The 48,467-nt window shown below is 67.6% G+C and carries 31 protein-coding genes and 1 tRNA gene; 12 read left to right on the top strand and 20 right to left on the bottom strand.

Features of this window, described 5'->3' with window-relative positions; translation table 11 throughout:
- The 3 genes from AB0N89_RS11590 to AB0N89_RS11580 form a co-directional block, all read right to left on the bottom strand.
- Positions 1 to 1,901, bottom strand: a 1,901-nt coding sequence (locus tag AB0N89_RS11590) for a WXG100 family type VII secretion target (protein WP_364203349.1), incomplete at its 3' end; no start/stop codon positions are given.
- A complete protein-coding gene (locus tag AB0N89_RS11585; RefSeq protein ID WP_364203346.1) occupies positions 1,898 to 2,212 on the bottom strand; it encodes a hypothetical protein in 315 nt (104 codons plus the stop codon). The genes AB0N89_RS11590 and AB0N89_RS11585, both read right to left, overlap by 4 nt.
- Positions 2,209 to 2,754 (bottom strand): YbaB/EbfC family nucleoid-associated protein, encoded by a 546-nt coding sequence (locus AB0N89_RS11580; RefSeq protein WP_364203344.1) that lies wholly within the window; start codon positions 2,752 to 2,754, stop codon positions 2,209 to 2,211. Before AB0N89_RS11580 ends, AB0N89_RS11585 begins: the two co-directional genes overlap by 4 nt.
- A 232-nt stretch (positions 2,755 to 2,986) precedes the next feature.
- Here AB0N89_RS11580 and AB0N89_RS11575 point away from each other — a divergent pair, with 232 nt between their 5' ends.
- Complete coding sequence (locus tag AB0N89_RS11575) at positions 2,987 to 3,478, top strand: GNAT family N-acetyltransferase (RefSeq protein WP_364203341.1); 492 nt, start codon at positions 2,987 to 2,989, stop codon at positions 3,476 to 3,478.
- Here the strand turns inward: AB0N89_RS11575 and AB0N89_RS11570 are convergent.
- The 13 genes from AB0N89_RS11570 to AB0N89_RS11510 all read right to left on the bottom strand — a co-directional run bounded on the left by AB0N89_RS11570 (position 3,475) and on the right by AB0N89_RS11510 (position 20,619).
- Complete coding sequence (locus tag AB0N89_RS11570; protein ID WP_364203338.1) at positions 3,475 to 3,603, bottom strand: hypothetical protein; 129 nt, start codon at positions 3,601 to 3,603, stop codon at positions 3,475 to 3,477. The two genes, AB0N89_RS11575 and AB0N89_RS11570, sit on opposite strands and share 4 nt — an antisense overlap.
- Complete coding sequence (locus AB0N89_RS11565) at positions 3,600 to 4,058, bottom strand: hypothetical protein (protein WP_364203335.1); 459 nt, start codon at positions 4,056 to 4,058, stop codon at positions 3,600 to 3,602. Before AB0N89_RS11565 ends, AB0N89_RS11570 begins: the two co-directional genes overlap by 4 nt.
- Before the next feature lie 34 nt (positions 4,059 to 4,092).
- On the bottom strand, positions 4,093 to 4,731 hold the full coding sequence (locus AB0N89_RS11560; RefSeq protein ID WP_364203332.1) for an SRPBCC family protein: 639 nt from the start codon (positions 4,729 to 4,731) through the stop codon (positions 4,093 to 4,095).
- Positions 4,732 to 5,094: 363 nt separating this feature from the next.
- Positions 5,095 to 5,682 (bottom strand): TIGR03086 family metal-binding protein, encoded by a 588-nt coding sequence (locus AB0N89_RS11555; protein WP_364203329.1) that lies wholly within the window; start codon positions 5,680 to 5,682, stop codon positions 5,095 to 5,097.
- Between the two features lie 7 nt (positions 5,683 to 5,689).
- On the bottom strand, positions 5,690 to 6,673 hold the full coding sequence (locus AB0N89_RS11550) for a transketolase C-terminal domain-containing protein (protein ID WP_364203326.1): 984 nt from the start codon (positions 6,671 to 6,673) through the stop codon (positions 5,690 to 5,692).
- Positions 6,670 to 7,608, bottom strand: coding sequence for a thiamine pyrophosphate-dependent dehydrogenase E1 component subunit alpha (locus AB0N89_RS11545; RefSeq protein WP_364203323.1), 939 nt, complete (start codon positions 7,606 to 7,608; stop codon positions 6,670 to 6,672). The genes AB0N89_RS11550 and AB0N89_RS11545 overlap by 4 nt, the downstream gene beginning before the upstream one ends.
- A gap of 29 nt (positions 7,609 to 7,637) precedes the next feature.
- A complete protein-coding gene (locus AB0N89_RS11540; RefSeq protein ID WP_364203321.1) occupies positions 7,638 to 12,473 on the bottom strand; it encodes an amino acid adenylation domain-containing protein in 4,836 nt (1,611 codons plus the stop codon).
- Positions 12,474 to 12,499: 26 nt separating this feature from the next.
- Positions 12,500 to 14,470, bottom strand: coding sequence for an amino acid adenylation domain-containing protein (locus AB0N89_RS11535; protein WP_364203318.1), 1,971 nt, complete (start codon positions 14,468 to 14,470; stop codon positions 12,500 to 12,502).
- Positions 14,463 to 15,674 (bottom strand): cytochrome P450, encoded by a 1,212-nt coding sequence (locus AB0N89_RS11530; RefSeq protein WP_364203316.1) that lies wholly within the window; start codon positions 15,672 to 15,674, stop codon positions 14,463 to 14,465. The genes AB0N89_RS11535 and AB0N89_RS11530 overlap by 8 nt, the downstream gene beginning before the upstream one ends.
- The gene (locus AB0N89_RS11525; RefSeq protein ID WP_364203313.1) at positions 15,671 to 16,819 is read right to left on the bottom strand and encodes an LLM class flavin-dependent oxidoreductase; all 1,149 of its coding nucleotides are present in this window, start codon (positions 16,817 to 16,819) and stop codon (positions 15,671 to 15,673) included. Before AB0N89_RS11525 ends, AB0N89_RS11530 begins: the two co-directional genes overlap by 4 nt.
- A 37-nt stretch (positions 16,820 to 16,856) precedes the next feature.
- Positions 16,857 to 17,120 carry a phosphopantetheine-binding protein gene (locus AB0N89_RS11520; protein WP_093932165.1) on the bottom strand — a complete coding sequence of 88 codons (264 nt, stop codon included), beginning with the start codon at positions 17,118 to 17,120 and terminating at the stop codon, positions 16,857 to 16,859.
- Positions 17,121 to 17,423: 303 nt separating this feature from the next.
- Positions 17,424 to 18,389 carry a ParB/RepB/Spo0J family partition protein gene (locus tag AB0N89_RS11515; RefSeq protein ID WP_364203309.1) on the bottom strand — a complete coding sequence of 322 codons (966 nt, stop codon included), beginning with the start codon at positions 18,387 to 18,389 and terminating at the stop codon, positions 17,424 to 17,426.
- A 670-nt stretch (positions 18,390 to 19,059) separates the two neighbouring features.
- Complete coding sequence (locus tag AB0N89_RS11510) at positions 19,060 to 20,619, bottom strand: alpha/beta hydrolase (RefSeq protein WP_364203306.1); 1,560 nt, start codon at positions 20,617 to 20,619, stop codon at positions 19,060 to 19,062.
- 467 nt (positions 20,620 to 21,086) lie between these two features.
- On the opposite strand from AB0N89_RS11510, the gene AB0N89_RS11505 reads away from it, so the two are divergent.
- The 3 genes from AB0N89_RS11505 to AB0N89_RS11495 all read left to right on the top strand — a co-directional run bounded on the left by AB0N89_RS11505 (position 21,087) and on the right by AB0N89_RS11495 (position 34,019).
- A complete protein-coding gene (locus tag AB0N89_RS11505; RefSeq protein ID WP_364203592.1) occupies positions 21,087 to 27,761 on the top strand; it encodes a LamG domain-containing protein in 6,675 nt (2,224 codons plus the stop codon).
- A gap of 139 nt (positions 27,762 to 27,900) precedes the next feature.
- The gene (locus tag AB0N89_RS11500; RefSeq protein WP_364203303.1) at positions 27,901 to 33,651 is read left to right on the top strand and encodes an RHS repeat-associated core domain-containing protein; all 5,751 of its coding nucleotides are present in this window, start codon (positions 27,901 to 27,903) and stop codon (positions 33,649 to 33,651) included.
- The gene (locus tag AB0N89_RS11495; RefSeq protein ID WP_364203300.1) at positions 33,648 to 34,019 is read left to right on the top strand and encodes a hypothetical protein; all 372 of its coding nucleotides are present in this window, start codon (positions 33,648 to 33,650) and stop codon (positions 34,017 to 34,019) included. The genes AB0N89_RS11500 and AB0N89_RS11495 overlap by 4 nt, the downstream gene beginning before the upstream one ends.
- An 899-nt stretch (positions 34,020 to 34,918) precedes the next feature.
- On the opposite strand, the gene AB0N89_RS11490 is transcribed toward AB0N89_RS11495, so the two are convergent.
- Together AB0N89_RS11490 and AB0N89_RS11485 are read right to left on the bottom strand one after the other, a co-directional pair.
- Positions 34,919 to 34,991 (bottom strand) — tRNA-Arg (locus tag AB0N89_RS11490).
- A 65-nt stretch (positions 34,992 to 35,056) separates the two neighbouring features.
- Positions 35,057 to 35,494, bottom strand: a complete 438-nt coding sequence (locus tag AB0N89_RS11485; RefSeq protein WP_364203297.1) for a MarR family winged helix-turn-helix transcriptional regulator — start codon at positions 35,492 to 35,494, stop codon at positions 35,057 to 35,059.
- Positions 35,495 to 35,571: 77 nt separating this feature from the next.
- On the opposite strand from AB0N89_RS11485, the gene AB0N89_RS11480 reads away from it, so the two are divergent.
- Positions 35,572 to 36,696 (top strand): epoxide hydrolase family protein, encoded by a 1,125-nt coding sequence (locus tag AB0N89_RS11480; protein WP_364203294.1) that lies wholly within the window; start codon positions 35,572 to 35,574, stop codon positions 36,694 to 36,696.
- A gap of 151 nt (positions 36,697 to 36,847) precedes the next feature.
- Positions 36,848 to 37,765, top strand: coding sequence for a cation diffusion facilitator family transporter (locus AB0N89_RS11475; RefSeq protein ID WP_364203292.1), 918 nt, complete (start codon positions 36,848 to 36,850; stop codon positions 37,763 to 37,765).
- An 83-nt stretch (positions 37,766 to 37,848) separates the two neighbouring features.
- Here AB0N89_RS11475 and AB0N89_RS11470 read toward each other — a convergent pair whose 3' ends face one another.
- Positions 37,849 to 38,565, bottom strand: a complete 717-nt coding sequence (locus AB0N89_RS11470) for a DUF305 domain-containing protein (RefSeq protein WP_364203289.1) — start codon at positions 38,563 to 38,565, stop codon at positions 37,849 to 37,851.
- 8 nt (positions 38,566 to 38,573) lie between these two features.
- Entirely contained in the window at positions 38,574 to 39,374 is an 801-nt protein-coding gene (locus AB0N89_RS11465; protein WP_364203286.1) for a DUF3105 domain-containing protein, read from the bottom strand.
- 203 nt (positions 39,375 to 39,577) lie between these two features.
- Here AB0N89_RS11465 and argS point away from each other — a divergent pair, with 203 nt between their 5' ends.
- From argS to rho, 6 genes are all read left to right on the top strand, one after another.
- Positions 39,578 to 41,233 (top strand): arginine--tRNA ligase, encoded by a 1,656-nt coding sequence (gene argS / locus AB0N89_RS11460; RefSeq protein ID WP_364203283.1) that lies wholly within the window; start codon positions 39,578 to 39,580, stop codon positions 41,231 to 41,233.
- Between the two features lie 3 nt (positions 41,234 to 41,236).
- Positions 41,237 to 42,670, top strand: a complete 1,434-nt coding sequence (gene lysA / locus AB0N89_RS11455; protein ID WP_364203280.1) for a diaminopimelate decarboxylase — start codon at positions 41,237 to 41,239, stop codon at positions 42,668 to 42,670.
- 3 nt (positions 42,671 to 42,673) lie between these two features.
- Positions 42,674 to 43,984 (top strand): homoserine dehydrogenase, encoded by a 1,311-nt coding sequence (locus tag AB0N89_RS11450; RefSeq protein ID WP_364203277.1) that lies wholly within the window; start codon positions 42,674 to 42,676, stop codon positions 43,982 to 43,984.
- Positions 43,981 to 45,042 carry a threonine synthase gene (gene thrC, locus AB0N89_RS11445; RefSeq protein WP_364203274.1) on the top strand — a complete coding sequence of 354 codons (1,062 nt, stop codon included), beginning with the start codon at positions 43,981 to 43,983 and terminating at the stop codon, positions 45,040 to 45,042. The genes AB0N89_RS11450 and thrC overlap by 4 nt, the downstream gene beginning before the upstream one ends.
- On the top strand, positions 45,039 to 45,920 hold the full coding sequence (gene thrB, locus AB0N89_RS11440) for a homoserine kinase (protein ID WP_364203272.1): 882 nt from the start codon (positions 45,039 to 45,041) through the stop codon (positions 45,918 to 45,920). The genes thrC and thrB overlap by 4 nt, the downstream gene beginning before the upstream one ends.
- A gap of 436 nt (positions 45,921 to 46,356) precedes the next feature.
- Positions 46,357 to 48,339, top strand: a complete 1,983-nt coding sequence (gene rho / locus AB0N89_RS11435; protein WP_364203269.1) for a transcription termination factor Rho — start codon at positions 46,357 to 46,359, stop codon at positions 48,337 to 48,339.
- The last annotated feature ends 128 nt before the right edge of the window (positions 48,340 to 48,467 follow it).

Raw genomic sequence — 48,467 nt, 5'->3', positions numbered from 1 at the left:
GTGCCCGACCCCGATCCGGAGCCGCTGCCGGAACCGTCCGCGCTGCTACCGCTGGAGCCGGAGCCGCTGCCCGATCCTGAACCGCTGCCGCTGCCGCTGCCGGAACCGTCGGCGCTGTTGCTGCCGGAGCCGGAGCCGGAGCCGCTGCCGGTGCCCGACCCCGATCCGGAGCCGCTGCCGGAACCGTCCGCGCTGCTACCGCTGGAGCCGGAGCCGCTGCCCGATCCTGAACCGCTGCCGCTGCCGGAACCGCTGTCGGTGCCCGAACCCGAGCCGCTGCCCGAACCGGAGCCAGATCCGCTGTTTGAGCCTGCGCCGTTGTCGGCCTTGGGGTCTGTCCAGGGGTTGTAGGTGGGGTCGCCGTTGTCGCGGTACGGGCCGGAGCCACCACCGGTGCCGCCGCTGTCAGTCCCGCCGGTGCCACCTGTCCCGCCGTTGCCGTCGGCGCTGTTGGTGCCGCCGCTACCGGAGCCCGAACCGGAACCGCTGCCCGAACCGGAACCGGACCCGCTGTTTGAGCCTGCGCCGTTGTCGGCCTTGGGGTCTGTCCAGGGGTTGTAGGTGGGGTCGCCGTTGTCGCGGTACGGGCCGGAGCCACCGCCACTGCCCGAGCCGTCCGCGCTGTTGCTGCCTGAGCCGCTGCCAGATCCTGAGCCGCTGCCGGAACCGTCCGCGCTGTTGCTGCCGGAACCAGAGCCGCTGCCGGAACCACTGCCGTCGGCGCTGTTGCCACCGGAACCGCTGCCGCTGCCCGACCCAGAGCCGGAACCGTCCGCGCTGTTGCTGCCGGAACCAGAGCCGCTGCCGGAACCACTGCCGTCGGCGTTGTTACCACCGGAACCGGAGCCGCTGCCCGACCCAGAGCCCGAGCCGTCCGCGCTGTTGCTGCCGGAACCTGAGCCGCTACCGGAACCGCTGCCTGAACCCGAACCGGATCCCGAGCCACTGCCGCTCCCGGATCCCGAACCGGACCCGCTACCGCTACCAGAGCCAGAACCGGATCCGCTGCCGGAACCACTACCGCTTCCCGGACGTCCGCCGCTGGGCGTGGGCACGACGTCGTCCACCGCCCTGGCGGCGTCGTCGGCCAGGCCCCGGGTGCTCTTCGAAAGGTTCTTGATCGACTTGGCCGCCGACGTGATCGCCTTGGTCAGCTTCGTGATCTGGACACCGATCTTGGACAGCGCCACGGCGACCGTCGCGAAGACGGTGCCGAGGAAAATGCCGATCGAGGTACCGAACGTGAACGGCATGGCCGCGACCGCAGCGATCGCGCCCGCGAGGATGCCGCCGAGCACGCCGGAGACGAGGTCTCGGATGATCCCTCGGACGGCGCCGATGACGGCACCGCAGATCGAGACCGTCTTCTTCGCGGACTCGAGGGAAGTGCCCAGCGCGTCCACGCCCGCGGCGAGATCTTCGGTGGCCTTCTTGAAGGCGTCGGCGGCGTTGCCCTTCCAGGACTCCACGAGTTCGCCGACTTCGGCCTTCAAGACCTTGGCCATCTCCTCGATCTTGTCTTTTTCCTTGCCGAGGGCGGCGGCCGCGGTCGAGATGCCCTCGGGGTCGCCGAGGAGCATGTCGAGCGGAATGCGGAACGGGGTGACGTGTTCGATGAGCCAGCCGATTCCCGCGGCGAGGACACTGCCGAGCGGATCGATCACCAGGCCGAGGGTCTCGAGCACGAGACCCGCGCCCGCGATCCCCTGCATCACCTTGTCGTTGTCCTTGCAGGCGAACTGCAATTGGTCGATCGTGTTGATGATTCCCGCGCCGTTGGTGCGGGTGTCATCGGAAGTGATCAGGTCTTTCGGATTGTGCCAGAAATCGTTGGGCTTGTAGTCGACATTGTCTTCGTATTTGTTCTTGTCGCCGAGTTTTCCGGTGTCCGCGCCGCTCATTTTTCGACCTTCGAGATCTGCTCTTTGGCGTGGTCTTCGTTGGCTTGGTATTCCTTGTAAGCCTTGTCGAGTTTCTCCTTGTGCTTCTGGAGAGACTCGCCGTACTTGCTGAAGGCGTCCCGTGTCTCGGCGCAGTAGGCGGAAGCGGCCGCGCCGATGATCTGACCCATGAGGATCCCGTACAGGCCCGGATCGGCGACCATGTGGCCGACGAGATCGCCGGATTGGCGAACCTCGTCCGCGTGTCCGGCCAGTTTCTTCCCGAACGTGTCGAAAGCTTCGGAAGCCGGGATTTCTTGTCCGCCGCTCACCAGGGGTTCCCTTCGTCCTCGTCCATGTCGTCACGGGCCGGACGACGTCGAGGCGGTGCCGGCCTCGTCGGCGGCTGTTGCTGCTTGGGCGGTGGCGGCGGAGTGAAGGGCCGAGGCGGCGGCGGAGCTTGCTCCCGCTCGGGAGGCTCGGCGAACTTCTCCACCTGGTCGATGTAGGCGTCGACAGCCGGTTCCGGCGGGAGGAAGCTCTTCATCATCTCGACGGCTTCACCGTCACCAACGATGGCCTCCACCGAGCTGGTCACGGCGCGCGCGGTCCGGCTCTGCGCCTCGCGCACGGTCGTCATGATGGTCGCCGTCAGCCGGGCTTCGCCGAGCGCGCACGCCCGCCTGCCGAGCTGGATGTTGCTCAGCGCGCCGTTCGGGGCCAGCGTCACCGTGACGGAGCCGTCCGGCGAGGTCACCGTCGCGCCCGCGGTGGCGAAGGCTTCTTCAAGCCGGGTCGCCTTCTCCTGCATTTCACGGGCTTGTCGTTCGAGGTAATACTGGAGATCTTCGCCTGGCTTCAGATCCGGCTCCACACCTTGCTCCCTGTAAGCGCCTGATTCGTTGTAGACACGCCACCTCGACGATCATCAAGGTGAAGCCGTTCCCCGCCGGCATCGAGCCGAGTCCGATGAAAGGGCGGCCATGCCATGATCCGAACGTATCGTTACCACCAAGTAGTGACTCGGACAACCCCGATGACCGAGGTGTGCCCGAAAGGTCCGGGTGGGTGGCGATCAGGTCAGAGTGCAGCGGAAAGGTGATGTGATGGGAACCGGACCGGTGGTGCGGAACGCCGAACGGGACGACGTAATGGCCATCTGCCGCTTCGGAGAGGCGCACGTTCGAGCCCACTACGCGCCGTTGATCGGCGAGGAAGCCGCTGCCCGGCAGGTCCGGATGTGGTGGCACGAGACGAACATCGCCGGTGCCGTGGCCCGCGGCGCGGTGGTGGTCGCGGACGACGGCGGGCTTCTGGCCGGCGTCGGGCAGCGCGGTCGCGACGGCGACGAACACGTGATCTACAAGCTGTACGTACATCCACGACACCGGGGGAGCGGCCTGGGCGTCCGGCTGCTCGATGCCCTCATCGGACAGTTGCCGGAGGGCACCGAGCGGCTGTACATCGAGCATTTCGCGGCCAACGAACGTGCCGACGCGTTCTACGAGCGCGAAGGGTTCACAGTGGACAGGGTCGAACCGGGTTCCGCCGGAGACCCCGCGCTGGACGTCGTGTGGCGCGTCCGGGATCTTCGCTAGCGGAGGTTCCGGGCGAGGGCCCCGTCGAGCCAGCGATCGACCTGACGCTGCCCGCGCAGGCGGACGATGACGAGCTCCGGATAGCGGTCCTCCTCGATGACCTTGTGCACGCGGGCTCGGATCATCGGGTGGTAGCGCCAGGCGAGCTTGATGATGTGATCGCGATCGGTGAAGAACGTGTGCAGCGGGGGCCCTCGACGTTGCCGCCGGCGATCTTCGAGCCGCGTCCGACGCGGCGCTTCAGCGTCCGGATGAGGGTGCGGGTCATGGTCATGACCCGCGGATGATCCAGCCAGACCAGCACGTCCAGCCGCCCGGTCATCCGCTCCCGGACCTCTTCGCCCTGCCACTCGATGGCCCACTTGTCGCCGTCGAGGAACTCCAGGACGTCGGCCTGCCAGGTCTCCCGCACCGTCCAATCCGGACCGTGGAAGAAGGACTCGAACTCGACGTACAGCAATCCCATGCGCTCGCAGAGGGTTCGCGCCAGCGTCGACTTCCCGGATCCGGCGGGACCCGCCACCGCGGCCCGCCGGATCCGTCGTCCGGGAAGGGCGTCGTCCGGCCCGATGATCTCCATGCCCGGGAGCATAGGGAGGGGCCGGGATCCGCTCCTACCGGTTTTCGGCGGCCTTCTTGAGGTCCTTCAGCCAGATTTCGAGACCCTGGCCGAGCATTTCGGTGGAGCCGGGCACGTCCTTGTCGACCTGCGGGCCGGTGTGGCTTTCCTCGGTGCGGACGATGACGCCGCCGGGGACCTTGACGAAGTTCCAGACGTGGACGCCGTCGATGTGCATGCCGCCGGGACCGTCGAGGGGGCCGGTCCAGCGGAGGCACCGGCCGGGCTGGAGCTGCCGGACGGTGGACACGATGGTGACGTCACCGGGCGGGTAGGGCATGCCGGGCGGGACGGGGATGGTCCAGCGGAACCGGGAATGCTCGCGCAGCGGCCCGGGGTCCAGGCGCTTCATCTCGACGGGGATGACGGGGTTCTGCCAGGTCGGCCAGGCCTCCACGTCGGTCTGGAGGTTCCAGATGGTGCGCAGCGGCGCCTTGATGAAGGTTTCGGTCCGGTAGTGCACCTTGGCTTTCCGGTCGATGCTTTTTCCTTGGCAGGTGAGGGAAGACGGCTTGGAATCGTGAGTGGTGGCGTGGGCGGGCGCGGTGGCGCTCAGGACGCCCGCGAGGGCCAGCGGAACCGTGAGCAGGGCGGCGCGCGCACCGAATCGGCCGCGTGCGGTCTTCGAGGTCATGACCTCCTCCTCCATGGTGGGTTAGTAGCTATCGCTATAGTTATAAGTTATAGCTCAACCCTGGTGAGCGTCAAGAGCAAACCTGAGAAGGTCTAACCGCGGATCGTGGAGTACATGAAGGCCCCTTCCTTGCGCCTGGCGCAAGGAAGGGGGCCTTCATGTACTTGGGAGGAGTCCTTCACGGACAGCCCGGGTCGCCCCGTCGCATTAAGGGACTAAATGCGTTCTTGGTGGTCCCAGGGCGGGGCTCAAGTCCGTGAAGGGGCCCTTCACGGACCCTGGGTCCCTCAAGGAGTCCTTCACGGCCTACCGAATCGCCTCAGGAACCTCAGTCGCCACAGTGATCGCGTGTGAAGGGACCGCCTAGGCAGACCGGCCGAGGAAAGCCAGGAAGCGGGTCTGCTGGTCGGCGCCCGGTTCCGGTTTCACCTTGGGGCCGAAGGTGCCCGGCGTGCGGCTGATGATCAGCCGGGCCAGGGAGAACGACGGCGCGACGATGTCGGGCTCCATGCGCACGTCCACGCCGAGCGCGGCGCCGACGTCCCACGTGTGCACCAGGGTGTCGAACGTCAGCAGCGCCAGATAGTCCGTGACCGTCGCGTCAGAACGGTTGGCGACGTACCACGCCGGAGCGGGCCGATCGAGGACGTCGCCGGTGATGAGGGCGGCCGTCGTCTCGCGGGTCTCGCGCCACCGGCCCAGTGGATCCTCGCCGGCCAGCTCGCCGGGCTTTTCGGAGCCCGCAGGCCCGTTCGGCACCGTGTACTCCTGACCCGTCAAGTGATGGCGCAGGACTTCCAGGCCCCAGACGACGTGGCCCGTCACGTCGCGCGCCGTCCAGTGCTCGCAGGCCGACGGCGCGTCCCACTGTTCCGGCGAGACAGTGGTGAGCACGGCCTCGAAGGCGTCTTGTGTCCGCTGATAACGGTCCAAGGTCTCGTTGGTTTCCATGGGTTCCCTACTTCAACGTCGCTTTGATGGCGTCCGTCAGTTGCTCGGCACCCGGCACCAGGGCCGTGTCGAGAGCGAGGGCGTAGGGGATGACGGTGCCGTCCGGCCGGCAAACCCGCCTCGGCGGCGCTGCCAGGTCGAACTCCTCGGCCGCCGTCGCGACGATCTCCGCCCCCAGCCCGCACATCCGGTTCGAGTCGTCGATCACGACCAGGCGCCCGGTCTTGTTCACCGATTCGCGGAGGCAGTCCCAGTCGAAGGGGTAGACGGTCCGCGGGTCGACGACCTCGATGTCGGCCCGGTCGCTGAGGCTTTCGGCGACCTCCAAGGCCGTGCCGACGTGCTGGCCCACCGCGACCACCGTCAGGTCGCCACCCTCGCGGACGACGTTCGCCTTTCCCAGCGGGACGACGTCTTCCTCGCCCGCGTAAGCCACGTCCGTCGCGCCCAGCAACGCGGAAGGCGCGAACACGGCCACCGGGTCGGGATCCTGGATCGCCGACCGCAGGAGCCCGTACGCGTCCGCGGCCAGACCCGGGACGACCGTCTTGATCCCCGCGTGCGCGAGCAGGCTGTACGGGTTGTCCGAGTGCTGGCCCGCCCAGCCGAACCTCGACCCCGACCCGGCCACCAGATACGTGACCGGGATCCGCACCTGCCCGCCGGTCATCAAGGAGAACTTGTGGGCCTGGTTCACGATCTGCTCGAAGACCAGGTAGATCAGCGAGGAGATCTGGAACTCGATCACGGGCTTCTTGCCTGCCATCGCCGCGCCGGTCCCGAAACTGGTGAAGGCCTGTTCCGACAACGGCGTGTCCAGCACCCGCTCCGGGCCGAACCTGGGCAGCAGCCCCGAGGTGACGCCGCTCGCGCCGACGCCGACGTCCTCGCCGAGCAGGAAGACGTCCTCGTCCGCCGCCATTTCGGCGTGCAGGGCGAGGTTCATCGCGTGCATGTAGCCGAAGTTCTCCGGAGAGGGCAGCCCGCTCACAGGATCACCCCCGGCCGCACCGCGGCGGTTCCCGCGTACAGATACATCAGCGCGTCCTCCGGTTCGGGCGACGGGGCGTTCCTCGCGAACGCGACCGCCTCGTCGATGGTTTCCTTGACAGCCGCGTCGATTTCGGCGACGACGTCGGCACCCAGCCGCTCGCCCAGCGACGGAATCGGGTCCCGCTCACGCCACTCGGCCACTTCGGCGCGATCGCGGAACTCGACGCCCAGCAGTTCGAGCACGGAGTGGTGCCCGAAGAACCGGTAGGTCCGGCATTCCAGGAACGCCGGGCCCCGGCCCGCGCGGCACCCCTCGACCAGCTCCGCCGCGGCGTCCGCGACGGCTTCGACGTCCATGCCGTCGACCGTGCGGGAGACCATCCCGAAGCCTTCGGCGCGGCGCGCGGCGCTGCCCGCGAGTCCCGATTCCGCCTTGAGACTCGTCGCGTACATGTTGTTCTCGCACACGAAAAGAACCGGCAGGGACCAGATCGAAGCCAGGTTGAACGCCTCCAGCAGGACACCCTGGCTCATCGCTCCGTCGCCGAAGAAGCTGACGACGACTTCCGAGTTCCCGCGGGCCTTGGCCGCCCAGGCGGCGCCGGAGGCGATCGCCCCGCCTGCCCCGACGATCCCGTTGGCGCCCAGGATGCCCAGCTTCATGTCCGCGGCGTGCATCGACCCGCCGCGACCCTTGTTGAATCCTTCGAGCGTGCCGAGGAGTTCGGCCAGCAGACGGCGCGGATCCGCGCCTTTCGCCAGCACGTGCCCGTGTCCCCGGTGCGTGCTGGTGATGAAGTCCCGGTCCGTCAGGTTCGCGCAGATGCCCACGGCGACGGCTTCCTGGCCGATGTACGGGTGGATCCCGCCGTTGATCTCGCCGTCGATCGCCATCGCCAGACAGCGTTCCTCGAACTCCCGGATCAGTTTCATGGACCGGTACAGGGCCCTTCGACGTTGACTCATTTCCGCAGCAGCCCTTCGTGTTCGGCGGTGGGACGGGGTCGGACGAGCATTCTGTCGACGTACCGGAGCAGCGCGTCGTCATCGGGATTCGGCACGACGACCGGGGTGAACTCGCCCCTCGGCCGTCCGGCACCAGGAGTGTCCGAAGTGGACTCGAAGAGCGGCTTCAGGATCGCGTGCTCCTCGGGGGAATGGGCGTCGAGCGACGCGAGCCACTCCGCCACCGGCAGTGTGCCGATCTCCGTTCCGGTGCCGCGCACGAGATCCACGAGCTGGGCGAGGCGGACCGGGCGCCTGCTCGCGAGGACGAACCTGCTGCCGTCCGGCTGCCGCTCCGTGCCGAGCCTGGCCAGCGTCCCCGCCGTCTCGTCCACCGCGATCCACGGTTCCTCGATCTCGGTGTCGGGCGCCGAGCCGAGTTCGATGATCACCCGCAGCACCCGCAGCATGATGTCCCGCGTGTTGCCCTGACCGGTGCGCGAATCCCCGACGATCCGGGGCAGCCGGTAGATCGCGGCGGGCAGCCCGCGTTCGTGAGCGGTGGTGACCAGCTGCTCCGCGTGCGACTTGGTCTCCGCGTACCCGCTGCGGGAACCGTTCTCCTCACCGGCGGAAATCGTCGACACGAACTGCAGCCGCTTGAGCCGGGTGGTGGCCGCGAGCCGGATCAGCTCGCGCGTCCCGCCCACGTTGGCGGCCGCCAGCTGGTCGTAGCTGGAGAGCGCGTCGACCCAGGCGCCGTTGTGGCAGATCAAGTCGATCTCACCGGCGAGCCGCTCGAAGGCCGCGTCGGTGAGCCCGAGGCCGGGCGCCGCGAGATCGCCGGGAACCACGGTGATCCGCTCGTGGTCGACCTCGTTCGACAGGCCGTAGCGGTCGAGATTTTCGCGCAGCCGCTGCCATCCGGCCTTCTCGTCCGCGGCCCGGACGAGGCAGTGCACGCGTCCACCGGTCCGCGTCAGCAACTCCCGGACCAGGTACGCGCCGACGAAACCGGTGGCCCCGGTGAGCAGGACGTCGGAGACGTCGCCGGACCCCTGAGCCGGCAGCCGATCGGGGAGGGCGCCGCGCAGCACGGCCTCGGGGTCGAACGCGCGGACACCGGCCGTCCGCCGCCCGCCGTTGATCTCCTCCGCCAGTTTCGCGATCGTGGGCCGCTCGAACAACGTCCGCAACGGCAGGTCGATCCGGAGTGTCTCGCCGATCCGGACGGCGAGCTGCGCGGCCTTCAGCGAGTGTCCGCCGACGTCGAAGAAACTTTCGTCCCTGCCGACGGTGTCGCGGTCGAGTACCTTGGCCCAGATCGCGGCCAGAGCCTCTTCGGTCGGGTTCCGCGGCGGGGCGTGTTCGTCCGCACGGGGCTTCCCGGCGGGCTCCGGAAGCGCCTTGGTGTCCAGCTTCCCGTTGATGGTCAACGGCAATTCGGGAAGGGAGACGAACGCCGCGGGCACCATGTACTCCGGCAGCTCACGGCGCAGGCGGGCACGCAGAGCGTTCTCGTCGAAGTCGTCCGGCACCTTGAGGTAGGCGACGAGATCCTTCTGCCCGGAAGAGCCTTCGCGTACGACGACAGCGGCCTGTGCGACGTCCTCAGTGGACAGAAGTGCCACTTCGATCTCTCTGGGCTCGATGCGGAAGCCACGGATCTTGACCTGGTCGTCGACGCGTCCGAGGTATTCGATGTCGCCCTGGCCGTTGTGGCGGACGATGTCCCCGGTCCGGTAGAGCCGGTCACTGGTGGTGTCGAAGCGATTGGGGACGAACCGTTCCTCGGTGAGGTCCGGTCGCCCTCGATAGCCTCGCGCGACACCGGGCCCGGCCACGTGCAGTTCCCCCGGCACTCCCGTCGGTGCGAGCCCGCCCCGCTCGTCGAGGACGTATACGCGGGTGTTGCCGAGCGGGCGGCCGATGGGGACGCCGGTGAGCTCGGCCGGAACCGGGGCGGGGATGGGATGACAGGTGGCGAACGTGGTGCATTCGGTGGGCCCGTAGCCGTTGAAGAACCGTGCGCCAGGCAGCGCGGCGACGGCGCGGCGGACGTGCGTGACGGACAGCGCCTCACCACCGACGAGCAGCTTGCGCAGCCCGGTCAGCGCCGCGACGTCCTCGTCGACGATGTGGTTGAACAGCGAGGACGTCAGCCAGGCCGTGCTGATCCGGTGCCGGCTGATCACGTCCGCCAGCGGCCGGGCGGTGAGGACCCGCTCGGTGGAGATCACGCAGGTGGCGCCGGACAGGAGCGCCCCCCAGATTTCGAAAGTGGCCGCGTCGAACGAGATCGCCGACTCGTGCAGCACCACTTCGTCCGGGCCGAGGATGCCGTCCGGCAGCCCGGTGACGAGCCGGATGATCGACCGGTGCTCGATCTCGACGCCCTTGGGCCGTCCGGTCGAGCCCGAGGTGTAGATGACGTAGGCCAGATCGCGCGGTCCCACCCGGGGTTCGAGCGCGGTCGAGGATTCCTCGCCGAGGGTGGGATCGCCGGTCAGGTCGGTGGTGATCACCAGTTCGGCTTCGCAGTCGGTGAGCAGGAGCCGTTGGCGTTCCTCGGGGTACCCGGGATCGATCGGCAGGTACGCCGCGCCGGTCTTGAGGATCGCGAGCAGGGCGGTGATCTGGCCGAGTGAACGCGGCAGGCAGACGCCGATGACGGTCCCGGGCCCGGCGCCGAGGGTGCGCAACCGGTGCGCGAGCCGGTTGGACCGGATGTCGAGTTCGGCGTAGCTCAGGGAGTCTTCGCCGCAGACCAGCGCCGTCGCCTGGGGACGACGGCGGACCTGCTCGGCGAACACCGCGGGCACGGTCGCCGGAGAAGGCGACGTCGTGGCCGTGTCGTTCCAGTCGTCTGTCAGGCGGCGGACTTCCGGCTCGCTCATCATCGGCAGGGCGGACAGCGGCCGCTCCGGATCGGATCCGACGGACGCGAGCAGATGCCGGAGGTGCCCGGTGAAGCGTTCGATCGTGACCGGGTCGAAAAGGGCGGCGTTGTAGTCGATCCGCGCCTCCAGCACGCCGTCCCGGTCCGATACCCGGAATTCGAGGTCGAGCGGCTCCGCTTCCGTGCCGGACGGCGGGATCCCCGGCAGCGGCACCTCCACCAGCTGGAAGACGACCTGGGTGAGAGGGTTGCGGCTGAAGTCCCGCCGGGGCGCCAGTTCCTCGACGATCCGTTCGAAGGGGACGTCCTGGTTCGCGTACGCGCCGAGCACCGTCTCCCGCACGCGGCCCAGCAGTTCCGGGAAGGTGGGGTCGCCGGACAGGTCCGTGCGCAGCACCAGCGTCTTGGCGTCGAACCCGACCAGCCCTTCCGGTCCGGTCGTGGGCGTCCCGACGAGCACATCGGTGGTGCGCGCGTAGCGGGACAGGGCGACGTCGAAGGTCGCCAACAGCGTCATGAACAGGGTGACGCCGTGACGTGCGCTCAAGCCGCGGAGATCCTCGGCGACAGCGGGAGCCACGGTGAAGGCGAGCGAGTCACCGCGGTAGGACGCCATCGGCGGGCGGGCGCGATCCGTCGCGAGTTCCAGCGCCGCGGGCGCCCCGTCGAGTTGCTTCCGCCAGTAGTCGACCTGGCCGCGCAGACCCTCGAAGATCGGCTCGTCGGGGTGTTCGAGGGTGTGCTCGACGAGCCGGACGAGCCGGTCGACCAGCCGCGTCGCGGTGGAGCGGTCGAAGAGGCTGGTCCGGAACACCAGCGAGCCGTGCAGTTTTCCGTCCTGCACATGGGTGACCAGCTCCAGGTCGAATCGGGTCGCCACGCCTGCCCACGGCACGCTGGAGATCTCGCTTTCGCCGGACGGCGGGATCTCTCCATTGTGGACGACCACGACGTCGAAGATCGCGTTGCGGCCGGCGTCCCGTTCGGGCCGGACCTCGGCGACCACCTGGTCGAACGGAGCCTGCTGATGCGCGTAGGCGTCGACCATCTTCGTGCGGGCCACCTTCAGCAGCTCGCGGAAGGTCATCGACGGGGTGAGGTGCGCGCGCAGCACCACGGTGTTCACGAAGAAGCCGAGGACGTCGGCGAACCGGCGATCGTCGCGGCCGGCCAGCACCGTCCCGATCGTGATGTCCTCCTGTCCGGAATGGAGGGACAGCAACGCCTGGAACACCGCGGCGACGGCACTGGAGAGCGCGCACCGGTTCCGCAGGGCGAACGCGGAGAAGGCCTTGGTGAGCTCGGCGGGGAGCTCGAAGTCGACGTGGTCGCCCGCGAAACCGGGGTTGCCCGAACGGGGCCTGTCCGTCGGCAGCCGCAGCGGCTCGAAGCCGTCGAGCTCCCGCCGCCAGTAGTCGAGGTGGTCCGTCACCGAGCCGACGCCGGCGCGCTGCGACGCGACGAACTCCTCGTACGTCACGTCGAGCGCCGCGGGAGTCTCCGACCGGTAGAGCGCGACCACGTCCTCGGTCACGATCTGGATCGACCGGCCGTCGGTGATCATGTGGTGGTTCACCAGGCACAGCATGGCCGAACCGTCGGCGCATTCGACGACCATCGCGCGGATGGGCGGCGCGGCCGCGAGATCGAACGGTTCGCTGACCAGTTCGGCCGTGTGCTTCTGCCACTCGTGCTCGCCGGGACCGGCGGTCCGGCGCGCCACCGGGATCCGGAAGTCCGGCGTCTCGACGGCGGTGGGCGTCCCCGCCCCGTCCACGACGAACCGCCACCGGAGCACCGGGTGCCGTTCGACGAGCGCGGCGAGGGTCCGGTCGAGCGCCTCGAAGTCGACGCCGTCGTGGAACCGGAAGACGATCGGAATGTTGTACGCGGCACTGGTCCGGTCGAGTTGCTGCACCAGCCACAGCCGCTCCTGCCCGAGCGACAACCTCATCGATTTCTCCTTCATCCGGCGTTCGCTCATCGGGCGATGGCCTCACGGTCCGTCGCGGCTTCGATCAGGGCCTTTTCGTCGGCTTTCCCGTTGCGGGTGAGCGGGATCGCTTCGACCACCACCCATCGGGCGGGGATCGCGTAGCTCGGGAGCTGCCGTGCCAGGAACGCCCGCAGGGAACGGGTTTCCGTGTCCTCGCCGGGGCGCACGACGATGGCCGCCACGAGCTGGGGGCTTTGGTCCGGTTGTCGGGCGACCACGATCACGGCGTCGCGGACACCGGGGTGACGGGCGAGGGCGGCGCCGATCTCCTCGGTCTCGATGCGATGGCCGTCGAGCTTGATCTGCTTGTCCACGCGGCCGAGGAAGAGCACGTCGCCGTTCGGATCGAGCCGCACCAGATCACCGGTGCGGTACAGGCGTTCGCCGACGTCCCGGGAGAAGTGACCGAACCGTTCGTCCGTCGCGGTCTCGTCGCCGAGATAGCCGTCCGCCAGCCCGGACCCGGCCGCGTACAGCTCGCCGATCGCGCCGGGCGGGACGAGCCGGGCGTTCCGGTCGAGCACGAAGACCCTGGTTCCCGCGATCGGCTTCCCGATGGGGAGCGGGCCGGTGATCTCCGTGCTGTCGCGGACGGTGTGCGTGGTCGTGAAGGTGGTGTTCTCGGTGGGCCCGTATCCGTTCGTGAGCACCAGCCCGGGGTACGACTCGAGCACTTGTGCCGCCGCGTCGTGCGGTACGACCTCGCCGCCGCTCAGGAGCCAGCGGAGCCCGGCGAGCGTCCGCGGCCGGGACTTGACGACCAGCCGGAACAGGCTGGCGGTCAGCCAGGCGACGGAGATCTTCCGCTCGGTGAAGAACTTTTCGAGCTTCCGGACCGACGGCAGCCGTCCGGGGAAAGCCTCCAGCGTTCCACCGTTGAGCAAGGTCACCCAGATCTCGTACGTCGACGCGTCGAACGCCAGCGGCGCCATCCGCAGGACGTGATCACCGGGACGCGTCCGGAGCTCCGCCGTCCGCGCGAGCCGTGTGACCGCGCGATGCGGGACGACGACACCCTTCGGTTCACCGGTGGATCCCGAGGTGAACGCGACGTACGCCGTCCTTCGTGGATCGTCGTGGCCGGGAGACGGCGGTTCGGCGTCCGTGTCGATTTCTTCACCAGGGAGCCAGGAATCGACACGGGTGAGCCCGCTCAGGGCGGGATGGCCTGCCGCGGCGGCGTCGACCACGGCGGCCGCGGGGGCCAGCTTGCCGATGATCCTCGCCAACCGGGCTTCGGGCGCGTCGTCGTCGAATCCCGCGTAGGCCGCGCCCGCCCGGACGATCCCGAGCAGTGCCACGATCTCGCCGACGGACCTCTTGGCCGCGACGAGCACGGTGTCACCAGGCCGCACCCCGGCACGCCGCAGCACCCCGGCGTACCGATCGGCGGCCCACGCGAGCTGCCCGTAGGTCAGCTCGGCGTCCGCGTCACGGACCGCGACCTCCCGCGGGCGGAGCCGAACCTGCTCCAGGAACAGGGTTTCGATGTCGGCGTCAGGGGTGTCTTCGCCTGCCAGCGCGTCGAGGATCCGGCGGCGTTCCGGCGCGATGCAGCGCACGTCTTCGAGGAGACCGTCGAGGGAGAGCAGCTCGTCCACCGCGGTGGCGACGTCGGCGACGAACCCGTGCGCGGCGTCCGGCACCTCGGTGACGAAGCGGATCTCCCCGGACCGCAGATCCTTGTGCAGGGAGGCGAGCACGAGATCCACCGGCCCGTCCTCGACGACGCCGATCGGATGGACCGACCCCAGGAAGTCGCCGACGAGCGCCCGGTCGTCGACCCGGACCAGGATCACCCTCCCCGCGACCGAGATCGCGGCCTCGTCCGCCGCCGTCCACCGGCACAGGGTGACGGCGAACGCGGCCAGCACCAGCTTCGCGCGGTTGTACTCGGAGGTCCCGCCCGCGAGCTCGGTCGTCAGGTCGTAGGGAACGGCGAACGTGTCAAGCATCGGCCTTGCGCTCCAGCCGGACGTGCAGGTGATCGGGCCGCCGGAAGATGTGGCCCCGTTCCCGCAGCCGCCAGAAACCCTGCCGGATGCCGTCGAGCGAACCACCGAGCCGGACGCCGCCGAACCGGTGCGACAACCGCTCGAACAGCGTGTCGAACTCCGCCAGCGCCAGCTGGATGCCCAGACAGGTGTGCGGGCCCGCGGAAAAGGCCAGCAGGCGCTGGTCCGGGCGATCCGGGCGCCAGCTGTCCGGATCCTCGAACGCGTTCTCGTCGCGGCTGGCGCTGCCCAGCGAAAGCAGCAGGGCGGACCGGCGCGGGATGTCCACCCCGTGGAGGTTCAGGTCGGTGGTCGCGTACCTGAGGATGGTGTGGCTCGGCGGTTCCCACCGCAGCGTCTCGCGGACGACCTGCGTGCGGTAGTCCTTGTCCGCCAGCGTCGACAGTTCGACGTCGTGCGCCAGCACGGCGTACATGATCTTGCCGATGGTGGCGACGCTCGTCTCGGTGCCTGCCAGCAGGAACAGCGTCGCCGTGCCCAGCATGGACTCGTCGAGCGTTTCGTCCGGCGGGAAGAGGAGATCGAGGAACGGCATTCGGCCGCCCTCACCGCGAGCGGCGAGCTTGTCCTTCAGGTAGGCGATCAGCTCCGCCTTCGCCGTGAGCGCCGAGTCCAGCGAGGTCGCCGGGAACTCGATCGCGCCCGCCAGCGGCAGGACCCGGGGACGCAGCCACGCCGCGTCCTCCGGCGGCAGGCCGAACAGCCGGGTGACCATCGCGTAGGGCACCCCGACGGCGACCCGCTCCATGAACTCGACGTCGACCTCGTCCCGGGACCCCATTTCGGCCTCGATCGAGTCGAGCACCTGGTCCACCGCGGGAACGAGGATCTCGGTGCGCAGCCGTTTCACCGACCCGCCCGCGAACAGCGGCATGAACAGCTTGCGCAGATCGCGGTGCCGCGGCCCGTCGGTGTCCAGCAGCGTGCGGCCGAACAGGCGGCGGCTGCTGCGCATCGGGAACCCGCTGCCGACCTGCCGGTCCGACAGCAGCTCCTGGACGTCCTCGAAGCGGGTGATCAGGAAGGCGTTGAAGGCCGCCGACCAGTGGACCGGGTCCGATCGCCGGAGCTCCTTGTAGATGTTCCAGGGGTCGGCGAGGAACTCGTCGGAGCTGAAGTCCAGGCTCACCTCGGTGGTGCTCATTTGTCGCCTCCGTTGCCGACCAGCTCGGTCCGGGACTTCAACTGACGGGCGGCTTCCTCCGACGTGAGCCGGATGGACTCCGCGGCGCCGGCGTATCCGCCGACGAGAGTGGGCACGATCTCGTGCGCGATCGTCGTCAGCTGGTCGAGGGTCGCCCGGTGCGAAACCCACCGGGGGACGAAGAAGTTCAGCGAGACCGGGTCGCCGACGCGATCCATCAGGTCGCGGATCCGCTCGGCACAGGTCGCGGCGTCGCCGACGATGAACCCGCCCGTGTCGACGAGGTTCTGCAAGGTCTTGCGGTGCGCGACGGGGGAGTCCGGGATCGGCATGCCCAGGGTGCTCCGGTACAAACCGCGGCGCAGCGCGGAGAATCCTTCGAGCAGCTCCTCGACGCCCGCCGCGGGGGAGTCGGCGACGTGGACGAAGACGTTGCACCGGATCCTCGTGCTCCCCGCGGACTTGTTCCGGTAGGACTCGACGCGTTCGATCAGCGCGCCGACCGGATCCGGGTCCATTCCGGGCCGGATCGAGCCCCACGGCGGGGCCACGTGGACGGTCGGGGTCGTCGCGGTGTCCGTCAGGAGTTCGATACCGGCAGGGCTCAGCGAAGACGCGACAACGGTCTCGATGGCACCGGGTCCCCTGAGCGGCTGAAGCTGGAGCACGGCCTTCTTCACGGTGAACCACGGAGTCGTGGTGTTGACCGTTTCGCCGTTGATGAGCGCCTGCACCGTTCCCAGCGCGGCCCGGAAATGATCGCGGACCGCCGCCGGATCCACCCCGATCATCTCCATGTCGTGCACGTAGGTGCCGGTTCCGACGCCCAGGATCGCCCGGCCCGCGCTGAGGTGATCGAGCAGCACGATCCTTTCCGCGACGTGCAAAGGATGGTGATAAGGCAGCGGGATGACGCCGGTGGCGAACCGGATGCGGCGGGTTTCCCGCGCCAGCGCCGCCATCAGCATTTCCGGGGAGCTGAGCGTGCTCCAGCCGCTGGAGTGGTGCTCGCCGAGCCAGATCTCGTCGAAACCCAGGTCGTCGGCGTGGCCGCACAGTTCGATGTCGCGGTGCAACGACGCGTGCGGGCTGACCGAAGGGTCGTGGAACGGGGGCAGGAAGAGGCCGAATGCCTTGGCGTTCATGATGATCCTTTGTCCGTGGGCGGATGGTCGTGCCTGCTCAGGCGGACGGCACCTGCTCCAGCAGGTAGTCGCAGAATTTGTCCACAGTGGTCAGATCCTCGTTCTCTTCGAGGTCGATGAACACGTCGAGCTTGGTTTCGATCTTCTCGATGAGCGCCAGGTATTCGATGGAGCTCATCCCCGTCTCGGGAAACTCGGTGTCCGCCTCGATGGTCTGGTTTTCCAGAACGCCGCCTGCGACTTCGGACAGGAGGGAGAAGATCTGCTGACGTAGTTCCGCCCGCGCGTCTACCGCGTTCATGTTTCCCCTTTGATCGAATCTGCGCCGGATGAGGGCATGCAGACGAGTCCGGAATGGTGTTTTGACCGCTTCGGGGTCGGCGAAAAGTGGATCAGCGGTTTCCGGTGATTCCTGCCGACGTGCCCCAGATGCCCGTGAGTGCGGGCGAGTTCGCACTATTCTGACCCGGGCCGCCTGCGCTTCGCAACACTCCGCGTCGCCGGTTTTCCGGATTCCTCGGTCGCGCGGAGCGCAAGGTGCGCGAACAAGAAGAAGGGGACTTTCCCTGTGGAAAGTCCCCTTCGTGTCAAGGTTTCGGTGAAGTCACCGTCTGCGTTTCTGCAGCAGTTTCACGAACTGCTGCCAGTCCTCCGCCCGTGCTTTGGCGAGTTCGGAGATCAGTTCCAGCCGGTGTTCCGGGATGTTCCTGGCGACTTGATCCCACTGGTCCCGGTCGTTCAGATGCCCGTCCAGCAGGCGGACCAGCGTTCGCCCGGACTCGGTGTAGCGGATGGTGGGGTCCGAGCGGAGCCGCTCCACCGCCGCCTGGTTGTCGGCGATCTGCGTGCTCGCGAGGTCGCCGGCCTCGGCCTGCCGTCCGCGAGGCCTGGTCGCGGTGCGAGCGGGAGCCGGCCCCTCGTCGTGACGGTGCCGATGACGGACGTCGTGCGCGGTCGCGAGGGAAACGCCCGCGCTGCGAGCGATCTCGCGGATCGAGGCGGTGGGATTGCTCGCGATCAGCTCGTGGGCTCGCCGTCTGCCCTGGGCCGGATCCAGCGCGCGGACGCGCCCGTCCCGGCCGACGTGGGCGTTCGACTGGGGAACTTCCCCAGTCGAACGGCGGACCTTGCCGACCGTCTTGTGGGACAGGCCCGTGACCGCCGCGATGGCGCGATCGGACCACTGGGGGCGGGCCTCGAGAATCCGGCGGGCGGCGGTCTTGCGATCGGCCAGGGAGAGCGGCAGCCCGTGCGTGACGTTCGACTTCACGGCGAGGATGAAGGCGGCCTGCTCGTCACCGTCGAAGAACCGCGCGTCGATCGCGGCGGCGTTCTTCAGCTTGGCCGCCTGGAGCCGGTGCAGCCCGTCGATCACCCGCATCGTGGGACGGTGCACCAGAATCGGCGGCAGTGGAGCGTCCGCTTCGGCGAGCACCCGGGCGTGGGCGAGATCCAGTCCCGCCGCCCTCGGGGAGTCTTCGGTGGACAGCCTGTCGAGCGGCACCTCGACGACGTCGCCCAGCGGTGGATCCGAGCCGGCCGTCACCCAGTCGCTTTCCCTCCTGGCCACGGGGATCTGTGTACGGTCCGCCTGTTTTTCCTTGTGCCAGTTCAACATCTTCTCGCCCCCAGAGCACTTGGATCATGTCAAACCTTTTCCACTATTCAAGGCAGTGTGTGAACTTGTCAAGGCTGGCGAGTCGCAATCGGGTGCTCCGTTCGCTGGGGTGTTCGACTGCCGACTGGCGAACTCGAATACGTCATCGACCGTGGTCACGGCGGTGTCCAAGAGCTCTTCTTGACGAGAGTGCGCCTTCCGGGCAGCCTGGGTCGAAGAGGCACCGCACGCCAGGGACCGCAGGCTGGAGGACGAATCGTGCATCCGAAAGACGTGACGGCCGACGGTCGTCCGGGCGGTCGTCGCCGATGACGGCGGATGAACACGGCAATGTCCGGTCGCGGTAAAGAGCGGTAAAAGATCATCGCGTGAAAACGGTGTGAAAGCGGGTCCTGAACCGGCGGTTATTCGACATCGGGCCGCGCAATTAACGCACCGGTCAGGGGCTCGCGGAAATCGCGAACCCACGGGTCCTGACGATCACCGCGGTCTTCATTGCCGGAATGGGCGAGCTGGTGAAACGGGCCGCGGAAGCGTGGAAGAAGAGCAGGTCAAGGCGCTGACACGGAAGGCTCCGGGCGAGGCCGGCCCGCCCCGGCGAGAACCGGGACGGGCCGGCTTTTCACGACCGCTGTGAAACGACGGCCGGGCGCGCGGCCGCCGCGGTTCCCGCCGTCGGCACCGGCAGGGGATGCGGCGCGATGTCGAGGTCGCCGTTCGGGAGCAGGCCGTCGACGAGGTATTCCTTGCCGATCCGCTGCGCCTCCCGGTTGACCATCGCCGGGTGACTGCCGAACACGCAGTGGGTTCCCGCGCCGCGTTCGGTCACGAGGACCGAACCGGTCAGCCGCTTGTGCATCGCGACCGTGTTCGCGTACGGCGTCGCGGAGTCTCCCTCGACCCCGAAGACCAGGACCGGCGGCAGGTTCTTCCCCGACGGCACGATCCGCTGGTCACGCACCGGCCAGTTGGCGCAGGCGGACGGGATCGACACGTTGTACCAGGCGAAATCGCTGGTCTTGGCCAGCTCGCCGAAGTCGCGTTCGATCTTCGTCCGGTCGGTCGGAGCGTCGGAATCGACGCACGCGATCGAGATCATTCCCGCGATGAAACTCTCGCCCGCCGCGCCACCCGAAGGAGTCGCCCAGTCCAGCACGGCACGGTCGTCGCCGCGCAGAACGTAGTCGGCCATTGCCTTCGCGAGAGGTTCCCAGTAGAGCTCGTGGGAGAGGTTGGCGATGTAGACGTCCAAGAGTTCCACCGCGCCGACGTTCTTCGACGGCCCGCGCGGCGCCTTCCGGAAGTCACCGAGCAGCTTCTGCCAGGCCGCGTTCACCTCCTCGTAGGTCTTGCCGAGGTGGAAAACGTCGTCGTACCGGGCGATCCAGCTCAAGTAGGCCTTTTCGCGGGCGACTCCCGCGGTGACCTGACCGGTGGAGTTCCCGTACCACATCCGCGGTTCCACCGGGTTCATCGAGCTGTCGAGGATCATCCGGTCGATCCGGTCCGGATACCGCTCGGCGTACGCGCTGCCGAGGTAGGTGCCGTAGGAATAGCCCAGGTAGCTGATCTTTTCCTCGCCGAGCAGCGTGCGCACGCGGTCCATGTCCTGGATCACGTTGCGGCTGCCGGTGTATTTCAGCTTGTCGCCGTTCTTTTCCGCGCACGACCGGGCAAAGGCCTTCCAGCGTTCCCAGCTCTTGTCCCGCTCTTCGGGCCGGTCCGGATCCGGCTGGAGCTGACGCCAGTAGTCCTCGCCGACGCAGCTGAGCGGCTGGCTGTGGCCGGTGCCGCGGGAGTCGAGACCGACGATGTCGTAGGCCTCGAGCACTTCCTTGGGCAGCCGGGTGTACCCGGTCGCGTCCGGAAGGGACAGCTTGCCCGGCAGCATCGCCGCGGAGCTCGCCGGGCCGCCGGGATTGACGAACAGCACGCCCCGTCGTTTCGCCGGGTCGGTGCTGGTGTGTTTCGAGACGAGCACGTCCATCCGCGCGCCGAACGGCCGCGCGTAGTCGAGCGGGACGGTGACCGTCGCGCATTTCAGTGCCGGATACGCCTGCGCGACGTCCGCCGGGCAAGCCCCGAAGTCGAGCTGCGAAACGGCATGCGCAGGTGTGCTGACGGCCGCCGCGGTGCCCAAGGTGAGCAGCGCGGACAGGCCGATGGTGAGGAATCTCCTCATTCGAACCCCCAGTTCGATCGGACCTGGGGGACTGTAGCGAGAACCCGACAGCACGTCCGGGCGTTTCGCGAAGATCGTCCGGGGACTGTCCGGCGCAGGACCTCAGGCGAGACCGGGGCCTCGATCGCCACCCGGGCTTACTGGCTCCGGGGGTCCGTCGGTGATCTGGGTTGGCACCGACCACCAGAACCCTTGCTCCGGTTGGCGGTCGATGATCAGTCGGAAAAGTTCCGACAGCGTGGGCAAAGCGGCGACTTGGCGCCCTGTCGGCCACATCACAGACATGCTGGTCTAAACCACGATCGTTCACTCTGGTGGAGTCTTTCTCCACTGGATAGTGATCGTGAAGAGTCATGATGACTTTGTGGGTCGCGTGGCGTCGGGGGACGCGCGTTGGCCGTCTTGGGGGGAACTTTCCGATGTTGCGTCCGTCAGGGGCGCGTGGCTTCAGGCTGCGCGTATTGCCCATGGTCTTCCTGGTGCTGGCCGGTGTCGTCGTGGTGACGGCCAGTTCGCCGAAGAGCTCGCTGCCCGCCGCGGTCGTTCCCGTGGCGGAGGCGCCGGATGCCGCCAGCGCGTTCGCCGCGGCGCGGTTGCAGGGCACCCCGGTCGGGGTGGCCGATCAGACCGCCGAGGCGAAGAAGGTGCTGGCGAACCCGGACGGGACGTTGACGGCGCAGCTGTCGCCGCTGCCTGTGCGGGTGCGGAAGGGCAATGGATGGGTTCCCGTCGATACGGCGTTGGCGTCCGTGCCGGACGGCACGGTGAGGCCGAAGGCCGCTGTCGCTGATGTGGCGTTTTCCGCCGGTGGGACCGACGGGCCGCTGGTGCGATTCTCGCGCGAGGGTAAGCGTCTCGCGTTGCGCTGGCCTGGAACGTTGCCGAAGCCTGAGCTCGACGGCAGTACGGCCAGGTACCGGGAGGTACTGCCGGGTGTCGACCTGGAAATGCAGGCCGAGGCCGAGGGCTACAACCAGCGTTTCGTGGTCAAGACGCCGGAGGCGGGTCGGAACCCCGCACTGGCCTCCATCAAGCTCGCCCTCGAGACAGAGGGCGTGGAGCTGTCGTCGGACGAGACCGGCCGGCTCCAGGCCGTCGGCGGCGATGGACAGAAGGTCTTCGTCGCTCCGGCTGCGACCATGTGGGACGCGAGGGGACGCGAGAGCACGAGCACGCCGGTCGGCGTCGCGGTCGACCGTTCCTCGATGACGTTGAAGCCGGACGCCGCGATGCTGGCGGACCCTGCCACGCGGTATCCCGTGGTGGTCGACCCGGACATGCGGTCCCCGGGGCAGAGCATGTGGGCGAAGGTCTTCCGCGGCTACCCCAACGACTCCTACGTCAACGGCACCGGTGACGGCGACGCCTGGGCGAAGGTCGGCCGATGTACCAGGAGCGAGTGCGGGAAGATCGATGTCGCGCGCACGTATTTCCAGTTCGAAACCGGTTTCCTGGCTGGGAAAGAGATCAAAGCGGTCAATTTCAACACGGCCGTGGTGTACGGCCCGAACTGTGATCCGAAGGAACATCAGCTCTTCATCGCGAGAGACAACATCTGGTGGGGAACGACCTGGAACAACGCTCCTGCCGGGGATCTTGTTTCCACGGAGTGGGCTCCCAGCAACTGGGATGCCTGCTCGGGGAACAAACCTTTCGGTTTCGGTGTCGGCCTCTACATCAACCCCAACGGCGCGTCGACCTATTTCCTGAAAGCGAAGTCGGAGACCGACGGTGACGCGTGGCGCCGGTACGACGTGCCGAGCACGATCCTGCAGATCAATTACAACACGAAGCCGAACCCGCCGTATGACATGAAGACCGACCCGCCGTTGCCCGCGCCGTGTCGCTGGTGTGGCGGTGTGCCGTATGTGGGCGATCCGTCCATCAGGTTGCTGAGCAGGTTGTCCGACCCGGACGGTAACGATCAGCTCCGCCCGGTCTGGGACATTTATGGTGGCGCTCCGGATCAGCGTGCTCCGGTGATCTTTCAGGCGTCGGGTGCTTATCACAGCACTGATGTCGATCTGACGAAGCGTGATGGGCAACGTGTCACGTGGACGGTGTGGGGGCACGATTCCGCTGATGGTGGGGATTGGCGGAGTGGGCCAGGTCCGTTCATCGTCGACCGGACGGGTATCAGTAACAAGCCGACGGTGACGGCGCCGCTCTACAAAGCGGACAACGCTTGGCATGGCGGTGTCGACGTGCCGGATGTGTTCGAATTCGATGCGAACGTCGCGGATGCCGATCACTACCTCTATGGCTGGACGGATCCGCCCACGACACCGGTCGATGCGGTCGCGCTCGGCGGCAAGGCCTATGTGAAGCTGACCCCGCCCGGCGACGGGCCGCGGGACCTGTTCGTGCAGAGCGTCGACCGCGCCGGGAACAAGAGCCCGGTGCAGGCACACCACTTCTACGTGCGGGCAGGCAATGGCCCACTGGCGCAGTGGTCGCTGGAGGGCAACACGAAGGACACCGCGACCCTCGGGTTCCGCGACGCGACGTTGCACGGTGGCCCGGTCTACGTGCCGGGCAGCACCGGGTCGGGTCTCAAGCTGGACGGTGTGGACGACTACGTGACGGCGCCGATTTCGGCGAGCACCTATCCCAGTTTCTCCTTCTCCGGCTGGGTCAACCTCGCGGAGAAGAAGCCGGGCTGGTCGACGCTGCTGAGCCAGAACGCGTCGACGACGGCGATGGTGAAACTCGGGCACACCGGCACCGGGACCGATCGCTGGGCGTTGGAACTCCGGCCCGGTAACGACCCGGGCACCGTTCCGACGACAGTGTCGTCGGTCAACCCGGCGCAGACGAACACGTGGACTCATCTCGCCGGTGTCTACGACTCGTGGGCGCAGCAGATCCGGCTGTATGTCAACGATGATCTCCAGGGCAGTGCGACGTGGAAGGCGCCGTGGCCGGCGATCGACGAGTTCGCGGTCGGTCGCGCGATCGTCAACAGTGTGGGGAAGGACTACCTGGCTGGCACTGTCGATGAGATCCGTACTTATGACCGGGTGCTGACCGATGCCGAGGTCAAGTCCGCGGTCACGCGGGACAACGTCACCGCGGGCTACTGGAATCTCGACGACGCGGACGGCACGACCGCGCGCAATGCCGCCTCTGGTGGCCAGATGGCGGTCCTGCAGCCCGGCGCGAGGTTCGCTCCTCAGGGCGCGGTCAACGGTTCGGCCACCTTCGACGGGGTCAAAGGCTTCGCGGCCACCTCGGGACCGGTGGTGCGCACTGACCAGAATTTCGCGATCACCGCGTGGGTGCGGCCGGACAAACTCGGCGACATGACCGCCGTCTCGCAGGACGGCGCGGCCGCGAGTGGTTTCTATCTCAAGCAGAACAACGGTTCCTGGGTCTTCGGCATGAACCCCGGTGACGCGACCGGTGGCACCGCTGCGGAGGTCAGATCCGGCGCCAACACCGTGCAGACCGTGCCGTGGACCCACTTGGCCGGTGTGTACAACGCGGCGGCCAAGACCTTGACGCTCGTGGTCAACGGGAAGCAGGTCGCGAGCGTTGCGGCGCCCGCGACGCCGTGGCACGCCGCCGGCCAGTTCGCCATCGGGCGGGGGAAGTACGGGACGCCGCTCGGTTTCTGGTCCGGTGGGATCGATGAGGTGCGCGCTTACAGCCGCACGCTCGACCTCGCGGAGATCCAGGGCATCGTGGCCCAGAACAATGTCACGGCCGCCACCTGGAAGCTCGACGGCGACGCACAAGACACGTCGGGCGCGGAGATTCCGAGCCACGGCACCGCGAAGAACGGTGCCCAGTGGGTCGCCGGGCAGACCAGCTATCCGGATCCGACCGATCTCGCGGTGAACCTGGACGGCATCGACGACTACGTCAGTGCGAAGGCGCCGGTCGACAGCAGCATGAGTTTCTCGGTCGCCGCCTGGGTCAAGATGACCAACAAAACCCCCGGCTGGGGTGCCGTGGTCAGCCAGAGCGGGCAGAACGTGTCCGCGTTCAACCTCGGCTACACCGGCACGAGCGACGACCGGTGGGCGTTCGCGATGCACGGTCCCGACAGCACCGCTCCGACCGCGGTCGTCCGCGCGCGTTCGGCGCAGCCGGTCCAAACCGGTGTCTGGACACATCTCGTCGCCAGCTACGACAGCAGCTCAGGAGAGATGCAGCTGTATGTGAACGGCACGCTGTCCGGGACCGCCACGTTCACCACGCGCTGGAACGCGACCGCCGAGTTCGACATCGGCCGCGGCAAGTGGAACGGCACGTGGCTGGACGCCTTCGGCGGCACGGTCGACGACGTCAAGGTCTACAGCCGCACCTTGTTCACCGACGAGATCCGGACCATGTCCGGGCAGGACCTCACCCTGGTGCACAACTGGCAGCTCGACGAATCCAGTGGCAGCAAGGTCGCGGACTCCACCGGTGCCCGCACCGGAACACTCGAGCCCGGCGCGCAGTTCGCGCCCGGCCGGGTCGGGAACGCAGTCCAGTTCGACGGCAAGACCGGCGCCATCGGCACTACCGGTGTCGACCTGCGCACCGACGAGAGTTTCAGTGCGTCGGCGTGGGTCTACATGGACCGCAAGTCCGACATCGTCTCCAAGCTCACTGCTCTGAGCATCGACGGCGAGCGGACCAGCAAGTTCCGGCTCGGGCACGTTGCCGACGAGATGAACGCGACCTGCTTCGACGGAGTCTTCGACAACCCGAACGCCTGCGGTAAATGGGTGTTCGAGATGGCGGAGACCGACACGGACACCACGATCGCGAGAGCGGCGGTGTCGGCGTTCCCCGCCGAGATCAACTCCTGGGTCCACCTGGCAGGCACCTACGACCGCCAGACCAAGAAGATCTGGCTTTATGTCAACGGAAAGCGCGTCGGCGACGGGACTCTGAACGGACGCTGGCAGGCGTCCGGAGCCGCTCAGATCGGACGCGGCCTGACCGCGGACAAGCCGAGCCAGTTCTGGACCGGCAAGGTCGACGATGCCCGTCTCTACACGACCGCTCTGGACAAGGATCGGGTGTCGGGCCTTTACAAGTCCTATCCCGCCGCTGACGGTGGCACCGCCACGCTGCCGGTCGCGGATGCGGGGCACTGGCGGTTCGATGAGAACGCCGGGCAGATGGCTCTGGACGCGAGCAGTCGTGGCTTGAACGTGGCTTTGATGAACGGTGCCGGGTGGGGCGCCGGGATCAACACGCCGGGGCTGCGTTTGGACGGGACCACCGGCTACGCGCAGACCACTGGCGCGGTCGTGGACACGACGAAGAGCTTCTCGGTCGCGGCGTGGGCGCAGCTGACGAAGACCGACAACGGCTTCTACAGCGTCTTCGGCCAGGACGGCAACCGGGTCAGCGCCTTCCACGTGCACTACGACGGACCCACCAAGAAATGGAGGGTCGCCCTCCCCAGCGCGGATCAGGACAACCCGCCGGTGTCGGCATTGTTATCGGCACAGCCCGCTGTTCTCAACGCCTGGACTCACCTCGGTCTGGTCTACGACGCCCAGTTCCGGCAGCTCAAGCTCTACGTCAACGGTGTCCAGTCCGCCGTCCAGGTCGGAGTCACCTCGATTCCCTCGGCGGGGCCATTCGCGATCGGCCGTGCCCGCTGGAACGGCGCCAACACCAATTTCTTCCCCCAGGGAATCGACGACATGCGCGTCTTTTCCCGAGCGCTCACCGATGCCGAAGTGCGCAAGGTGCACGATGACGTCCCCCGTGGTGACGGTGGTGCCTGGCGGTTCGACAACGGCACCGGTAAGGACTACAGCTGGCGGGGCAACACCGTCGTCCCGACCGGCGGCACGTCCTTCGCACCGGGTGTGAGCGGTACCGCGCTCAAGCTGAACGGCACAGACGGGCAGGCCACCGCGCAGGAGCGGGGATTGGCCATGCAGGACAGTTTCACCGTGTTCGCGTGGGCAAACCTCGCCCGAACGGATCAGGTCGCGACCGTGCTGTCACAGGACGGGGCGCAGATGAGCGGCTTCACCCTCCAGTACCGGCCGGAAGCCCGGCGGTGGACGTTCGGCGCGGCCGCGCAGGACGTCGACGCGTCACCGCTGTCCTACGTCAGTTCGTTCGACCCGGCGGTCGTGAACCGGTGGACACACCTCACCGGCGTCTACGACCAGGCGGCTCACCAGCTGCGTCTCTATGTCGACGGGCAATTCGCCGGCAAGAAGGACGGTGTCGTTCTCTGGCAGGCGAACGGGTCCTTCGCCATCGGCCGAGGTAAGACCAACGGCAAGGCCGCGGACTTCTTCCCCGGCATGATCGACGAGGTCTACGCCCACTACGGCATGGCCTCCGAAACAGCGATCAGAACCTACGGTGGCTTCCCCGCACCCGATGGCGGACAGCTGGGCAGCTACGTCGACGAGGCGGGGCGGAAGCGAACGGCGAGCACCAGCGTCGCGCCCGCGGCCGGTTACCGGTTCGAGGAAAGCCTGGGAATGCTCGTCGACAGCGCGCAGCCGAACACCCGTGTGCTGTACTCCTGCCAATCCGGCACGGACTTCTTCACCTCGACCGATGCCGCCTGTGAAGGAAAGACCAAGATCGGCGAGATCGGCTCCGTCTACACCCAGCAGCCGACCAACATCCCCACGATCCCGGTCTATCGGTGCAACTCGGCGGCAGGGCACTTCGACAGCCGCCGAGCCGACTGCGGGGGAGCGACCCAGGAATCCCTCCTCGGGTACACCCTCGCCTACGCACCGCTCGTGCGGTACTACAACAACGCCGCGTACGACCACCTCAGCACGACGCAAGCCGCCCGCCCTGGGTACTACTCCGAGTTCCGGCACGGGTACTTGTCCCTGCTCCCGGCCACGGGGACTCAGCCGCTGACCGCGTGCATGAACGATGCCGATCAGTTCGTGTCACTCGACACGGCCTGTGAAGGCAAGAGCCCCGTCGGGCCGCTCGGACAGCTGTGGACACAGCGGCCGGAAGGTCCGGACGTCCAGGTTCTCTACCGCTGTGGCAGCGCGACTGTCGAGTCGATGGCCAACGACAACGACAACTGCGGTGCCATGGGCAACGATCGCTTGCTCGGCTACGTCATCACCAAGCTTCCCCAGGTCGAGCCCGTCTTCGCCGCATCGAGCAGTGGAGTGACGGCAGGGACCGGCGGCGGATAGATCCCACCGGTAATCCGCGACCCGATCGACCACAGCCATTTGAGGCGCTCCCGGATCACGGGCAGAGCCTCACCTTGTCCAGCCTGGAGAACTGATGCGACCGAAACCGGCTACCCGCCGTAGTTCGAGAACTCTCACCGTGGCGTTGATCTGCTCGCTGGTCGTGACCGGCGTCAGCACCTCGCAAGTCGCGAACGCGGCGAACGGCTGGAGCGTCGACTCACCGAACGTCAACTCGACTCCGGTGACGAAGCAGACCATGCAGGGGCGAGACCTCGATGAAGCGAGCCTGGCCGCGCTCACCGGACCCCAGCCGACGGGTTCCACCACGCCTGACGGTAGCGGCAACAGCGGCGCCACGTCCCTGTCGCCGACAGCGACGTGGGATGTGTCCAAGCAGACCGGTGACTTCACCTGGTCGTACCCGCTGCGCGTTCCGCCCGCGCCAGGGGATCTGCAGCCCAACCTGGCGTTGTCCTACAACTCGTCGACCGTCGACGGGCGCACGAGTGCCACCAACAACCAGGCGTCGTGGGTCGGTGACGGCTGGGACCTGCACCCCGGCTTCGTCGAACGCACCTACGGCAGTTGCCAGGACGACAAGGAGGGCGGAACCACTCCGCCCAAGGTCGGTGACCTCTGCTGGAAGAGCGACAACGCCACCGCCGTCTACAACGGATCCGGCGGCATGCTGATCCATGACACCGACAAGAAGGTGTGGCGGCAGAAGAGCGACAACGGTTCTCGCATCGAGCACCTCACCGGTGCCGCGAACGGCGCTCGTGACGGTGAGTACTGGAAGATCACCACGGTCGACGGCACCCAGTACTTCTTCGGGTCCGCGCCGGCTTCGAAGTCGACCTGGACCGTGCCCGTCTATGGCGACGACGTGGGCGAACCCTGTCACGCGGCGGACAACAAGTTCGACAACTCCGCCTGCACCCAGGCCTACCGCTGGAACCTGGACAAGGTCGTCGACCGGCACGGCAACCTCATCCTCTACAGCTACGACATCGAGACCAACAACTATGGGCAGAACGTCAAAGACACCGCGGTCTCCTATGTCCGCGGCGGCACGCTGAAAGAGATCCAATACGGCCTACGTGAGGGTGATCCCGCTCCCGCGACGGGGAAGGTGACCTTCACGACCGCGGATCGGTGCGTTCCCGGCAGCGTGTGCACCCTCGACAAGACCGAGAACTTCCCCGATGTCGCCCTGGCCGATCGTTGTGATGGGCCCACCTGCAAGGATCACTACAGCCCCACGTTCTGGTCGACCAAACGGCTGGCGAAGATCACCACCCAGGTCCGCGCAGGCACCGGCTACACCGACGTCGACAGCTGGACCCTCGAGCAGTCGTTCCCCAACCCGGACGACGGCAACAAAGCCGCTCTCTGGCTCAAGTCCATCACGCACGCCGGTCACGTCGGTACGTCCATCACGCTGCCGAAGGTCACGTTCGAAGGCAAGAAGCTGCCGAACCGCGTCGTGAAGGATGACGGCGTCGGTTATCTCAACCGCTATCGGCTCTCCGCCATCGTCTCCGAAGCCGGCGGCGTCACCACGATCAACTACGCACCCGCCGACTGCAGCGCCACCTCATTGCCGGACAAGCCGGAAACCAACAGCAAGCGTTGTTTCCCCGTGACGTGGACCAAGCGGGATTTCGCCGAACGCACCGACTATTTCCACAAATACGTCGTTGGATCCGTCGTCCAGTCCGACTGGATGAGCACCAGTTCCGAGCAGGTCACCAACTACGAGTACCCGGAGGGCGCGGCGTGGCACTACACCACTTCCGAGTTCGCGCCTGAGAAGGACAAGACCTGGAACGAGTTCCGCGGCTTCGGCAAGGTCATCGTCCGCACCGGTAAAGCCGACAATCCCAGCGGGCCGAACAGTTACAGTGAAACCCGCTATTTCCGCGGCATGCACGGGGACAAGCTCCCCAACAACGGCACACGGCCCGTCAGCATCCCGGACAGCGAAGGCGGATCCCACGTCGACGAGGACTGGCTTCAGGGACTGGAGCTGGAAAGCCTCACCAAGAACGGCGAAGCCGGCGCTGTCGTCGGCAAGTCGATCACCGAACCCATCTGGCAAGGGCCGACCGCGACCCGCGGCGTGTACAAGGCGTACATCGTCCGAGCCGGAACGCAGCGCTCCTTCACCGCGCTGGCGGCGGGTGGCTGGCGGACCACCAAAACCACGACGGACTACGACCCCAACGGCCTGCCGACCAAGGTCACCGACCACGGCGACATCAACGTCACCGGGGACGAGCGCTGCACGAACACGACCTACACCCAGAACACCGACCGGTGGCTGCTGAACTTCCCGTCCCGGGTCGAGACCCTCTCCACGGTGTGCGGGTTCCTGCCGGTCTACCCCCGCGACACCATCTCCGACGTCCGGTCGTCCTACGACACGCTCGCACCCGGCGTCCCGCCCACGGTAGGCGACGTCACGCTGGCCGAAGAGGTCGACGGGTACAACGGCTTCACCCCGGTCTACCGTCCCGTCGCGAAGACCAAACGCGACGTCCACGGACGCGCGGTCGAAATCACCGACGCCGACGGCAACACCGCCACCTCGACCTACACCCCTGCTACCAGCGGTCCGGTGACCCAGCTCGTCACCGCCAACGCTCTGGGGCATAAGACGACCACGGTCTACGAACCGGCGTGGGGATCGGCGCGGACGATCACCGACCCGAACAGCCGGGTCATGGAAATCGCCTACGACGCGCTCGGTCGCAAAGCCGAAGTCTGGCAGCCCAACCGGCCTCGCGCGGACCATCCCACCGAACCAAGCGCACGCTTCACCTACGACGTCCGCAACGACGCGCCCAGCTCGATCACGTCGATGCGGTTCGGCCCCAACAGCAGCTACGTCACCTCGACCACCATCCTCGACGGTCTCTACCGGACCCGCCAAGTCCAGGCGCCCGCGCCTGGCGGGGGCAGGCTGCTGGTCGACACGCGCTACGACTCGCAGGGCCGTGCCTACAAGACAACACAGCCCTACTACAACGACAAACCGGTGGATACCTCCCTGTGGGTGGCCAGCGACACCGAGGTGCCGGGTCTGACCGTCACCGACTTCGACGGCGCCGGCCGCGCGGTCGCCTCCACCTACCGGGGCGGGACCACGGAATGGCGTACCAGCACCACCTATGGCGGTGACTCGGTCAGCGTCACACCGCCGGACGGTGCCAGCGCGACCACCACGATCACCGACGCCCGCGGCCGTACCCGTGCTCTCCGGCAGTACCACGGTGCCCAGCCGACCGGTGACTACGACGAAACCAAGTACGACTACACCAACTCCGACAAACTCGCCGCACTCACCGACTCGAGCGGCAACCGCTGGTCCTACACCTACGACATCCACGGCTCCCTGATCCGCACCGACGATCCCGACCGGGGCGCCGCCACCTATCAGTACAACAAGCTGAACCAGCAGATTTCGAGCACCGACGGGCGCAACACCACCCTCGCGTTCCGCTACGACAAACTCGGCCGCAAGACAGGCGTCTTCAAAGACAGCCTCGACGGGACCAAGCTCAGCGAGTGGGCCTACGACACCGCGCCCAAGGGAATCGGGCAGCTCGCGTCGTCCACGCGATGGGTCGACGGCAACGCCTACATCAACAAGGTCAATGTCTACGGACCGCTATACCAGCCTTTGGTGCAGTCGATCATCATTCCGCCGAGCGAGGGGCCGAAGCTGGCCGGCACTTACCAGACCTCGCTGTCGTACAAGGAGGACGGGAGCCTCGGTGCGGTCGGCTACCCAAAGGCCGGTGACCTCTCGCCCGAGACCGTTGCCTACACCCAGGACGAACTGAACAACGTCCTCACCGCCGATGGCGGCGTGGACGACGACTTCCAGACCTACGTATCCGAAACCGAATACACCCGCTACGGCGAACCGCAACGCCTTCATCTCGGCGGCTCGAGCAGCACCAGCACCAACGGCAAACGCGCCTGGCTGTCCTTCTACTACGACACCAACACCCGCAGGCTCGACCGCACCATCGTCGACGCCGAAGTGCCGCAGCCGATGCAAACCGATACCCGCTACAGCTACAACCCCGCGGGCAACATCACCTCGATCTCCAACGCCCCGATCGGGCAACCGGCGGACAAACAGTGCTTCGGCTACGACTATCTCCAACGCCTCACCGAAGCCTGGACACCCGCCAACACCGACTGCGGCGCTCCTCCCGCGGTCAACGCCCTCGGTGGTCCTGCTCCGTACTGGCAGTCCTACGCCTACGACAAGCCCGGAAACCGCACCGGCGACACTCAGCACGTCGCCGGTGGTGACATCACCCGCAAGTACAGCTACGCCGCGCCTGGCACACCGAAGCCGCACTTGCTGAACTCGGTCACCTCCGAGGGGCCGGCGGGTAGCAAGACAGCCCAGTACACCTACGACGAACTCGGCAACACCAAGACCCGCCCCGGTACCTCGGGGCAGCAGAACCTCGACTGGAACGTCGAGAACAGCCTTGAGAAGGTCACCGACGGCACCGCCGACACGACCTTCCTTTACGACGCAGACGGCAGCCGCCTCATCCGCCGCGACCCCACCGGCACGACCCTGTACCTCGGGGCGCAGGAGGTCCGCCTCGACAAAGCAAGCGGCAACGCGACGACCACCCGGTATTACACCCACGGTGGCCTGACCATCGCGATGCGCAAGAGCGGTGCCCTGACCTGGCTCGCCGGTGACCACCAAGGCACCGCGCAGGTCGCGATCAACGCCAGCGACCTCACGGTCAAACAACGCCGTCAAACCCCGTTCGGCGCCCAGCGCGGCCCGAACGCCGACATGCCGGGCGAACGCGGCTTCGTCGGCGGCACGATCGATGCCTCGACCGGTCTGACCGCTCTCGGTGCCCGCAGCTACGACGCGGACCTCGGCCGGTTCATCTCCCTCGACCCGCTCATGGATCCGAGCAGCCCGCAGCAGATCAACGGCTACAGCTACGCTAACAACAACCCGATCACACTGAGTGACCCCTCCGGCCTCGCACCGGAGGACTCGCCCGGCTACTGCGTCGGATGGCGCGGCGACTGCGGAATCGACCCCGGAGCCAAACTCCCAGACGGCTCCTACGGCGCAGATGTTCATGGGCACTACAGCGACGAACAATTAAAGCAAAAGGGCGTCAAGCGAGGGCAAGCTGCATCCAAGCGTAAAGAATGGATCAAGAAGAACTCGCCGAGTACCCGCAAGCGTGGAAACCTCTACGCGGAATTCGACAAAGTGCTCAACATGAGCACGGTTGAATACTGGAACTTTCCGATGCCATCGAATGTGGACCCTGATACGAATATTTGTTTCGGTAAGCTTGCTTGCGAAAAAGCGAGGAATTATCTGCTTGCGCCAGAGACTGAAAATGACGTAGAGGGTGCGAAAATAATCGCGGCAACTTACTGTGTCGACAACTTTGACGAGTGTAGTAGCGCGGAAGGGATTGCGGAGACAATTCATAGTATTCTCGGTGCTGCTATGGCAATTGTGGGTGCCGGTTTAACTGCGGGTGGGCGCGGTTTGGCAGGTCGATCGAAGCCTGGCGCGGGACCGACGAATGGAGAATCACTGCGTAACCTGGGTGTGGAGGACCTCACTCCTGGGCAGGCATCGAACCTCCTTCGCTATCAGAAGAAACTGCCCAATGCGGCTGAAGAAACCGCCATCACTGGGCTGCCAGGAGGATCGGTCAAATTCCAGACTCGTGTGCCGGGAAGAGTGCCAAATTCTTATGCCATGTACGAGAAAACTGTGAGCTTTGATGGTAAGACGACCGGCTATCTCAAGACGACGGTGCTGCCGGACGGATCGGTGGCTCACGTGAAAGATAAGATGGGTCCATGATGCATGAGTCACAGGATTATGGGCGAGAAGAAGCCCTGCGCGACTTGGTCGAACTCCGTGTTCCTCTGCGGCAGGCGGTCGATCGCCTGGTGTCGTTTGGCTGGGATAGTGATGGCGAGCTGGTCACATTCGAGGTCAAGGATGCTCTGAATGTCGTGCAGGCCTTCCTGTCAGGAGGACTGGATGTCGCGAGTGTTCAACTATGGGCTGACACGCTTGAGGGGCGCGACGACTTGGGTTTTCAGCTTGAAAATAGAGATGCACTCAAAGACTTCTTGTTCCAGTTTTCGTCGCCGGAGATATGTGAGCCTATCTCGGACGAGATGATGTCGAGGTGGCGAGATAAATTAAGAAATCTTGATCGTTGATTTTGCTCTGGTGGATGGTTGCAAGTTTTGCATCCCTCGATTTCTCTCCTTGGGTGGCCTGCTGAGATTTTTGTGAAATCGAGGGTGCCTGGGTATTTGGGATCATTCAGCGGCGATCTTGTTCTAAGCATGCGAATGGATCAATTTTTTTGCGGCGGCTGTGCCGCATGTGGTCGAGTGGTTTGTCGAATGTGCTTGCGAGGCTGGCCAGTTCGGTGTTGGGTATCGCGTAGCGGCGTCCATGCTCGGGTGCCCTGGCTGCGGTGGCCGGGGTTTCAGGTGTGCTTCGGGCGGAGGGGCACCGTCCGTGGTGGGTTTCGGCCAATCCAACCAGTGCACGGCATGGTGGTAGGTATCGCTAGGCAAGTAGTGGCTCTTGCGGCCCGTGGAGGGGCGAGTGGTCGGCAGCGATGCCTTTCCGTGGACGCCGGGAGTGATCGCGGCGGAGCTCGGCGTAGAAGTGATCCAGTAGTTTCGGGGCGATCACGGAGAGACTGTAGGCGTCCCAGCAGCGGCTTCACGTGTTGTGTTTGTGGCCATGCGCTGGTACGAGTCTCTGGTGGTGCCACTGGTGTGCAACCGGGCCAAGCGGCGAGCGGGTAGTTCGGTCAGGGTGCGGAGTTCGTGGACCAGCGTCAGCCGCTGCCTTCGCGTCATTGACTGCGGTCGGCCCGCCGAGATGGTCTGGCTGAGCATGCGCGCGTGGCCCGCGATGGGATTGGTGCTGACGTAGGGCTCACGCTGGAGTGAGCTACTGGAGGAGTAGCTGACGGATCCGCAGGATCGCGCCGGGGAACGATGCTACCGCGGCTCACCGTCGCAGAGGGCTTTGCCGCGATTCTTAGCACATAAACTGTCCAGCCTAGAATGGCGAACGGCTTTTAGCTTGGCCGGAAATGTGCCCTCGGCAGGATTCGAACCTGCGACACCTGCCTCCGGAGGGCAGTGCTCTATCCCCTGAGCTACGAGGGCGTTGCCGCCTGAGCGACGTGTGAAGCTTAGCGCACCCCGCCTGGCCTCCTCGCGCGAGGTGGTCGTTAACCGTGGTGATGCTCGACGACGCGGGCCAGGAGCCGGGTCAGCTGCTCTCGTTCGGCGGGTTCGAGTGGCGCGAGGAAGACATCCTGGGTCTCGCTGACCAGGGCTTCCAGGTGTCCCAAGCGTCGCGTGCCCGTGTCGGTGAGGGTGATCAGGTTGCGTCGCCCGTCCGCCGGGTCGGGGGCGCGTTCGACGTAGCCGGCGTCGGCGAGTTCGTTGATGACGGCGACGACGTCGCTGCGGTCGATGCCGGTGCAGCGGCTCAGGGTGGCCTGGCTCGACGGGCCGTTCTCGTCGATGGCCGCCAGGATCCCGTAGTGGTACCGGCGGGCGCCGCTGCGGGCGAACTCGTCCACGGCGAGCCGGTGGGCCACGGTGGCGGCCTGGTTGACCAGCCAGCTGGCCTTGGTCCGGAGCCGGTCGGGGGCGGTGCTCATCGGGGCAGCGTACCGAACCGTTGGCGCGACCAACGAATCCTGCTAGCGTTGGTGGGACCAATGAACTGGAGGACGTCGTGATCGAACCGTTCGAAGTCCGGATTCCCGAAGCCGACATCGCCGATCTGCGGACCCGGCTGCGCGCCACACGCTGGCCCGAGCCGGCCACCGTGGACGATTGGGAGCAGGGGGTCCCGCTGGAGTTCGCGCGCGAGTTGTGCCGGTACTGGGCGGAGGACTACGACTTCGGCCTCGCCGATCGCGTCAACGCCTTCCCAGGTTTCAAGACCACTGTGGACGGCCTCGGGATCCACTTCCTGCACGTCCGCTCGCCGGAGCCGGACGCGACACCGCTCGTGCTCACGCACGGCTGGCCGGGGTCGGTGGTCGAGTTCCTCGACGTGCTCGGCCCGCTGACCGATCCCGCCGCGCACGGCGGCGATCCGGCGGACGCGTTCCACGTCGTGGCGCCCTCGCTGCCGGGCTTCGGCTGGAGCGACAAGCCGTCGTCGACGGGCTGGAACGTCGAGCGCATCGCCCGCGCCTGGGACGAGCTGATGGGCCGCCTCGGTTACGGGCGCTACGCCGCGCAGGGTGGCGACTGGGGTGCCGGGGTGACGAACATGCTCGCCAAGGTCGCGCGGGAGCGGCTGATCGCCGTCCACGTGAACATGGCGGGGGTCCCGTACGACGCGGGCAAGCTGGGCGACCCGACGCCGGAGGAGCGGGCGGCGATCGGCGACCTCGCGCGCTTCCGTGAGGTCGGGTCCGCGTACTCGCAGCAGCAGGCCACGCGCCCGCAGACGGTCGGCTACGGGCTGACCGACTCGCCCGCGGCGCAGGCGGCTTGGATCGCCGAGAAGTTCTGGGAATGGACTGACAACGACGGCTCGCCGGAGACCGCGCTGTCCTGGCGGCAGATGCTCGACGCGATCTCCGTCTACTGGTTCACCGGAACGGCTGCTTCGTCCGCGCGGATCTACTGGGAGAACAAGGAGCGGGACGTCTCGGCGGTTGAAGTTCCTTCGGGTATCTCGATCTTCCCGCGCGAGATCATCCGCCCTTCACGGCGCTGGGCGGAGCTGCGTTACACCGATCTTCGCTGGTACGAGGTGTCGGCCGAGGGCGGCCACTTCGCCGCGTTCGAGCAGCCGGACATCTTCGTCGATCAGCTGCGGGGGTTCTTCCGGTCACTCCGGTAGCGGTGCGTGGCGGTTTCAGGTTTCGGGAAGGCCCTCCTGGGGGATGGCTTCCGTGTGTGGCTTAAGACAAAGTGAACTTAGGCTCACCTGTATTGCACATATGCGCATGTGACAATATATTCGGCCTGTCGACTTCACGAGAGGCGGAGCAATGGGTCACGGGCACGGGCACGGTACGACCTCGCCGTCGAGCGCGTCAGGCCGCTACCTCAAGAGCCTGACGATCGCGCTGGTCATCGGCGCCGGCTTCATGGTCATGGAGTTCATCGTCGGGTTCGCCACGGGCTCGCTCGCGCTGATCTCCGACGCCGCGCACATGTTCACCGACGTCCTCGGGGTCGGCATGGCGCTGGCGGCCATCCTGCTCGCCCGGCGCAGCGGCCCGACCCTCACCCGCACGTTCGGGTTCTACCGGGCCGAAGTGCTCGCGGCGCTGGGCAACGCCATCCTGCTGTTCGGCGTGGCGGGCTACGTCCTGTACGAGGCCATCGGCCGGATCAGCGACCCGCCCGCCGTGCCCGGCCTGCCCGTCCTGCTGGCCGCCGCCGCGGGTCTCGTCGCGAACATCGTCTCCTTCCTGATCCTGCGCAAGGGCGCGGAGGAGAGCATCAACGTCCGGGGCGCGTACCTCGAGGTCCTCGCCGACCTGATCGGCTCCGTCGGCGTGCTGCTGAGCGGCGCGATCACGCTGCTGACCGGCTGGCGGTACGCCGACCCGATCATCGGTGTCGCGATCGGCCTGTTCGTCCTGCCCCGCACCTACGCGCTTGCCCGGCGCGCGCTGCGGATCCTGTTCCAGCACGCGCCGAAGGGCGTCGATGTCGCCGGGATCCAGGCTGAACTCGGTGGGCTGAAGGGTGTCGAAGACGTCCACGACCTGCACGTCTGGACGCTGACGTCGGGGATGGAGGTCGCTTCGGCGCACCTCACCATCGCGCCGACCGTCGAGCAGGCGGAGGTGCTGACCGAGGCGCAGAACCTCCTGGCGAACCGCTACTCGATCGAGCACGCGACCTTGCAGATAGAAGTGCCCCAATGCGCGCAGCGCTGCCGGGAACTCTCCTGGTGAACCCACGCATTTCGTCCTCTGGATGCGGTGGTCCGTAACGCGAACTACCGCATCCAGAGGACGAAATGCGTAAGGGGAAGGCGTCAGGCGGGGAGCGGGGAGGCGCCGCGTTCCTGGAGCAGCGACTTCATCAAGTCCATCTCCGCACCCTGTGAGACCAGCATGCTCCGCGTCAGCGACTTCACGTCCGCGATGGACGTGTGGTCGTTGCCGTACTGGGCCATCTCCGTGCCGCCCATGTGGTGCCGCAGCATCAGCTGGAGGAAGAAGACGTCCATCTCCTTGCCGGTGAGCGACCGCAGTTTGGCCAGTTCGGCCGACGTCGCCATACCCGGCATCGGAGCGCCGTTCGACGGCTTCATGTCGGCGCCACCGTGCCCGGAATGCCCGGCCATCGGCTCGGTCATCCAGGTCATGTAGGCGCCGGTCGTCTGCTCGGGCTGGCCCCACAGGCCCAGCCAGCCCTTCATCCGGCCGACCTGGCCGGTCTGCGTGCGCTCGATGTCGAACGCGAGGGTCTTGATCGCCGGATCGGTCGTGTGGTCCCGCGCCCAGCCCGCCATGGTGACGGCCTGGAGATGGTGCACCGACATGTCCTGCGCGAAACCGACCTCGACCGAACCCGCTCCCGGGCTCGTCTGCTCCGGCCCAGAGTCGATCAGCCTGGTCGTCAGGGCGCCGAGGCCGAAGCCCAGGATCAGCATGACGACCAGGGCGGCCCCGATCACCAGCCACCGGCTCTTGGCCGAGCGCGGCGCTTCGTCGCCGGGTTCGTCGACGTACTGGAGATCGGGGTCCATCTGGCTCACTACTTGCTCGCGGGCGCCGAGGGCTGGGTGGCGGGAGCGGACGGCATGCCGCTCTGACCGGCGCCGGGCTGGTCCTGCTGGGTGCCCGCGGTGCCCTTGTAGTCCATCGGCTTCGCGTCCGGCCCCGGCGGGGTCGGGTCGAAGTCGCCCGGCTCGATCTGCGCGTCGCAGGTGGCGTCACGCTCGGGGTACGCGCCGAACGGGTTGGTGCGCAGCGCCGCGATGAACTGGTCGATCCGCTCGTCGGAGGCGCTGTCCAGCTTCAGCTGGTGGCCCCAGGACTGCAGGGAGATCGGCTTGTCGAGGTTCGGGTACGGCGACATCACCGTGTACGGCTTGCCTTCGACGCGGACCTTCAGCAGGTCGAGCGCCTCACCGGAGATCTGCGCCGGGTTGTAGGCGATCCAGACCGCGCCGTGCTCGAGACCGTGGACCATGTTCTCGTTGCGGACGGCCTTCTCGTAGACGACGCCGTTGCACGCGGCCCAGGCCTGGTCGTGCGGGCCGCCGTAGGGCGGGATCTTGTCGTAGGCGACACGCTCGGTGGCCGTGACGTGCGCCTGGCCCGGGTATTCGGCCGTGACGACACCGTTGATCCGCTTCGAGGGGTCCGGGTCCTGCTGCGAAGGCGCGAAGGCGGCAGCGGCCTCTTCGCGGGTCTTCTGGTCGCGCTTCGGCGCCGAGGCGATCATGTAGTAGGTGACCACCGAGGCGGCCAGGGCGACGATCGCGACGACCGCGATGATCGTGCCCCAGGGCGTGCCTTTCTTGGACACGACGGAACTACGGGCGGCCTTCATGGCGTTCTTCGACGACGCGCCCTTTTTTCTGGTTGTCCCGTTAGCCATGGCTCCTGCGTTCTCCAAAGGGGGTGGTCCCTGCGCGGGCCAGTGTAGAGACCGCGCGTCTGATCACCGTGAACAGTCGGAAGATCACCGGCTTGGCTCACACCTTCCGGCGGTCGCTGCGAAGCCCGGACCAGGTCACACCTAGAATTCCGCGAGTGACTCCCGCAGCTCTCGCCGACCTGGTCCGTAACTCAGCCGTGCAGGTTCTCACCGCGCGCGGCCTCGACGATTCCGTGCTGCCGGAGAAGGTGACGATCGAGCGTCCCCGCAACCCCGAGCACGGCGATTACGCGACCAACCTGGCGCTGCAGGTGGCCAAGAAGGCGGGCATGAAGCCCCGCGACTTCGCCGACGCGCTGGCCGAGGCCCTCGCCGCCGCCGACGGCGTCGAATCGGCCGAGGTCGCCGGGCCGGGCTTCCTCAACCTGCGGCTCGCCGCCGACGCGCAGGGCCAGATCGTGCAGCAGGTGCTCGACGCCGGCGAGAAGTACGGCCTCGGCGACACGCTGGCCGGGGTGAAGATCAACCTCGAGTTCGTCTCGGCGAACCCCACCGGCCCGATCCACCTCGGCGGCACCCGCTGGGCCGCGGTCGGCGACGCGCTGGGCCGCGTGCTGTCCGCGCAGGGCGGCCAGGTCACCCGCGAGTACTACTTCAACGACCACGGCGCGCAGATCGACCGCTTCGTCCGGTCCCTGATCGCCGCCGCCAAGGGCGAGCCCGCCCCCGAGGACGGCTACGCGGGCGGCTACATCAACGACATCGCCGCCGAGGTCATCCGCCAGGAGCCGAGCGCGCTGTCGCTGCCCGAGGACGAGCGGGCCGAGACGTTCCGCCGGGTCGGCATCGAGCTGATGTTCACCGAGATCAAGCAGAGCCTGCACGACTTCGGCACCGACTTCGACGTCTACTTCCACGAGAACTCGCTGCACGAGTCCGGCGCGGTCGCGTCGTCGGTCCAGCAGCTGAAGGACTCCGGGAACCTGTACTTCGAGGACGGGGCCTGGTGGCTCAAGTCCAAGGAACACGGCGACGACAAGGATCGCGTCGTCATCAAGAAGGACGGCAACCCCGCCTACATCGCCGGTGACCTCGCCTACTTCCAGGACAAGCGCAAGCGCGGCTTCGACCTCTGCATCTACATGCTCGGCGCGGACCACCACGGCTACATCGCCCGGCTCAAGGCCGCCGCGGCCGCGTTCGGCGACGACCCGGCCGTGGTCGAGGTGCTGATCGGCCAGATGGTCAACCTGGTCTCCGAGGGCAAGCCCGTCCGGATGAGCAAGCGCGCGGGCACCGTGATCACCATGGAGGACCTGGTCGGCACGGTCGGCGTCGACGCGGCCCGCTACGAGCTGATCCGCTACTCCGTCGATTCCACTTTGGACATCGACCTCGACCTGCTTCGCAAGCACTCCAACGACAACCCGGTGTACTACGTCCAGTACGCCCACGCGCGGCTGGCCTCGTTGCAGCGCAACGCTTCCGACCTCGGACTCACATTCGATGGCGACGCCGACCTCGGCCTGCTTACGCTGCCCGCGGAGGGCGATCTGATCCGCACACTCGGCGAATTCCCGACCGTCCTCCGCCGGGCCGCACAGCTGCGCGAACCGCACCGTGTCGCCCGGTACCTCGAAGAACTCGCCGGCGCCTACCACAAGTGGAACGCCGTCGGCCGGGTCCTGCCGAAGGGCGACGAGGAGACCACCCCCCTCACGTTCTCCCGCCTCGCGCTCAGTGAAGCGACTCGCCAGGTGCTGGCCAACGGCCTCACCGTGCTCGGTGTCTCTGCTCCGGAACGGATGTAATCAATGGCTCACCCCGCGGGCCCCCGCCACGCCGACGTCTACCCCCACGCCGACGCCTCCGGTTTCCCGCCGTCGAGTCCTGAGGAACTCGACAGGCTGTACCCGAAAGTCTGGCCCCGCAACACTTTCCGCGGTGGTGACGGCGTCGTGCGCATCGCGGGCGTCGACGTCCGCGAACTCGCCGAGAAGTACGGCACGCCGCTGTTCGTCGTCGACGAGGCCGACTTCAAGTCCCGGTGCGCCGACTACGCCGAGGCGTTCGACGACCCGGCGCTCGTGCACTACGCGTCGAAGGCGTTCCTGTCCATCGAGATCGCCCGCTGGGTGGCCGAGCAGGGGCTGAGTCTCGACGTCTGCAGCGGCGGCGAACTCGCCGTCGCGCAGCGCGCGGACTTCCCGGCGGAGCGGATCACCTTCCACGGCAACAACAAGTCGCTGTCCGAACTGGAAACCGCGGTCGAAGCCGGTGTCGGCACGGTCGTGGTCGACTCCTACTTCGAGATCGCGCGGCTGGCCGACGTCGCCGCCCGGAACGACGTCGTGCAGAACGTGCTGATCCGGGTCACCGTCGGCGTCGAGGCGCACACCCACGAGTTCATCGCGACCGCGCACGAGGACCAGAAGTTCGGTTTCTCGCTGGCTTCCGGTGACGCGGCCGAGGCCGTGCGCCGTGTGCTCAACGCGCCGTCGCTCAAGCTGATCGGCCTGCACAGCCACATCGGTTCGCAGATCTTCGACGCCGACGGCTTCGAGGTCGCCGCCCGCCGCGTGGTCGGCCTGCTGGCCGAACTCGCCAAGGAACACGGCACCGAGCTGCTCGACCAGCTGTCCATCGTCGACCTCGGCGGCGGTTTCGGCATCGCCTACACCGACAAGGACAACCCGCCGCCACCCGCGCAGATGATCACGCAGATCCGCGAGATCGTCCGCAAGGAATGCGAGTACGCGGGCCTCCCGGTGCCGAAGATCGCCGGCGAGCCGGGCCGCGCCATCGCCGGTCCCGGCACGATCACGCTGTACGAGGTCGGCACCATCAAGGACGTCTCGCTCGGCGACAAGGCAGCCCGGCGCTACGTCAGCGTCGACGGCGGAATGAGCGACAACATCCGCACCGCGCTCTACGACGCGGTGTACGACTGCCGTCTCGTCTCCCGGACGTCCGACGACGACGGCGACGGCCAGGTCGCCGCCGCGCTGTCCCGGGTCGTGGGAAAACACTGTGAGTCCGGCGACATCGTCGTCCGCGACTGCTGGCTGCCCGACACCCTTGCTCCCGGCGACCTGCTCGCCGTGGCGGCCACCGGGGCGTACTGCTACTCGATGGCCAGCGGGTACAACCGGCAGCCGCGGCCCGCGGTGGTGGCCGTGCGCAACGGCAGCTCCCGCTTGCTGCTGCGGCGGGAGACGACGGACGACATGCTGCGCCTGGAGGTCTAGCAAGTGTCTACTGTGGACGGACGCGTGATCAGGGTCGCCCTCCTGGGCTGCGGGACGGTCGGCGGCGAGGTCGTCCGGCTGCTCACCGAGCAGGCCGGGGAGCTCGCCGCCAGGGCGGGCGCCAGGGTGGAGCTCGCGGGCATCGCGGTGCGGCGCCCCGACAAGCACCCCGAGCTGCCGCCGGAACTGGTGACCTCCGACGTGACGAAGCTCGTCACCTCCCCGGACGTCGACGTCGTCGTCGAACTGGTCGGTGGCATCGAGCCGGTGCGCGAGTGGCTGCTCGACGCGCTCAAGGCCGGGAAATCCGTTGTCACGGCGAACAAAGCGCTGATGGCCGAACACTCCGCGGAGCTGTTCGAGGCGGCCGACGCGGCCGGTGTGGACCTCTATTTCGAGGCGGCCGTCGCCGGGGCGATCCCGTTGCTGCGCCCGCTGCGCGAATCGCTGGCGGGCGACCGCATCACCCGCGTGATGGGCATCGTCAACGGCACCACCAACTACATCCTGTCCGCGATGGACTCGACCGGCGCCGGCTACGCGGAAACGCTGGAAGAGGCCAGCAGGCTCGGTTACGCGGAGGCGGACCCGACGGCCGACGTCGACGGCTACGACGCCGCGTCCAAGGCCGCGATCCTCGCCTCGCTCGCGTTCCACACCCGCGTCACGGCGTCCGATGTGCACCGTGAGGGCATCGCCGACGTGACCGCGTCGGACCTCGCGGCGGCGAACGTGCTGGGCCGCACGGTGAAACTGCTCGCCATCTGCGAGCGCGTCACCGCCGACGACGGCACCGAATCCGTTTCGGCGCGCGTGCATCCGGTGATGATCCCGCGCGGCCACCAGCTCGCCGGGGTCGGCGGCGCGTACAACGCCGTCTACGTCGAGGCCGACGCCGCCGGTGAACTGATGTTCTACGGTCAGGGCGCCGGTGGCGCGCCGACCGCGAGTGCCGTGCTCGGCGACCTCGTCGCGGTGGCTCGGAACCGGGTCGTCGGCGGCCGTGGCCCGCGCGAATCCGCGCACGCCGCGCTCCCGGTCAGGCCGATGGGCCAGACGCCGACGCGGTACCACGTCAGTCTCGACGTGGCCGATCGAGCGGGCGTCCTCGCCCAGGTGGCCCAGGCGTTCGCCGGGCACGGGGTCAGCATCGCCGCGGTGCGGCAGCGCGACGCCAACGACACGGCCAGCCTGGTCGTGGTCACCCACCTGGCGCCGGACGCGGCATTGCGGTCCACTGTGGACGACATTGCCGAGCTCGACGTGGTGAACCAGGTCGTCAGCGTGATGCGCGTGGAAGGCGAAGACCAGTGATTTCCCAACCGTGGCCCGGGATCATCCAGGCCTATCCCGACCGGATCCCGGTCCCGGCCGGCGCGAAGGTGATCACCCTCGGCGAGGGCAACACCCCGTTGCTGCCCGCTCCGTACCTCTCGGAACTGACCGGTTGCGAGGTCCACCTCAAGGTCGAAGGCGCGAACCCGACCGGGTCCTTCAAGGACCGCGGGATGACCGTGGCCATCACGCACGCGCTCGCCAGCGGGCTCAAGGCGGTCATCTGCGCGTCCACCGGCAACACCTCCGCGTCGGCCGCGGCGTACGCGGCCCGCGCCGGGCTCACCTGCGCGGTGCTCGTCCCGCAGGGCAAGATCGCGATGGGCAAACTCGCCCAGGCCGTCCTGCACGGCGCGCGGATCCTGCAGGTGGACGGCAACTTCGACGACTGCCTCGAACTGGCCCAGAAGACCGCCATCGACTACCCGGTGACCCTGGTCAACTCGGTCAACCCGGTCCGCATCGCCGGGCAGAAGTCGGCCGCGTTCGAGATCTGCGACGTACTCGGCAAGGCTCCGGACATCCACTGCCTGCCGGTCGGGAACGCGGGCAACATCACCGCCTACTGGGCCGGGTACTCCGAGTACGCCGGTGACGGTGTGGTGAAGAACACCCCGCGGATGTTCGGCTTCCAGGCGGCCGGCGCCGCGCCGCTGGTGCACGGCGAGCCGGTGGCCGATCCGGACACGATCGCGACCGCGATCCGCATCGGCAGCCCCGCGTCCTGGGACGGCGCGATGAAGGCGAAGAACGCGTCCGCCGGGCTGTTCGAAGCGATCACCGACGAGAAGATCCTCGAGGCGTATCGCCTGCTCGCCAGCAAGGAAGGCGTGTTCGTCGAGCCCGCTTCGGCGACCAGCGTCGCGGGCCTGCTCGCCACGTCCGCCGACGGGCGCCTGCCCAAGGGCTCGACCGTTGTGTGCACCGTCACCGGACACGGTCTGAAGGACCCGGCCACGGCGCTGGAGGGCAACGTCGAGGTCGAGCCGCTCGCCGTCGACCCGACCGCCGTCGCCGCCGCGCTGGACCTGCGATGACGCTGCTCAAGATCAAGGTCCCGGCGTCCTCGGCGAACCTCGGCCCGGGGTTCGACACGCTGGGCCTGGCGCTGGCGCTCTACGACCGGGTCGAACTGCAGGTCACCGACGCCGGCCTCAAGATCGAGGTCGTCGACGCCGGCGCCGGTGACGTGGACGACGTCCCGACCGACGAATCGCACCTGGTCGTCCGGGCCTTCCGGCGTGGTTGCGAGCACCTCGGCCTCCGGCCGCCCGGGCTGCACCTGCGCTGCTTCAACGCCATCCCGCACGCCCGCGGCCTCGGCTCGTCCGCGGCCGCGGTCGTGACCGGCGTCGCGGCGGCGTACGCGCTGGCGGAGAAGCCCCTGGACGACGACGCGCTGCAGCTGGCCGCCGGGTTCGAAGGGCACGCCGACAACGCGGCGGCGAGCCTCCTGGGCGGCTTCGTGGTCGCCTGGAACGAGGGCGAGCGGTTCCGCGCCGAACGGCTCCAGCCGCATCACGACATCCGGCCCGTGGTCGCCGTCCCGGCGCTGCGCTCCTCGACCGACGCGACGCGCGGGCTGCTTCCCGCCCAGGTCCCGCACGCCGACGCGGCGTTCACCGCCGGTCGCGCGGCGCTCGCGGTGCACGCGCTCACCGCGCGCCCCGACCTGTTGCTCTCCGCGACCGAAGATCGGCTCCATCAGCATTACCGGGCGCCCGCGTACCCGGCGAGCAGCGAACTGGTGCGCGCCTTGCGGGCCGCCGGGGTGGCCGCGGCCATCTCCGGGGCCGGTCCGACCGTGCTCGCGCTGACCACCGGCGGAATACTCCCGGCGGGTGTCGACGTTACATCTTTCGACGTCACCGAGCTGCCGATCGATCCGGGCGGCGTGCAGGTTGCGGCTCAGTAAAGCCTCGGTCACATGCCGGAGCCCCATCCCGCCACGCGGGGGGTGGTTGTTGCACCGGGCCGTGGCGCGGTCTACCCTCGGGGGCGTTCGATCACCGTGCGTTTCCGCACCCGGTGCCGGTCCAGGTGACCAGTGTCATCCTTGGCCCGCATCCTTCGTTGATCCGCCAGTTCCGCAGAGCGTCCGGCAACTAGCACAGCCTGGCAAGCGGGGGCTGGCAGATTGACACAGGCGGGTTCCCGGTTCCGGCGGTGCCGAATTCCGCTTCCTCCATTTGGAGGACGCAAATCCCTGTGCTGGAGGCCTTCTAGCTGTGTTCAACACGGCCGAGGAGCTGATCGCCCGTATCGGGGGCCAACTACGCCGTTTCGCAATCGGACGCGAGCGGCGGTCCGCTGATCCACCTGGAGGCGTGGATCGGTCAGGAAGGACATTTGTGAGCAACACCGATCTTTTGAGCGACGTCGAAGGTGGCGCCGCCGAGTCGAACGGCGTCGTCGCTCCCAAGCGCACGGTCGGCGGATTGACCGGCAAGACCGTCGCCGAACTGCGCTCGATCGCTGGGGATCTTGGCATCGGCGAGACCACGGGGATGCGCAAGGGCGACCTGATCGCGGCCATCCGCGAGCGCCAGGGCAAGACCAAGCGCAAGTCCCCCGCGGCGGCGAGCGAAACGCTTCCGCTCGAGGGGATCGATGCACCGCGCAAGGCCCCGAAGGCCGACGCGCCCAAGACCGAGGCCCCGAAGCAGGAGGCCCCGAAGGCCGAAGCGCCGAAGGCGGAGACCGCCCCGGCCGAGGCCCCTCGCGCCGAAAAGGCCGAGAAGTCTTCCGAGAACGGCTCCGCGCCCGCCGCCGAGCGGCCCGCGCAGCAGGACAACCAGCAGGACGGCCAGTCGCAGCAGGAAGAGGGCGGCCGCAGCCGTCGTCGCCGCGGCTCCAACCGTGCCGCGGGTTCGCCCGAGCAGGGCGGCCAGCAGCGTGACCGCGGTGAGCGGGGCGACCGCAACGACCGCGGTGAGCAGGGCGGCAACCGTCAGGGCAACCGTGACGGTGGTCGTGACGGCAACCGCGACAACCGCGGCCAGGACAACCGCCAGCGCAACCAGCAGGGCGGCGGCCAGGACAACAGCCAGCGTCAGGGTGGCCAGGGCCAGCAGGGCGACGACGACGAGGAAGGCGGCCGTCGCGGCCGTCGCTTCCGCGACCGTCGCCGCCGGGGCTCCGGCGGTGGCCGCGAGCAGGGCGGTTCGCCCGACACCGAGATCCGCGAGGACGACGTCCTGCTGCCCGTCGCGGGCATCCTGGACGTGCTCGACAACTACGCGTTCGTGCGTACCTCGGGCTACCTCGCCGGGCCGAACGACGTGTACGTCTCGCTTTCGCTGGTCCGCAAGTACGGCCTGCGCCGCGGTGACGCCATCACCGGTGTCGTGCGCCAGCCGCGCGACGGCGAGCAGCAGCGGCAGAAGTTCAACCCGCTGGTGCGCGTCGACTCGATCAACGGCCTGGAGCCGGACGAGTCCAAGCGCCGTCCCGAGTTCACCAAGCTGACCCCGCTGTACCCGAACGAGCGGCTGCGTCTCGAGACCGAGCCGCACAAGCTCACCACCCGCGTCATCGACCTGGTGATGCCGGTCGGCAAGGGACAGCGCGCGCTGATCGTGTCGCCGCCGAAGGCGGGCAAGACGACGATCATGCAGGACATCGCGAACGCGATCTCGACGAACAACCCCGAGTGCCACCTGATGGTCGTGCTCGTGGACGAGCGTCCCGAAGAGGTCACGGACATGCAGCGGTCGGTGAAGGGCGAGGTCATCGCCTCGACCTTCGACCGTCCGCCGTCCGACCACACCTCGGTCGCCGAGCTGGCCATTGAGCGGGCGAAGCGTCTGGTCGAGATGGGCCACGACGTCGTCGTGCTGCTCGACTCGATCACCCGTCTGGGCCGTGCCTACAACCTGGCGGCCCCGGCGTCCGGCCGGATCCTCTCCGGTGGTGTCGACTCGACCGCGCTGTTCCCGCCGAAGCGTTTCCTCGGCGCGGCGCGCAACATCGAGAACGGCGGTTCGCTGACGATCTTCGCCACGACGATGGTCGAGACCGGGTCCACCGGTGACACGGTCATCTTCGAAGAGTTCAAGGGCACCGCGAACGCGGACCTCAAGCTCGACCGGAAGATCGCCGAGCGGCGCGTGTTCCCCGCGGTGGACATCAACCCGTCCGGCACCCGCAAGGAAGACCTGCTGCTCTCGCCCGACGAGCTCGCGGTCACCCACAAGCTGCACCGGGTGCTGCACGCGCTGGACTCGCAGCAGGCCATCGACCTGCTGATCTCGCGTCTGCGCAAGACGAAGACCAACATCGAGTTCCTCATGCAGGTCTCGAAGACGGCCCTCGGCTCGAACGACGACGACTGAGTTCCGTAGCTGAACCGAAAGGGCCCTTCACCGCATCCGCTGCGGTGAAGGGCCCTTTCGCTACCCCTCCCGGCCCTCAACCATGTCGCGAAAGCCACTTTCGGGACGCCAGACGTCGCGAAAGTGGC

This window comes from Amycolatopsis sp. NPDC089917 (assembly GCF_040684635.1).
Lineage (GTDB): Bacteria > Actinomycetota > Actinomycetes > Mycobacteriales > Pseudonocardiaceae > Amycolatopsis.
This window is presented reverse-complemented; position numbering and strand designations above follow the sequence as displayed.

Excerpts from the sequence above, each read along its gene's own strand:
- AB0N89_RS11575 (WP_364203341.1), top strand. The coding sequence starts at position 2,987 with ATGGGAACCGGACCGGTGGTGCGGAACGCCGAACGGGACGACGTAATG.
- AB0N89_RS11570 (WP_364203338.1), bottom strand. The coding sequence starts at position 3,603 with ATGATCCGAGCCCGCGTGCACAAGGTCATCGAGGAGGACCGCTATCCG.
- AB0N89_RS11565 (WP_364203335.1), bottom strand. The coding sequence starts at position 4,058 with ATGGAGATCATCGGGCCGGACGACGCCCTTCCCGGACGACGGATCCGG.
- AB0N89_RS11560 (WP_364203332.1), bottom strand. The coding sequence starts at position 4,731 with ATGACCTCGAAGACCGCACGCGGCCGATTCGGTGCGCGCGCCGCCCTG.
- AB0N89_RS11555 (WP_364203329.1), bottom strand. The coding sequence starts at position 5,682 with ATGGAAACCAACGAGACCTTGGACCGTTATCAGCGGACACAAGACGCC.
- AB0N89_RS11545 (WP_364203323.1), bottom strand. The coding sequence starts at position 7,608 with ATGAAACTGATCCGGGAGTTCGAGGAACGCTGTCTGGCGATGGCGATC.
- AB0N89_RS11540 (WP_364203321.1), bottom strand. The coding sequence starts at position 12,473 with ATGAGGTTGTCGCTCGGGCAGGAGCGGCTGTGGCTGGTGCAGCAACTC.
- AB0N89_RS11535 (WP_364203318.1), bottom strand. The coding sequence starts at position 14,470 with ATGCTTGACACGTTCGCCGTTCCCTACGACCTGACGACCGAGCTCGCG.
- AB0N89_RS11530 (WP_364203316.1), bottom strand. The coding sequence starts at position 15,674 with ATGAGCACCACCGAGGTGAGCCTGGACTTCAGCTCCGACGAGTTCCTC.
- AB0N89_RS11525 (WP_364203313.1), bottom strand. The coding sequence starts at position 16,819 with ATGAACGCCAAGGCATTCGGCCTCTTCCTGCCCCCGTTCCACGACCCT.
- AB0N89_RS11520 (WP_093932165.1), bottom strand. The coding sequence starts at position 17,120 with ATGAACGCGGTAGACGCGCGGGCGGAACTACGTCAGCAGATCTTCTCC.
- AB0N89_RS11510 (WP_364203306.1), bottom strand. The coding sequence starts at position 20,619 with ATGAGGAGATTCCTCACCATCGGCCTGTCCGCGCTGCTCACCTTGGGC.
- AB0N89_RS11505 (WP_364203592.1), top strand. The coding sequence starts at position 21,087 with ATGGTCTTCCTGGTGCTGGCCGGTGTCGTCGTGGTGACGGCCAGTTCG.
- AB0N89_RS11495 (WP_364203300.1), top strand. The coding sequence starts at position 33,648 with ATGATGCATGAGTCACAGGATTATGGGCGAGAAGAAGCCCTGCGCGAC.
- AB0N89_RS11485 (WP_364203297.1), bottom strand. The coding sequence starts at position 35,494 with ATGAGCACCGCCCCCGACCGGCTCCGGACCAAGGCCAGCTGGCTGGTC.
- AB0N89_RS11475 (WP_364203292.1), top strand. The coding sequence starts at position 36,848 with ATGGGTCACGGGCACGGGCACGGTACGACCTCGCCGTCGAGCGCGTCA.
- AB0N89_RS11470 (WP_364203289.1), bottom strand. The coding sequence starts at position 38,565 with ATGGACCCCGATCTCCAGTACGTCGACGAACCCGGCGACGAAGCGCCG.
- AB0N89_RS11465 (WP_364203286.1), bottom strand. The coding sequence starts at position 39,374 with ATGAAGGCCGCCCGTAGTTCCGTCGTGTCCAAGAAAGGCACGCCCTGG.
- lysA (WP_364203280.1), top strand. The coding sequence starts at position 41,237 with ATGGCTCACCCCGCGGGCCCCCGCCACGCCGACGTCTACCCCCACGCC.
- thrB (WP_364203272.1), top strand. The coding sequence starts at position 45,039 with ATGACGCTGCTCAAGATCAAGGTCCCGGCGTCCTCGGCGAACCTCGGC.